The organism is Aminobacter sp. AP02 (assembly GCF_003148805.1).
Taxonomy (GTDB): Bacteria; Pseudomonadota; Alphaproteobacteria; order Rhizobiales; family Rhizobiaceae; genus Aminobacter.
In genome coordinates this window covers 54,644-101,917 of sequence record NZ_QGGX01000019.1, presented here as the reverse complement: position 1 = coordinate 101,917, position 47,274 = coordinate 54,644, and the positions used below count along the sequence as shown (strand labels likewise).

Here is a 47,274-nt window from a genome sequence, read left to right as displayed (position 1 = left end):
TCCTGCCCGTCGTGCCTGTCGCGCAAGACCAACCTGTGCACGGCGATCCGCTCGACCCAGGGCCAGGGCCTGATGCCCGATGGCTCCAGCCGCTTCTCCATCGGCAAGGACAAGATCTTCCACTACATGGGCTGCTCGACCTTTTCGAACTTCACCGTTCTGCCCGAGATCGCACTCGCCAAGGTCAATCCCGACGCGCCCTTCGACAAGATCTGCTACATCGGCTGCGGGGTGACCACCGGCATTGGTGCCGTCATCAACACGGCACGCGTCGAGATCGGTTCGACCGCCATCGTCTTTGGCCTTGGCGGCATCGGCCTCAACGTCATCCAGGGCCTGCGCCTGGCGGGCGCCGACATGATCATCGGCGTCGATTTGAACAACGACAAGAAGGCCTGGGGCGAACGCTTCGGCATGACCCATTTCGTCAACCCCAAGGAAGTCGACGGCGACATCGTGCCCTATCTGGTCAACCTGACCAAGCGCGGCGCCGACCAGATCGGCGGCGCCGACTACACCTTCGACTGCACGGGCAACGTCAAGGTGATGCGCCAGGCGCTGGAAAGTGCTCATCGCGGCTGGGGGGAGTCGATCGTCATCGGCGTTGCAGGTGCGGGCCAGGAAATCTCGACGCGGCCGTTCCAGCTGGTCACCGGCCGGACCTGGAAGGGCACCGCCTTCGGCGGCGCGCGCGGCCGCACCGACGTGCCCAAGATCGTCGACTGGTACATGGCGGGCAAGATCGAGATCGACCCGATGATCACCCATACGCTCAAGCTCGAAGACATCAACAAGGGCTTCGAGCTGATGCATGCCGGCGAGAGCATCCGCAGCGTGGTAGTCTACTGAGCTCCCTCGACCGGCCAGGCCCCCATGGCCGGTCTCTTAAGCGCGTGGCCGTTCGCTGGCTGGTTTCTGCAAACCCTGGCCGCGCCGGCATCCATTTGAAAGTTGCAGGCCTGGAGTTCGGCCGTTATGCCGGGCTGGATTGTTTGACGAGAAGGCAAAGCAGATGAAGACCGTTTCCACGTCCAAGTCGCATGGCGGTGTCCAGGGCGTCTATTCCCACGCCTCCGAGGCCTGCGCCTGCGACATGACCTTTGCCGTCTTCGTGCCGCCCCAAGCCAAGGACGGTCCCGTGCCGGTGCTGTGGTATCTGTCAGGGCTGACCTGCACACATGCCAATGTGATGGACAAGGGCGAGTACCGACGGCTTGCGGCCGAGCTCGGGCTGATGATCGTTTGCCCCGACACCAGCCCGCGCGGCGAGGGCGTTCCGGACGAGAAGGACAATTGGCAGTTCGGCTCGGGCGCGGGATTTTATGTCGACGCCACGCAGGAGCCGTTCGCCAAGAATTACCGCATGTATTCCTACCTCACCGAGGAATTGCCTGCCCTGATCGCCGCGAACTTCCCCGCCGACATGTCGCGCCAGGCGATAACAGGCCATTCCATGGGAGGCCATGGTGCGCTGACCATCGCGTTGAAGAACCCCGAGCGCTTCAAGAGCTGCTCGGCCTTCGCGCCGATCGCACAGCCCAGCACGGCGGGCTGGTCGAAGCCGGCGTTGGAAAAATATCTCGGCCCGGACGAAGCGACATGGCGCGCCTATGACACGACGCTGCTGATCGAGGATGGCAAACGTTTCCCGGAGTTCCTTGTCGACCAGGGCACGGCCGACGGCTTCCTGCAGGAGGGCCTGCGCCCGTGGCTGCTCGAAGACGCGTGCAAGAAATCAGGCATCGGGCTCACCTTGTGCATGCAGGACGGCTACGACCATTCCTACAACTTCATCTCGACCTTCATGGACGATCACCTGAGGTGGCACGCCGCCCGCCTGGGCTGAGCAGCGAAAGCCGCCGTCACGGCCTTGACGCAAGCAGCTTGGCGAAGACGTAGCGCTTCGCCTTGCCGATGCTGATCTCCAGCGTTTCGTACTGTGCCAGATGCGCCGCGATCGCGCTTGCTAGCATGCAGCCGGTGCCACGCATGGAGACGGCAATGCGCGAGGCGTCGAACCGGATGGGCTCGCGGCCCGGCAGCAGCAGCAGGTCCGTCGCGTTCGCTCCCGTTGCGTGGCCGCCCTTGACGAGAATGGCAGGTGCGCCCGTGTCGAACAGTCTTTCGCTTTGCCGGACGATTTCGGCTTCGTCAGTGGCGAGTGGCAGGCCTGTCAGCAGCGCGAGTTCGGGCAGGTTGGGCGTGACCAAAGTGCAGAGCGGAAACAGCTTACCCTTGAGCGCGTCGATGGCGTCGTCGTCGAGCAAATGACGTCCCGAAGTCGAGGCAAGCACGGGGTCGAGCACCACAGGCACAGGCAGGCTGCTCGCCAGTGCCGAGGCGACGGCGTCAATCGTCGCCGCCGTTCCCAGCATGCCGATCTTGACCGCCGCGACCGGATTGGCGGCGAACGCCGCGCGCATCTGCTCGGCGACGAGTTCGGGTGGCATCTGCTCGATCCGCTCGACGCGCGCATGGGTCTGAACCGTTGCCGCGGTGACGGCCAGGCAGCAACGCAGGCCGAAGCCCGAGACCGTCTCGACGTCGCGGACGATGCCGGCGCCGCCGCTCGAATCCGAGCCGGCGACGATGAGCACATGCGGGGTCATCGCCACTCAGCCGTCGCTGCCAGCCACTGGCGCGTGCGCGCCTCCGGATCGGCGTTGAGGGTGATGTCGGTGACGACGGCAGCGCTGTCGGCGCCTTGCGCGAAAACGCCTGCGAGGCGCTCGACATTGAGCCCGCCGATGGCGACCAGCGGCACCGCACCTACGCGTTGTTTCCAGATGGCGATGCGGTCGAGCCCTTGCGGCGCCCATTTCATCGCCTTGAGGATGGTTGGATAGACAGGCCCCAGCGCGACATAGTCGGGGTCGGCGGCAAGTGCTGTGTCGAGTTCGGCATCGTCGTGGGTGCTGAGGCCAAGCCTCAGGCCGGCGCTGCGGATCGCTTTCACGTCGGCTTCGGCAAGATCCTCCTGGCCGAGATGGACGAAGTCGCAGCCTTCGTCGATGGCGAGGCGCCAGTAGTCGTTGACGATGAGCTGGCAGTCGTGGCGTTCGCAGACGGCCTTGGCAGCCCGGATTTCGCGACGCAGGCCGGCCTCGTCCATATCCTTGATGCGCAACTGCACCAGCTTCACGCCGAGCGGCACCAGCCGCTCGATCCAGGCGGCGGAATCGACGATGAGGTAGAATGGATCGAGCTTCATGAAAATGCTGCCATGCCGATGACGGGGGTTGAGGGAACGGCCATGTCGCGCGGTTCGAGCAGGCCGGCCAGAAATGCCTGCCGCCCGGCTTCGACCGCCTTGCCGAAGGCGGATGCCATGGCGACGGGATCGACTGCCTTGGCGACGGCAGTGTTGAGCAGCACGGCGTCGTAGCCGAGTTCCATGACGGTTGCCGCATGCGACGGCCGGCCGATGCCGGCGTCGACGATCAACGGCACGTCGGGGAAATGGCCGCGCAGGCTGCGCAGCGCGTCGATGTTCTGCGGACCTCGAGCAGAGCCGATCGGCGCGCACCACGGCATCAATAGCTTGCAGCCAGCATCGAGCAGACGCTCGGCGACGATGAGGTCGTCGGTCGTGTAGGGGAATACCTCGAAGCCATCGGCGGAGAGGACCCTTGCCGCCTCGACCAGCCCGAATACGTCGGGCTGCAGCGTGTCGTGGTTGCCGATGACCTCGAGCTTGATCCAGTTGGTGGAAAAGACCTCGCGCGCCATCTTCGCCGTCGTCACCGCTTCCTTGACCGAATGGCAACCGGCGGTGTTGGGCAGCACGCGTACATCGAGCGACTGGATCAGCGACCAGAACTGCCCGCCGGTCTTGCCGCCCGAGGTCTCGCGCCGCAGCGACACTGTGACGATGTCGGCGCCTGATGCGGCGATCGCCTCGGCCATGATGGCCGGCGAAGGGTAGAGCGCGGTTCCGAGCAGCAGGCGGGACGAGACCTGTTGTCCGTAGAGCTCGAGCATCGTTCACCCTCCCTTCATCGGCGCGAGGATTTCGATGCGGTCGCCGTCGGCCAGCGCGCATCCGTCGCGTTCCCTTGCCGGCACGACCTCGCCGTTGAGTGCGGTGGCGAGCCAGCCGCCTTCGTAGTCCAGCTCGGCAAGCAAGCCAGCCAGCGTGCCGGCGGCGACCTCGCGGCTTTCGCCGTTAACGGTGAGCTTCATGGGCGAGCTCCTTCTTCGTTGCCCAGGATCATTTCGGCAGCCTGCCGTGCCATGGCGGGTGCGAGCAGGAAGCCGTGGCGGTAGAGCCCGTTGATGCGAATGGTGCTCCCGTCGCGCTCGACGCGCGGCATGTTGTCGGCAAAGGCCGGGCGGACGCCTGTGCCCGTCTCGACCAGCTCGGCCTCGCCGAAGGCCGGATGCAGCGCGTAGGCCGCGTTGAGCAGTTCCATCAAGGAGCGCGTGGTGATCGATCCCGGATCGTCGCTCTCGATCATCGTCGCGCCGACCATGAACAGGTTGCCCGTGCGCGGCACGACATAGACGGGGATGCGCGGATGCAGCAGCCGCACCGGGCGAGCCAGCGAGACCTCTTGTGTCCTCAGAAGAAGCATCTCGCCTCGCACGCCGCGCAAGCCGGTTTTCGCGCCGGCCATGCCGGTGCAGTCAGCCTCGACATCTGCCCGACCAGACGCCTGCACGGCGCCGTAGCCGAACTCGAAACGTACGCCCATCCGCACAAGCTTTTCCTGCAGTGCGAGCAACGCCTTGCGTGGATCGAGATGCGCCTCTTGGGCAAAGAACAGCGCGCGGCCGAAGCGTCCCTCGAGGTCGGGTTCGAGCGCGGCGATGCCCTCGAGGTCAACCGTGCAAAAGCCTGACGTGCGCTGGCTGAAGCGGTCGAGCTCGCCGGCGTCGCGGGCTGGCGCCACGACCAGCGTGCCATTGCGCATGACGTGGCCGGGCAGGGCGGCCTCCCACCAGTCGGCGGCGTCCCGGCCAAGAGAAAGCACCGGCTCCTCGGCGCTCTCGCGTTCACACCAGGGCGCCAGCATGCCGCCGGCATGCCACGAGGCATTGCCGGCGATCCGCCTGCGCTTCTCGACCACGGTCACATCGGCGCCGCGCGTCGCCAGCTCATTTGCGAGCGTCAGACCGGCGACGCCCGCACCGCGGATCAGCACTTTCATGGCCGGCTCACTCCGCCGGTTCGGCGCTTTCGACCGGCATGTAGAGGTCGCCGCCGTCACGGTACTTCGCCGCCATCGCCGCCAGCCCTTCCTTCTGCGCCTCGGCGCGGATGTCGTGGGAGATCCGCATCGAGCAGAATTTAGGCCCGCACATCGAGCAGAAATGCGCCACCTTGTGCGCCTCCTTGGGCAAGGTCTGGTCGTGGTAGGAGCGCGCCGTTTCCGGGTCGAGCGAGAGGTTGAACTGGTCCTCCCAGCGGAACTCGAAGCGTGCCCGCGACAGTGCGTCGTCCCTGATCTTGGCCGCCGGATGGCCCTTGGCGAGGTCGGCGGCGTGGGCTGCGATCTTGTAGGTGATGACGCCGACCTTGACGTCGTCGCGGTCGGGCAGTCCGAGATGCTCCTTGGGCGTGACGTAGCAGAGCATCGCGGTGCCGAACCAGCCGATCATGGCCGCGCCAATGCCAGAGGTGATGTGGTCGTAGCCCGGCGCTACGTCGGTGGTGAGCGGTCCAAGCGTGTAGAAGGGTGCCTCGCCGCACACCTCCAGCTGCTTGTCCATGTTCTCCTTGATCTTGTGCATCGGCACGTGGCCGGGGCCCTCGATCATCACCTGGCAGTCCCTGGCCCAGGCGATCTTGGTAAGTTCGCCCAGCGTCTCCAACTCGGCGAACTGGGCTCTGTCGTTGGCGTCGGCGATCGAGCCGGGGCGCAGGCCGTCGCCGAGCGAAAACGCGACGTCATAGGTCCGGCAGATGTCGCAGATCTCGTCGAAATGCTCGTAGAGGAAGCTTTCCTTGTGATGGTGCAGGCACCACTTGGCCATGATCGAGCCGCCGCGCGAGACGATGCCGGTGACGCGGTCGACGGTCAGGTGAATGTAGGCGAGGCGCACGCCGGCATGGATGGTGAAGTAGTCGACGCCCTGTTCGGCCTGCTCGATGAGGGTGTCGCGGAACACCTCCCAGGTCAGGTTCTCGGCGATGCCGCCGACCTTTTCGAGCGCCTGGTAGAGCGGAACCGTGCCGATCGGCACCGGCGAGTTGCGGATGATCCAGTCGCGGATGTTGTGGATGTTGCGCCCCGTGGACAGATCCATCACCGTGTCGCCGCCCCAGCGTGTCGCCCAGACCATCTTCTCGACCTCTTCGGCCATCGACGAGGTGACGGCCGAGTTGCCGATATTGGCGTTGATCTTGACCAGGAAATTGCGGCCGATGATCATCGGCTCGCTTTCGGGATGGTTGATGTTGGAAGGGATGATGGCGCGGCCGCGGGCGACCTCGTCGCGGACGAATTCGGGCGTCACGAAGTCGGGGATGGCGGCGCCAAAGCTCTCGCCGTCGCGTGCAAGCTTCGCCTTGATCTGCTCGCGGCCGAGGTTCTCACGGATGGCGACGAATTCCATCTCCGGCGTGACGATGCCGGCGCGGGCATAGGCGAGCTGGGTGATGGCGCGGCCGCCGGTGGCGCGCAACGGGGCGTTGCGGACGGGGAATTCCGGCGTCAGGCGCTCGGCCGAGACGAAGCCGTTGTCCTCGGCCTTGACCGCGCGGCCCTCGTAGCGCTCGACGTCGCCGCGCGCGACGATCCATTCCTCGCGCAGCCGGGGCAGGCCGCGCTCGATGTCGGTCGTCTCCGACGTGTCGGTGTAGGGGCCGGACGAATCATAGACCGTGACGGGCGGCTCGCCGGCGCTCGGGTGGACCGAGATCTCCCGCATCGGCACGCGGATGCCGGGATGGATCTTGCCGGGTTTGTAGACCTTTTTCGACGCGGGAAGTTCGCCAACGGTGACGGTCGGGGTGTGGGCATTCATGAGTGAGCCTCCTAGCTGGAGACCCAGTCCATGCGATGAGATGGAAGAGAGGTTTTGCCTGGGGACTTCGGGCATGACCCGAGTACCTTGGCCGGAGAACCGGCTTGCTGCGCCTCGCACCGTCCCTACGCCAGTATGAACTGGATCAGGTTCAACGGGTCACTGCGCTGCGCGAGCCAGCAGAATCTCAGCCCCTTGTCGGGACCCCCCTGGTGAGCCCTAAACATGGGCGCGGAACCCGCGTCGTGTCAACGGCCTTTCGCCGAGGCCGAGAGAATGCCAAAGTCGGGACGTCGAGACCCCATTGCGGTTCTGAAAACGATCGGATAATAGGTCAGCGTTACTGACGTAAATTGTCTGCTGCGCAGGGAGGACCAATTGGCCTGCGCGCGAGACAGGAGGAGCATCCGTGACGGACAATCCCGCGCCGCTGAAGTTCCATGTGCCCGAGCCGGAAGTGCGCCCGGGCGGTACGCCCGATTTCTCCAACGTGCCGATCCCCAAGGCGGGTTCGGTCGACAGGCCACCGGTCGACGTTGATCCCCGGACTATCCGCGACCTCGCTTATTCGATCATTCGCGTGCTCAACCGAGAGGGCGACGCGGTCGGCCCTTGGGCCGGCACGCTGACCGACGAGGAACAGCTCGAAGGCCTGCGCCACATGATGACGCTGCGCACCTTCGACGCGCGCATGCAGATGGCCCAGCGCCAGGGCAAGACTTCCTTCTACATGCAGCACATGGGCGAGGAGGCGGTCAGCTGCGCCTTCCGCAAGGCGCTCGTTCAGGGCGACATGAATTTCCCGACCTATCGCCAGGCCGGCCTGCTGATCGCGGGGGGCTATCCGATGGTCGACATGATGAACCAGATCTATTCCAACGAGATGGATCCGCTCAAGGGCCGCCAGCTGCCGATCATGTATTCGGCTAAGGACCACGGGTTTTTCTCGATCTCAGGCAACCTGACCACCCAGTATATCCAGGCGGTGGGCTGGGCGATGGCATCCGCGATCAAGGGCGACACCAAGATCGCGGTCGGCTGGGTCGGCGACGGCGCCACCGCCGAAAGCGACTTCCACGCAGCCCTCGTCTTCGCCTCGACCTACAGGGCGCCCGTGGTGCTCAACGTGGTCAACAACCAGTGGGCGATCTCGACCTTTCAGGGCATCGCCCGTGGCGGCTCCGGAACATTCGCCGCGCGCGGCCTTGGCTTCGGCATTCCAGCACTGCGCGTCGACGGCAACGATTATCTCGCCGTCCATGCGGTGGCGAAGTGGGCGGCGGAACGCGCCCGCAGCAATCTCGGCCCGACCCTGGTCGAATACGTTACCTACCGCGTCGGTGCGCACTCGACCTCGGACGATCCATCCGCCTACCGGCCCAAGACCGAGTCGGACGCCTGGCCGCTCGGCGATCCTGTCATCCGGCTGAAGAACCACCTCATCCGTCGCGGCCTGTGGTCGGACGAGCGCCACAAGCAGACCGAGGCTGAAATCCTTGAAGCGGTCATCTCGGCCCAGAAGGAGGCCGAAAGCCACGGCACGCTGCATGCCGGCGGCAAGCCGTCGACGCGCGACATGTTCGAGGGCGTTTATGCCGAGATGCCGCCGCATCTCCGTCGCCAGCGCCAGAAGGCGGGAGTGTAGCCGATGCCGCGCATGACAATGATCGAGGCCATCCGCAGCGCCATGGACGTCTCCATGGGCCGCGACGACGACGTCGTCGTGTTTGGCGAGGACGTCGGCTATTTCGGCGGCGTCTTCCGCTGCACGCAAGGGCTCCAGCAGAAATACGGCCGCTCGCGCTGTTTCGACGCGCCGATCAGCGAGCTTGGCATCGTCGGCGCGGCCATCGGCATGGCTTCCTATGGCTTGAAGCCATGCATCGAAATTCAGTTCGCCGACTACGTTTATCCAGCATATGACCAGATCGTTTCGGAAGCGGCACGGTTGCGTTACCGCTCGAACGGCGAGTTTACCTGCCCGATCGTCATCCGCATGCCGACCGGAGGCGGCATCTTCGGCGGCCAGACGCACAGCCAGAGCCCCGAGGCGCTGTTCACCCATGTTTCGGGCCTGAAAGTCGTCGTCCCGTCCAATCCGCTCGACGCCAAGGGCCTGCTGATTGCCTCGATCGAGGACCCGGATCCGGTGATCTTTCTGGAACCGAAACGATTGTACAACGGCCCCTTCGACGGCCATCATGATCGGCCTGTCACGGCCTGGTCGAAGCATGAGCTGGGCGAGGTGCCGGAGGGACATTTCACCGTGCCGCTGGGCAAGGCGGAAATACGCCGCCCCGGCTCCGCCGTCACCGTGCTCGCCTATGGCACCATGGTCTATGTCGCGCAGGCTGCGGCCGAGGAGACCGGCATCGACGCCGAGGTCATCGACCTCAGGACGCTGTTGCCGCTCGACGTCGAAACCATCGTCGCCTCGGTCAAGAAGACCCGCCGCTGCGTGGTGGTGCACGAGGCGACGCTGACCTCGGGCTTCGGCGCCGAACTCGTGTCGCTGGTGCAGGAAAACTGCTTCTACCACCTCGAAGCGCCTGTGGCCCGCGTCACCGGCTGGGACACGCCATATCCGCATGCGCAGGAATGGGACTACTTCCCCGGGCCCAAGCGCGTAGGTGAAGCTTTGATCGAAACGATGGAGGCCTGAGCATGGGCGAACATGTCATCAAGCTTCCCGACGTCGGCGAAGGCGTGGCCGAGGCCGAGCTGGTGGAATGGCACGTCAAGATCGGCGACCTCGTGCGCGAGGACGCGGTGCTTGCCGCCGTCATGACCGACAAGGCGACTGTCGAGATCCCGTCGCCCGTCGATGGCGAAATCCTCTGGCTCGGCGCCGAGATCGGCGACACGGTGCCCGTCGGCTCGCCCATCGTCAGGATCAAGGTTGCCGGCGATGCGCTGGCGGCTGAGCCAGTTCCGCCAGCCGCATCGAAGCCTGACGCACCGGCGCCTCAGCCCATAAAGACTGAACTTGCGCCGGCTAAGAAAGAGCAAGAGCCTGCGAAAGCTACAGCCGCACAGGCCTCTGTCAGCTCCGCACTTACGCCCACACCGCGCGCCACGACCGCTGGCCTACCTCGCCCCGAGGGCGAGCGGCCGCTCGCGTCTCCCGCCGTCAGGCTGCGCGCCAAGGAAGCCGGCATCGACCTGCGCCAGGTTTCAGGCACCGGTCCGGCCGGGCGCATTACCCACGAAGACCTCGATGCGTTTGCCACGCGGGGCGCTGCCGTCGTCGTGGCAGGCCTTCAGGAAAAGTCCGGTGTCGAGGAGATCAAGGTCGTCGGCCTGCGCCGCCGCATTGCCGAGAAGATGGCGCTGGCCAAGTCGCGCATCCCGCACATCACCTATGTCGAGGAGGTCGACGTCACCGCGCTCGAGGAGCTGCGCGCCAAGCTCAACGCCACGAAAAAACCCGACCGTGCCAAGCTGACCATCCTGCCATTCCTGATGCGGGCGCTGGTCAAGGCCGTCGGCGAGCAGCCGCAGCTCAATGCGATCTACGATGACGATGCCGGTGTCATCCAGCGCCATGCGGGTGTCCATATCGGCATGGCGGCGCAGACGCCCGGCGGTCTCGTGGTGCCCGTGGTCAAGCATGCCGAGGCGCGCGACCTCTGGGATTGCGCTGCCGAGGTGAACCGCCTTGCGGATGCCGCCAAGGCTGGCACGGCAACCCGCGAGGAGCTGACCGGCTCGACCATCACCATCACGTCGCTGGGCGCCATGGGCGGCGTCGCCACCACGCCTGTCATCAACTACCCGGAAGTGGCGATCGTCGGTGTCAACAAGATCATGGTCCGGCCGATGTGGGACGGCACGCAATTCGTGCCGCGCAAGATGATGAATCTATCCTCCAGCTTCGACCATCGCGTCATCGACGGCTGGGATGCGGCGGTCTTCGTCCAGCGTCTCAAGTCGCTGCTCGAAACGCCGGCAATGATCTTCGTGGAGGGCTGAGGCGATGAAGGAAATCTCCTGCAAGCTTCTCGTCATCGGCGCCGGACCCGGCGGCTACATCTGCGCCATCCGCGCTGGCCAACTCGGCATCGACACGGTCATCGTCGAGGCCGTCAAGGCCGGCGGCACCTGCCTCAATGTCGGCTGCATTCCCTCCAAGGCGATGATCCATGCGGCCGACGAATATCTGATGGCGAGCGAGATGGCGGCTGGAAAGAGTTCTTTCGGCATCACCGTCTCCGCACCCGCCATCGACCTCGCCAAGACGGTAGCCTGGAAGGACCGCATCGTCGGCCGTCTCAATACCGGCGTCGCTGGCCTGCTCAAGAAGGCGCACGTCAAGGCGGTGATCGGTTGGGCCCGGTTCCGCGACGGCAAGACCGTCGAGGTCGAAACCGAGACCGGCCTGCAGGTCATCCGCGCCGAGACGATCGTCATTGCGACTGGGTCTGCTCCCGTTGAACTGCCGTTCCTGCCCTTCGGTGGGCCGGTGATTTCTTCGACCGAGGCGCTGTCGCTGAAACAGGTGCCGCAGCAACTCGCCGTCGTCGGCGGCGGCTATATCGGGCTGGAGCTTGGCACCGCGTTCGCCAAGCTCGGGTCGAAAGTGACGGTCGTGGAAGCCTTGCCACGCATCCTGCCGCAGTACGATGCCGAATTGACCCGCCCGGTTGCCAAGCGGCTCGACGCGCTCGGCGTCAAGGTGCTGACCGGCGCCAAGGCCAAGGGGTTGTCCTCCAAGGGCGACGCGCTTCTGGTCGAGGCGGCCGACGGCAGCGAGCAGAAGATTCTGGCCGACAAGGTGCTTGTGACGGTCGGGCGCAAGCCGGTCACCGAAGGGTGGGGGCTGGAAGAGATCGACCTCGACCGCGACGGCCGCTTCATTCGCATCGACGACCAGTGCCGCACCTCGATGCGGGGCATCTATGCCATTGGCGACGTCACCGGCGAGCCCATGCTGGCGCACCGTGCCATGGCGCAGGGCGAGATGGTCGCCGAGATCCTCGCCGGCCACAAGCGCAGCTGGGACAAGCGATCGATACCTGCCGTGTGCTTCACCGATCCGGAGATCGTCACCGCGGGCCTGTCACCCGATGAGGCCAAGACCCTCGGCATCGAGATCAAGTCGGCTCAGTTTCCGTTCTCGGCCAATGGCCGGGCGATGACGCTGGCGAGCGAGGATGGCTTCGTGCGAATCGTTGCCCGCGCCGACAACCATCTGGTGCTCGGCATCCAGGCGGTCGGCGCCGGGGGTTCGGAACTGTCGGCCGCCTTCAGCCTGGCAATCGAGATGGGAGCGAGGCTTGAGGACATCGCTGGCACCGTCCATGCCCACCCGACTCAAAGCGAAGCCTTCCTGGAGGCTGCGCTTCGCACACTCGGGCATGCGCTGCATATCTGAGATGTGACGCGGCTTTGGGCCGCGTCACCTGCCATCTTGCCGAAGCAAGCAGCTTAGGCTAACAAGCCCACGCGCTGGACGACCAGTGCCTTGCACGCTCGGGGACGGCCCCATCCAAAAGATGGCGCCGATCATTGCTACCCCGACCGACACTCATCTCAAAAATCGCGAAAAAGCTGCGGAACCGCGTTTGGCGGACCGTAGGCACGCTTGGTCAGTTTTGGCTTCCGGATCTGGCTCCGGTGCGCGCGCTTTCGCATCACCAATCGAACCGACCGGAGAGGCGCTGTGGCCGGACCAATAGAACAATTTGAAATCAAGCCAATCTTCACGCTCTTCGAGTTGGCGGGGCAGGAAATCGCCTTCACCAACTCGGCCGCCTATATGGTGGGGGCAGCGGTTTTCGGCGGGTTGTTCCTCATGTTTTCGACAAGCGGTCGGTCACTGGTGCCGTCCCGTCTGCAGTCGATCACCGAACTGATCTACGAGTTCGTGGCAAAAACCCTGCGCGACAATGCCGGCGAGGGCGGCATGAAGTTCTTCCCGCTCGTCTTTTCGCTGTTCGTCTTCATCCTGGTCGCCAATCTCGCGGGCATGTTCCCCTACGCCTTCACGGTCACCAGCCACATCATCGTGACCTTCTCGTTTGCCATGCTGGTGTTCGGCACCGTCACGATCTACGGCATCTGGAAGAATGGCCTCGGCTTCTTCCGCCTGTTCCTGCCGTCCGGGGTGCCGCTGGCGCTGTCGCCGATCATCGTGCCGATCGAGATCGTCTCCTACATCTCGCGGCCGATCAGCCATTCGGTGCGTCTGTTCGCCGTCATGCTCGCCGGTCACATCACGCTCAAGGTCTTTGCCGGGTTCGTGGTCAGCCTCAGCGGGATGGGCACGCTCGGCATCTTCGCTGCCGTCCTGCCGCTGGTGATGACGGTCGCGTTGACCGCCCTCGAACTGCTGATGGCGGTGATCCAGGCCTACATCTTCACGATGCTGACCTGCATGTATCTGAACGACGCGCTGCACCCCGGCCATTGATCGGGCGCGCCGGTCGCAGGAAACAAGAAAAACCCCGGCGAAAGGCCGGGGTTGTGATGAAGTGAAGATTGTCGGCCTGCTCAGTTGCGAGGCGGCCAGATGTGGTCGCTCATGCCCATCCTGGGCTCGCCCAGCAGCGGGGTCTTCAGCGCATAGACCCCGTCGATCGCAAACAGCCAGATGATGTTGCGGTCGTACTCGGTGAACACAGCGAAGCTCGCATTGTCGTAGGTGTAATCAGGCATTTCCTTGTCAGTGGGGAAGCGCGGCACGAAGTAGCCGGCAATCTTGGGATCGGTCGGATCCTTGACGTCGAAGATCTGCAGGCCAGCATTGTAGAAGGCGTAAGGCACGAGCCCGTCGCGGCCATGGCCGGGCTGATGCGTCGTGCCCGAGCGCTTCGGCCCGAAACTGCCCTTGCGCTGGCAGTAATCGGTGAATTTTGCGTCCTTGGGCGGGGTCGGACGCGGCAAGGTCGCCACGATTTCCGGCTTGGCCGGGTCCTTGGCGTTGATCACCAGCACGTCCTTGTAAGGCTCGTAGCAGTTCGAGTTCATCGGATAGCCGTTGGCCAAGACATAGCCGGTGCGCGCATACTGGCTGGTGTCTACATTGTCGAACTCGGTGCCGGCAAAGCTTGGTGCGATGCCGACATGTCCCTTCATCTCCGGCTTGTCGGGATTGGAGAGGTCGAAGGTGTAGAGCCCGAGCCCGCCCATGGCGCCAAAGGCGATCTTGCCGCCCTTTTCCACCGGGGTGGGCAGGAATGGCGGCATGCGCGAGCCCATCCATGACGTGCGGTTTCCCGCGCGCGGGTTCATCAGGTAGGCGCTTTCGCTTGCCTTGTCGCCGACCACCTGCCCCGGCACGGTCACCTGGCTGACGAACACCGGATTGGCCGGGTCCGACATGTCCCAAACCTGATAGCCCGGCGAATGCAGGTAGTCGGGGTATTCGGTGAGGGCGTAAGAATCGTCCGGTGCCGCCGACAGGTACATGTATTTGCCGCCGAACCATGCCGGCGCGTCGAGCGAGCCAGAGCCCTCCTGCTGGCCGATAGGTGCTTCGGGGTTCTTGGTGTCGGTGGTACGCGTTGCGATCAGCTTCCAGTCGCTGGGCAGCGGCCCGTTCATCTCAAAGACCTTGAAGCCCTTGAGCGAATTGTACTTGCGCAGCTTCTCGACAATGTCGGGCTGGGTGCGCTTGTTGTCGAGGATGCCGAAGCGGCCGATCTCGTAGGAGGCGACCACCACGTTCTTTTGAAGTTTGTCGCTCCAGGCGATGGTGATGCCGCCGTAATAGTCCTGGACGGTCTTTGCGTCCCAGTCCTCGCTCGAGCCTTCGGGACCCCATACCCCGCCCTTGGAGTAGACGACGGTTGCCTTCGCCGGATCGGTGATGTCGAGCACACGCATGTAGTCGCGGTCGTGCACATACATGTAGCGCTTGCCGTCGAAGTCGGCGACATCGGGCCAGGCGTGCCAGGGCGAGCTGACATGCGGGTAAAACGCGATCTCCTCGACATTCTGGCTGTAGCTCTGATCGTCCCAGGCTTCGAGTTGGCCGGGGAAGGCGGGGCCTTCGCCCAGCGGCGTGGCGCGCGGCGCAACGAAAGTGCCGCTGGCTGCGTCCATGCCGTAATCCTTGCCCGGCGTTGGTGCTGGCGGCGCCTTGTCGTAGGTCAGGTCGTGCCACTGCTTGAGATAGGGATCGGTGATGTTGATCTCGGTCGGCACCTTCGATCCCCAATCCTCGGCGGCGGCCATGCCGGCCGTCAGCGCCAGGAATGAGCAGCCGATTGCAATCATCTTGGGTGTCATGACGTCTTCCCCTCTCATTGACACGATCTGGCTTCCGGCCCGCGTTCCTCGCATCGGGCAAGTTGCCTGGTCAGTTGAGGGAAGTTTGGTCAGTCAGAGAAGTGAATTCTGCGCATCCTGATATGATGTTCCGGCATAGCAGATGTTTGCAAAATCCGACGACGTGCGAGCCAAGGCTGGCAGCATGTTGTGCGGCACTAGAGGCGCGATTTTCGTCGGGGGGGGGGGGTCGGAAACGGTTGGGATTCAAAGTGGAGATCCCGACAGGAATCGAACCTGTAACCGACTTCAGGAACGATGCAGGGCGCTCACCTCTCGTTGCCACAATTGAGCCCAATTTGATGCAACTAATGAGGGTGCTTCCTGACTTACTGGCACTTTGGAATGGCAACTCGATTTGGAGTTTCCCCAATGCCTATGTCGACAGCTACAACCGTCGTTGCTGGTGTCATGATCTGCGGTCTGTCCGTCGCCTCGCTATACGCAAGCCAGGCTCCGGAGGCTCACCGCCCAAGAGGTCTTCAGGATCTGACTCCCGATTTCGAGAACAAGCTTGAAGCCGCCTACACCAAGCAGACCGACAATGTGAGGATCAACTGCTTTCCAGCCCAGCTCAGCGCGGTGCTGGCAATCTTGCAACGAAGATTCGGAAAACGGCCTGTCGTGACCTCAGGCTATCGTCCGAGGTCGGGGGGCTCCATGCACGCGAAGTGCAAAGCCGCCGATATCAGAATTCCGGGCGTCAAACCGGGCCAGATTGCCAGCTACGCGCGCAGCCTGCATGGAATTGGCGGCGTCGGCACCTACTGCACCACGGGGATTGTCCACGTCGATGTTGGGCCCCGGCGCGACTGGCACTACTGCTCGCGAGCGAAGAAGGTTGCGTCGTTGCGGCCTTGAGACAGTGAATATTCTCTATGCCGATGGACTGCCTCTGCCCCGTTCTAGCGGCCCGAACACGTCGAGCGGCTCGTCTTCGACCTGGCGCTCCAAAAGCTCGGCCCTGAACGGCGGCTTGCTCCGTCAAGCCGCGGTTGCTTGAACAATGGCCCATGTCGCGCCTACTAGCCGATGGCCAGTGAATCCTTTGCAATCAAAGGAGTTCGGTCGCAATACGATGCAAAATGCCACCTGTAACGCGCAAGTTCGGTTGGCAGCTCGCGCCTTCTCAAGTAATCGCGCTGGCGAGTCTCTTGAAGTGGGATCGGCCGCACTCGTCCTGCTTGGGCGATCAGATTTCTAGCTTGTTTCGACCGGAAAGGCGCGTTGCAGCAGTCTTGATCCACCCCTCTGGCGACAGCAGCATCCAGTCGGCTGCGGCCCATATCAGGCAACAGGCCATAAAGCTCAAGGAAAGCAACAGTCCCGGAGTGCTCTCCAGAAGCACGACCTCTCGCCAAAATGCGGAGGCGCCTACAAGAACAGCAGGCGCACGGCTTACCAAGACCAAGTCTTTGCAGAGGTCTGGCAGGCGCGTCTGGATGCGGGATCGCCGCCACGTAATTGTGCCACCAAGGGCGCTGCCAAATTTTCCGGCTGCGTGCAGAACACCAGCCGAAGCTGCAAGCCAAAGGTCGCCCACCATGATTAATCCGATCCCTAGAAGGATCGCTCCGAGGCCGGAGAGCATATCACCTTGTCGATTTAGCTTGGGCTCAGGTGGCGCGCCGTTCGACCAAGCCTTTGTATAGACCATGCCACCCCAGAAAAACACACAGGTGGCGGCGGTTAACGCCGTAGCTGCCGGGCTGCCCACAATATGAGCAACAGCTTGATCCCATGCGGTGGCTCCGTCATCGCTGGAAACATCGGCCGAGAGTGCCACGCCTAACCCGACGACGAAACCTAATGTATTGCCCAAATTGTAGAGGATGCCGGGATCCAGCAGGCGGCTCCTCATCCGTTGCGCAGTGTGATTTAGCGTCACCTCAGCTCCGTTTGATTAGAGCGACACTAAGGCCGGTCGACCCGATGGAAGACCACAAGTCAGTCGGGAGGCCGACGTTGAGGAAAAGAGTGTACCAAGACGGCGTCAATAAACCGCTTGTCTTGCGTTAGACTGCCGTCAAAACGCACGGGTGGTCCGGCGTCACATTCGGGTGGTGGTGAGGCTGCCATCTGATTAGCCATTCGGGTGATTTGCTTTTGTTTTGCAAGGGCTTCACAGTCACGTGAGCACGTCCACGGAGACAGCCCATGGCAAGTCGTCAGTTAAGTCCTGAGGAGAAACAGCACTACCACGAATCACAGATGGCCTTGGAGAGACGGGTGCATCCCGATCCCAACTGTCAGATTGCGGTCAAGGTAGAGGATTGGACTGACGATGATGGCAATCCGCTGCTTTCTGTGCTGACGAAGCGGAAGATCGTCTGGATAAATCCGGACGCTTTCGGCTAAGTGGCTACCAAACTCCAGTCAGCGGGGCCGCTCACTTCATCGGCTTGGAGCCCACATGGACGCCTTCGACACTCTTCCTTATCGGGGAGCGGTGGCGAACGATCCTTATCGGCCTCTTGTTGTTGGCCGCTGCGTTCGCGGGCTATTACCACGCCGAGATTGTCGCCTTCGTCGGAGGTCTTCTATTGTGAAGCCTGCGGCCGCCGCCTGGCAGGATGTGGACGGCACTTTAAACGCAAAAAAGACCCGCCGGCCGGAGCCAGCGGGTCGAATGGTCGAAATATCAGGCACGAACATAAGCTAGCATGTTGTCGACGCCGCTAAAATGATCCGGCCAGAGCGCGACAATAGACACCAAACCCGACGCGCAGCGATGCTTGAGCCCCTGAGGGCCTGCGAGACTTGGCCTCGGATCTGCGTTGGAAAACGGGTCTTGGACAGCTTAGGAAGGTATGCCGCCCATGTGCTTGCTTGTGGGGCTCGAAATGCATGAGCGGCATACCAGTGCGAGCTTGAGGGGTCGCAGGAAGATCCTGGCAGAATTCGACACGCCGCGTAACTGCCCAACGGGGTAGGTGCACTTTGTCCAAGCGGACGGAAGTCAACACCCTCCGCAGGCCAGCGCAAGGGCTGGACGCCGTGGAACGCGGCGGCGTCGAGGGGCGTCAGCATTCGGGGCATGGGTAGCACCTTGCAGCACGCCGCTTGTCAGTTTGCGCCACGTCTGCTTACCTTGTCGAAACGGCTAAGGGGAGATTGCATGAGGACGGTACTCTCATCTGTTGTCATGCTCGCCCTCACAAGCGCGGCGGCTTTCGCACAGGCAGAAATCCCGAAAGGATGGTTCCTGCACGAAGACCAGTCTCCGACGTTGACCCTCGCCTACTATGAACCAGCGTCGGCGATGTGGACTTCTCGCTGAACTGCACCGCAGGATACTCGGATGTGGTTGTCGCGTCCTACCCGAAGTCCGGTGACATGACCGAGGGGCGTAGTGCCAAGCTCGAACTGCGCAACGCTGACACAAACCGTTCGATCGATGCCACCGGCAAGACTTACAACGGTCGCTATGCCTTTGACGGGCTAACAACGATGGAGCCGTCGCTTGGTAGACTGCTTGTCGGCGGATTTACGATCTCCGTCGGGGGGCAAGAAATGGGCACGTACAAGCCCAACGAGAACGATAGCGCACATGTGCGCAAGCTGGCGGAAGCCTGTATCGGCTGAACCCCACCTCACGCGGCTAGGCCGGGTATTGCTTCGGCCTCTGTTCTATCGCGATGCCTGTTCCCACCTTGTCGTTCAGAACCTTCGTTAGCAAAGCGTTTTGAGCGTCCTCTTCGTCCCTTATCTCGCGCTCAGTAATCGCTTGTGCAACCTGGTTTGTTTCGAAGAACTTGACGGCAGTCGGGCTGTTTGCCGGAAACGCTGCGTGCCCTGTCCCGGTCGAGAGATCGATGCCCGTCGAATAGTTCTCGTTAAGCTCGGCGCGCATGGCCGCATAGTGATGCCAAACCGGCAAAATGCTGGTGTGGATGGGAGCAAGCTCCAAAACCCGATTGAACACATCATCTGCTCCCGTTGATAGGAACAATGTCATCTCTTCGGCTACTAGGTGAACGGGATCACCGACGTTCAAGATGGCAACAGATATGTCGCCGGAAGGTCGTTCTCGTCTCCTCGATCAGCCGCCCCTGGCCTTGCACTCATCGACATGGCTTTTGAGATGCTGCAACGTGTTTGCGTTCGAAAGGACTTTGAAGAAGAGCGAGTGTCCTGACGCGCGACGTTCGTTCGTCTCTAGAGCCTGCCGATCTCGCCTCTGCTCCTCAAACGAGCCTTTTGCAGAAAATAGGAGATGGCCCCACTGACTAGCGAGCCGACGACCGCGCTGGCCAGCGCTGCCCAGAATTCATTCAATTTGATCCCCTATGTCGCGTTTAATGGCGCGTCGACTAGCCGAGTGTGAGTGAAAACCCTTGGAAATCAAGGGAACTCAATTGCAACACGATGCAACATGCCACCAGCAGAATTCAGAACCTAAGCTCTTGATTTTGATGGTGATCCCGACAGGAATCGAACCTGTGACCTACAGATTAGGAATCTTTGTCGGTGAAAAGCGTTGAATCTTTGCCAGTCGAGATAATGCAGTGATTTCTGTGAACTAGCTCGTAAAGCATTTACCAGGCGCGTAAGAAAGGCATCAGTAAGCGGCCCGATCAAGTCGGGAGACTTGGTCCCGGCTTGGTCCCGTGGTACGGAGGCGCGGCGAGGCAGGGGGCATCTATGGCGACGATAAGAGCGGTTCTTACAGGGGCTCACCTCGACAAGGCGCGCGCGCTCGTTGCGGCTGGCGACGGAGACGGAACGACGTTCGCCGATGAAAAGGCCGATGGCCTGATTCTGCGCGTACGGAAATCCGGTGCCGCCTTTGCAGTCAAGTGGAACGGGAAGACGCGCGCCATCGGTAGCCTGTCGGCCTCCGCCGACAAAGAAAAGGCCGCGCCTGGAGAAATCGTCACCATCTCGCGGGCACGGGAGCTTGCCGGACAAGTCCGCGCCATGCTGCGCGACGGGACAGACCCAACGGCGTTCCTAACAGGCAAGGCCGTAGGCAAGAGCGACAGTGCAGCGACAGCTTCGGCGAAGAAGGCAACGGCCATCGCCGAAGGATTCTGGACGTGGGAGCGCCTAATTGACGAATATACGGACGGGTATCTCGGCAAGCCACGCCTCGGCAAAGGCAATGTCATCCGGCAACCATCCGAAAAGTCTGCACAGACGGCGAAGAAATCTCTCACCGTCTGGGAGGCCGAGTTCCTCAAGGGGAAGCTCCTGACGGAGATCGAGGAAGGTGATTTCGAGAAGGTTCGCGACGATTGCGCGAAGGCTGGACGCAAGACGGCTTCTCGCGCCTTCATCTCCAACGGACGTGCCGCGATGTCTTTTGCGAAGCGGAAACATAAACGTATGTCCGGCCTCGGCGATGTCGCGCCGTGGTGGCTCGGTGTTGAAATCCTGGAGGAAACGGCTGTCGCGTCACGAACGCGAATGCCGACCGCAAAGGAACTCGCCAAGGCTCTCTATCTCGCGGAAAGGCACCGTGTCCTCGAAGGCCGGAAGAACAGCAGGGGGACATCAGAGGTGGTCCTATGCGGCCTGTGGTGGATAGCGCTGACTGCCCAGCGCACAAGTGCCGGGTTAGCATTGGAACGCGCGCATATTCTGCCTTGGCCTGACGGACGCGATGGCTGGAAAGTTTGTCTCTGGTCCGAACTGGTAATGAAATCTAGGCGCTATCATGCGCTGCCCATTCCTCCACGTGTTGTCCTGCTCCTGGAGCGAGCGATGGCAGGAGGCCGGGATTCGAGGTTTGTATTCGCCGCGACTGCCACGCGGGAAGGGGGAGGCGACAAGCCGCTCTCAATTTCGTCCGCAAAGAACCTCTTGGATCGTTTGCGTGGACGGCCTCTCAAACTGCGGAGGGACGAAAGCGAAGTCCGGATAGACTTGCCGGATCTGCTGTCGGCGGCGGGCGTTTCCCACTTTTCGCCGCACGACATTCGCCGCACCTTTGCGACGACATGCAGCGACAGGTCCGTGCGTGGCGATGCCATTTCCGCTGTCCTCGACCACGCCGGAATAGACACTGGCCAGAAGCTAATCCGGTCGGCCGAAGTGACGAGGCTGGCGTACGATTACAGCCAGAAACTAGACTTAAAAGCGATCGCTATGGAGACTTGGACGAGCATGCTCTTCGAGGCTGTGGAAAAGGAATGGGCAGCCAACAAACCTAAGCCTCCGTCGCCGTTCCGACAGGTCCCGCCTCCCCTGCCTTCAGTCGTTGCCAAAGCGAAGGAAGAATGTGGTCGCGGGGCGTTTTCGCCAGATGGGCCGTGGTATGTGCGGATCGAGCGGGAAAGAAGTGATCGGCGTAGACCGTCGCTGGCCGGACTGACCAAGGATAGCGATATCGACTACGAGGAGTGAGGTGGGCCATTGGCATATCCTGTCGTCTAGATTTCCAACTCCCTGATGAAGCCACGTCCATTCGCTGACTACGGCAGGAATGGTTGTGCCGCACCTTCCTGTTCCTCTGTTTGTTTGGCCGCAGGAGCAAACTCGACGAGTATGCCTCCTAAATCGAATATCTTCCGTGCATACCGGTAGTGATCCAGCCATTTGCGGTCGCGAGCGGAGTTGCCCCCGGGGGCTGGCACAACAAGGCGCGATATACCTGCCGCAACGATCGCCCTTGCACAGTCAGCGCATGGAAACAGTGTGCCATACATTGTTGCGCCGTCCAGGCGAAGTCCGTTGTCCCGAGCGGAGTTGATCGCGTTCCGCTCTGCATGCTCCAGTACAAAGTACTTCCACTCAGGATCGGCTTCGATCGATCTATGACTGTCTTCCATCGCTAGACCGAGCTGAAGCGGGGGCGCGTTGGTTCCGGTGGCGACTATTCTTCCTTGCCTATCGGCAATAAGGACACCGACCTGCCTGTGCGGGTCGTGACTGGCCTGCTTTACTTCCTCGCAATGGAAAAGGAACTGTCGGTCAGAGTCTGAAATTGCCATCGTAGGACCCGCAAGGTAGCAAAGAGTGTCGGGAAGATAGGGGGAAAATATGACACTACTAGCGGCAGAGGCTCTCGATCCGAAGAGATTTTTCGAGGAAGGCAGCAATCCCGGTTTGCAAGGGTCCAGCTTCGACCTCACGGTGGGGAGCATTTACGATCACGAGGGAAAGAAGGTCACAGGTCCGTTCACGCTGAAGCCAAACCACATGGTACAAGTGGCATCGGCTGAGGTGTTTAGCTTGCCGGACAATGTGACTGGGCATGTTACCTACAAGACCACGTTAACCAGTAAAGGTATCTGGGCGCTGACGGTCGGGATTGTTGATCCTGGTTGGCGAGGACCAATTTCGACTACACTCCTCAATTATAGCAGGGTTGATCACGGAATATCTGAAGGCGACGCATTCTTACGCGTCAGCTTTTTCGAGCACGATCCTGTTCCGAGCGACAAAATGAGGAAGGCACCGTCCTGCGCTCAGTATATGCGCGGCGTTCAAACCGCGGCGGCGACGATCTTTCCCCAGACATTTCTCGATACATCGAAGATAGCCGACCAAGCAGGCACCACGGCCATGGAGCGACTGCGTAATCGGGCTTTCGGCTGGGCGGCGGCCATGGCGGTGCTTTTCGCTGTGGTGCAGCTTGTCACGTCCTATTTGCAGCCTTCGGTTGTCCTTGAAGGGGGGAAGGCTGATAAGGAAGAAGTCACACGACTAGCGGCCGAACTCAATTCCGTGAAGGAGCGGCTGTCGATGCTGGAGCGAGAGTCGTCGACCTCTTCCCCAAGCCAGCTGGATAATCGCGAGCCAGGTGAACAGACACAAGTTCCGAGCAAGCAGCCAATACCTGTGATGCCTGAAAAGGCAGCAGCGGAAAATCCAGTTCCCGGTCCAAAGGGGGAAGCTACATCCAACTAAAGGGCGCGGGTACATACCGTCGAAGGAGCTAAGTGACGAGGCGGAGTGGATTTACGAGTGCAACCTGCCTAGGTCCACAAGCGCAGGAGCGTGCCATGGCTAAGCCGAAGCATCCAGCTACTGCGACGGAGGGAGAAGGAAGCAAGGCCGGAGTTCGGCCTCGCAAAAGGCGAAACAAACGGCGTACCCCCGCGCGGCAAGAAAGCTCGAGCTATGTCGTTCGGGTGGCAGACTGGGACTACTATTATTCTTTCCATGCCAGCGATCCAAAAAGCCGCTGGGAGACTGGTCCGTATGGTGAGCTGGCCACGCTTTCCTTCCAAGGGGAAATCATTCGGCCCAGAGACTGTAGGTACAAGACGGCAACTGCCACCTTCAGCGGCAAGTCCCACATGATGGAGGAGGTCCGCACTGAAGGAGCGCGCTCTATCGGGTCACTGACTGCACAAGGTGATGAGCTCTCGGCCTATGTCTTCGTGCCGCAAGAGCGCCTAGCTGAACTCACCTCGGTAGCGCAATCGGGCAAGGTCCAGATTGTTCACTTCAGTGGCACTAAGCTACGGTACCGCTCCGCCTCGATTTCCAGCATCTCCCTGCATACAAAATTTGACGAGGATGAATGGTAGGATAGTGATAGACCGCGTCGACTATACTACGTCAAAAGACTTCCGCAGGCTCCGCATGCCTTTGCCGGGCACAGCGAATTCGTCTGCCAGGTCGGACGGCAGGCGCACGTCTGGCCCGATCTCGGCCTGACGTGTGAGGTGGGTGATGGCCTGCCGGCCGCGCTGCCGCCATTCACGAAGGGCCTTCCCTTTGCCTCGGGAGACTTCGTGCAGGAGCCGCTGCCAGTGATGCGGCTCGGTGGCATGAAGCTCGAAAAAAGCTTGCAGGGCGTGATCCCCGGCGATGCAGGTGTCCAGCCCGAGCCACTGACACCACGGCAGGCCGGGACGGCGGACCTGGTAGAAGTCGCGGCCGTCGCAACGGCCTCGGGCCTCAACTTCGCTAGTGCCGACCCACGCCGCAAGGTCGCCGCCCGCAGCCGAAATGCTTGTGAGGCGGGCATATTCCGGATGCGTTCGTCCATGCGCCCGCGCCGACACATAGCGGCGCAAGGCTTGCCCGACTTCGATTTCGTCACGTGACGAAATTGTCACTGTGGCCTCCGGGTGAAGTCCGCCGCTTTAGGTTCCCCCAGGCCGATTTCCTCGGTGATGGCGAGCGCCAGACGCTCACGCAATGTAGGCGTATCGTTGCGCGTTGGATCGAAATCCAGCGGGGCTTCAAACGCCCTGGTCCTGAACCTCTCGGCCTGGACCTCGCGGGCTTTCCTGCCATAATCTCGGAAAGCCGGGAGGGCGGCGATGACTTCCGCATGCGACTTGCTGACCAGTTTTCCGCGCTGCTCATCGTCTAGGTGTAAGGTCACAAAATCAACGAGGTCGCTGTCGTTCGCTTCCAGTTTCGTTAGCGCCGCAACGTCGCTTGCGGCTGCCTCAAGGAGGAGGGATGCGACCGTCTTATGCCTCTTAAGTTCATCGATTTCCTCGGCCTTGCCGCGCAATCGGGTCTGGTCTGCCTCGAATTTTCGGCGCAGGTCGTCACACGGCTGATAGGGTGCGCCTGTCGCTTGGTCGTATATAGTAACGCCTTGGCGCTGCGCTTCCAGCCAGCACGAATCCTTGAAAGCTCGATCGCCGAAAACTTCGACTTCGCCAGCCCATTCGGCTGCGGCCTTTTCCACCATCGCGCGGCAGGCGGCATCGGACGCGGCCGGGCCGTGGATACGGAGCTCGTCGCCAAGATCCTGTAGGCGGCATGCGCCGATAGTGATCCAAACGCCGTCCGGACTTTCCGTGATCTTGTGATACCCACGGCTGCGCCAGCGGTCCGCGAGGGATCCAACGTGGTCGGCGGGAAGATGCGGAACCTCTTTTGTGCGGCGGCGCTGCCGGAGGCCGGAGCCCTTGCGCTGCAAGGACTTGAGTTCTTCAAGACGCTCGATCGCATCGATTTCCATCATGCCATCGAGTTCGGCCACGAAAGCGTCGGCAACCCCCCGCGCTCCAAAAACCTTCGCAATGCGCCCCCTTATCTCGACGTGCCCGCCGTCCTTGGTCGCGATCTGCGTCACACCAGGGGTCGCGGTGTCGATGAAATGGAATTCCTCGACCCAGCCCGCCGAATGACTGAGGTCGGGAAAACGCTCTCTGAAGAGCTTTTCTTTAAAGCCCTGCTTACTGCGCGGGCGGATGCCGCCTCGGGTTTGTCGGGTCGCGTTTACGGACATGATTTCCTCCTCGACATTGATGAGTTCGTTTTCTGCAATTCTTGATGCGCGCATGCTTGAAACAAGCGCCGTGCAGCGATCGTGCGTCCTCCGCCGCGTGACGGCCTTTTTCCGGCCTTCGCCCATGGTCGGCTCGGGCTCGCGGTCATGCAGCCCACGGGCGGCATTCGAACGATGATCGGCGCGGCGGGGGCTGCCAGCACGGGTCAGAAACGCATTCATCAAGGAGGCCATGCGCTCGCGCTCGGCTTTCAGGGCATCGCCACGTTCGCCACCGTGCCGGCCGCCAGACTCGAACATCGCGGCAAGCTCCGCATTCCGAACATGGGCAAATCCATGCTCGGCAGAAGCGTCCAGGCGGCGGGTCGAGAGCATCACATGAAAGTGCGGCTGCTCTTCACGATCCGCAGCGCGCGGGCGGTGATAGGAGATGTCGATGATCGCACCCGCTGCAAGGTAAGGCTTCACGGCTTCTTCGATGAAGGCGCGGCGATCCTCTTCCAGAATGTCGCGCGGGATGGTGACAAGGATTTCCCTTGCCACAACAGCATCTCTTCGGCGCTCGGCCTGCTCGACTCGATTCCAGAGCTCATTACGGTCGTATGCCCAACCCGGTGCGTCCGAAGGCGCAAGGATGAACGAATCCTCAGCGGATTTTTTCCGGTAATCGAAGACCTGGCCGATGCGGCGGTCCTCAAGGCGGCTGGCACTCCGGTACGCGGCTGCGGCAACAGCGGAGCGGCCTGCTGACCGCTGGAAGAGGGAGACTCGGAAGTTGAAAATCGCGGAGTCAGGTGGGAGCGAGGTTGTCAATGCAGCCCCCTCCCGGTCGGACCAAACTCATCGTCCGCAAAGTCGAAATGGGCACCGCCCGCAAAGCTGAAAACGACGCGGACGTGATGCAGGAAATCTTCGTAAGACAGATGCCCGAAACCGCCGTTTCGAGGTGTCGCGACCTGGTCCATCGTCATGTGGAGGTCGGGGCGGGTGTAGACTCTGCCCTCCCAAAACTCGCCATCGACGCGACGGGCAACAGTCAGGCGGCTAGGTAGCCTTTCGCCATCGTGATGGACTGTGACAGGCACATCATAGAGGATGCTCGGAATCCTGGTCAAAGGACGAACTCCTCGGTGATCTCGTACCCTGTCTTTTCAAGGATGCTGCGCAGGTCGTCGCGCTGCTCATCAGTGCCGATGACAAAACCCTCGTCGTCGTCAGATAACCCAGCTTGCGCGGCATAGTGGCGAAGCTGGGCAGGTGGCAGCCCGGTGGCCGTGAGCAAAACGAATGTCTCCGGTAAGCGCCCCCACACCAAGCAAATTTGATTCATGTTCGTCTCCTGGCCGCTCACGGCCCGCCTGAAAGGGCGCGATGCGTCGGTCACGACGCTTAATCGCGCACTTCGCAGTGGGCCTGGTCACGTCTTCCTGCACCTCATGTTTGGCTGCACCCTTGCGCCGTGCAAGTCGCCGACAAATCATTGAATCGACGTCGGTTTTTCGATGTGGGATTTCGGCTCGGAAACGCTCGGTCGCTCAACAATTTTGGGCGCGATTTTTCTGCCGGCCAGATTCGGAAAGTCGCCGGCGGATTCATGGATGGAGGAAATCGGGATGGTCGAACTGTCGAAAATCATGGAGAAGGAGCGCGGGCTGCTTCAACGGAAAGCGAAGCTAGAAGCGGACATCGCGCGGCTGCGGACGAAAGAAAAAGACGTGGCTCGGCGTGACGACACGCGGCGGAAGATCGTTCTCGGAGGCATGATCTTGGCTGCCGTCGCGGCGGGCGACGTGCCCGCCGATTTCGTCAAGCGGTTGGTGCGGATTCACGTCGCCGACAGGGACAAAAAGCTGTTCGTCGCAAGCCCGTTTGAAGTCGAGGACGTGGCAACAGAATCGACGGCGGCGGACGTGCCGGACGCGGTTGCGAGGGAGTGAAAACGATGGCTTTCGACCTCTTCGCGACACCTTCCGAACACAACATACTTTGGGCCTGGCTCAACGCTCTGCTGCCTTCGGACACGTCGTCGCCATGGGGTTTCGCGATGAGCGTGTTTTCGAACACGCTCTTGTATATCGGCACCTTCTTCGTCGGCCTCCATCTCCTCACGGCCCTTGTCTCTTCGGCCTACAGCGGCAAGGTCCTGGGCGATAAGTTCCATCAGATTCACGCGCCTTTGCGCATAGTCTTCGGCATCGGATTGATGATCCCGATCGCCGCCAGCTTCTCATCGTCACATCATCTGCTTCGTGATGTCGTCGGACGGGCAGCGATCAACCTGGTTGACGCAAACTGGGTCGCCTACGTCGACTATGCGGCGGGCAAAGAGGTCAAAATCGCACCGCTGTCGCCGGGCGGATCGATGCTGGTTATGGACGTGCTCGAATCCGAAATCTGCGCGGCGATCCACAACAACATGACGCAGCCATGGGGGCTCAAGGGCGCCAGGATTCCGCCTGTCGCCGGAGAGCGGAAAGGCGATGTCTCGGGGTGGTGGAATCCGGTGACGACGAACGCCAGGACGGAATGGAGCTACGGGCCAGACTGCGGCAGGATCGCACTGCCAGTTTTGCCGGATAAGCCGGGCTTCACTTCCGACAGGGAAGCGGCCGTTGCCAAAATTGTGACCTCTGTCCGAGCAGGCGCAGCCCAATTCGGAGAGGTCTTCCGGGTTCAGAGCGAGCCGCTTTCGGCCGACGCGGCGATGACCGCGATCCGCGACGGCAGACTGCCGCAGCTTTCGGAAGCAGTCCGGGGGCTCGGCAAGGAATATGACTCAGCCATCGCCACTGCGACGGCCAAAGAAATGGCGCTGGATGAGGACGGGGCTGAGAGGCGGCAACGCCTCATTGACGCTGCCCGGCAGCAAGGAGCTGCCACGGCGGGCATGTACTGGATGCACATCTCCAGCCGGAGTCAGCAAGTGTCGGCGCTCACGGGCGCGAAACACGAACGCACCGGAATCCGGCTTGGTGATGCCGGCAGCGCCGGGAAGAAGAACCTTGAGGCTGCCCTTGCCACGCTGCGGAATCTTGTTGCGGGCGAGGAAGCGGAAATCAGGCTGACCGCGAATGATTTCGCGGCGGGCGGCGATCAGGATTCGAGCATCCTGACACGCATCCTTTCGCCGATCTGGCGAGACCTCGGCGAGTGGGCAATGTCGAAGGGAGATCCCAACGAATCCACGGTCCAAAGGATGCTGCGCTCCGACCCCATCGGAGACCAAATTTCGAGCGGGCATGCGTTCATGTCCATCGCGGAAGTAGGCATCGTCGCCGCTTTCGTCCCGATCGCGCTCGCCTTCTCGGGCGTAGGCATTGCGACGGGAGCCTGGGGTGCTGCGCTGTGGGCGATGGGATGGGCTACGCCCATCCTCGGATCGCTGTGGGTGATTGGCGCGGTGCGTGCATATGTGCTGCCCGTGCTGCCATTTATTTACGTCTGGGTTTTCATGGGTCTGTGGCTTCTGGCGGTACTGGAAGCCGCCATTTCCCTGGTGGTGTGGGCATTCGGCTTCATTCGACTGGATGGCGAGGACTTCCTTGCGCACCAATCGAAAATGGGCGCGATGCTGCTCTTTCAGGTTTTCTTGATGCCAGTCCTTGGCCTGCTTGCCTTTGAAGCTGCCTTCGTTCTCCTGCCGCTGATCGTCGGCGGGCTGGAAATCGTATGGGCTACTGCATTCTTCGGGCAGACGGGCGGACAGTTGATCGGGCCTTCCGCGCTGCTCGTGGGGTACGTCCTGATAACGTTTCTAACGCTGTATCTCGTGATGCACATTTTCGGTCAGATTTTCCACGTTCCCGACCGCGTCATGGCCTGGTTCGGAGCACCGTCGCATGGCTTCAGCGATAAATCGCTCTTCGTGGCGATGGCCGGAGGGCTGGCCGGCACGCTCGGACGTGGAATGCCGGGCTTGCCGAGCGTTCCAAGGCCGAACGCCAACGGCGGCGATTCCAGAGGCCAAGGGAAAGCCTCCATCGGCGGGGTCACAGCCCGCAAGAAATAAGGAAAGGCCCCGAAATGGGGCCTTTTTCGTAGCGTCACGAAATGCTGGATTACCAGCCGAAGCCGAATGCCTGAGCGGCGTACCGGGCTCCCGCGTATGCCAGGATGGTGGCGTTGCCGAGAAAACCGAGGACCGCGCAAGCGAGAGCGGTAGTAGCAAATCCGTTCATGTGAGCCTCCTTCGACCAGCGTTAAAATCCGCCATTTTCCAGCCTGCCTATGCGGCGCTTGCAAGCGGCTGGCGCGGGTGCAGGCCATGGGCCGAACCACGGGCCACTTGCAACACAAGCCGCCCCAGACAGGCATCTTCCGGCATGATTTTACTACACGCCGAAGGGAGAGCCCAGGAACGTCAAGCGAGGCCCGTCAACTGCGCGATTGTCGCGATGATGAGCCCGACAAGGGCAGCCCAGCCGGCAAAACGAAGGACCGCCGCAACAGCCTGCATTTCGACTGTCGTAAACCGCATTCCGGACGGGAGCCGAACCGTGTCAAACAAGGCCGGGCGCGCCGACAGGTAGCGCCCGGTGATGATGGCTGAGATGCCGGCGAGAACGGTAATTGCTACGATCATGATTGTTCCTCATCTTTTCCGATGTCGATTTCGAAGCGATCGCCAATGCGCTCGCACCGCACAGATTCGCTGCACGGACCACAGGTCATCTGCACCATGTCCTCGACATCCTCGGCCAAGTTTTCGAGATGAGTGCCGAGCGCGGCCAAATTGTAAGCCTCTTTCAGAATCCGCTTTGGAGCCGGGCAGCCGTCGCAACCATACGACAGCCCGGCGACGTAGATTTCCACCGTGCCATTTCTCACGCTGCGTCCTCCAAGTTGCCATCGATCGCGTCGTCGGGGTCTATGATTCCGCAATAAGCAAGGTGTTCGCGGCACTCGGCCTCGTCCGATTCTCGCTCGATCTCGCGGCGGATTCGGGCTTCCTCGAGTCTCTCCTTCGTGCGCTGGAGAAGTTCCTGACGCATGAGGTCGAGGGCTCTGTCAGATGGCGCGAACGACGCACTGGACCACGCGGGGAGGATTCTCACCGTGCTTTCAGCAAGGCCAAGGAGCCTGGCCAGCTCTGCCGGCGACATGCTCAAAGCAGCGCGGAGCCTCGCATAGTCCTCGCGACGACGTTGGCGGGAAGCGGCTGCGGCCTCCGGGCTGCCGCCATGGAGCGGGCGGCCGGGGCGGCGATGATGGGATGTCATGCGACCTCTCTTTCCGTAACAGCGGCAACTGGATTCTTGGGGCGGCGGGCGTAAGCCTTGCCTGCGGGCGAGGCTTTGAAAGCTCTGCCCGCCATGTGCCACCTTGCGAAGGCATCATCGCAAGTCTGAGAAGCGAGCAGGTAATCCTCACACGCCTGCCGACCAAGCATTGTGTCGAGCCCCTTCGTGCGTAGACATGAGAGGACACCGCTACCTGTGCCGTGCATAACGTCACGGGCTCTTTCAAGCTCTTCTTGAAGCTCCAACACGCGCTGCCATTCAGGCGACTGTGTCCAAGATCTATCCACGGTCAATGCTCCTTCTGTTTTCGGGCTTCCGGCCCTCGCCGAAGCGTCTCCGGACGGCTCGGGGGAAGGCCGGGGCTGGGTGCCCCGGTTGCCGTGTCAGGCGGCTTCTCCGAAGTAGGCGCGAACAGCGGCGGCTGGAGACTCGTAAGTCGGAACTCCGCCCATGAAGGCGATCTCGTCCAGGCTGCGCCCGACGACTCCGCCGAGGCCAGTGCGCTTCGCATAAGCCCGCGAAGTCGATGTCCGATAGGAACCGTCAGGCAGTTCCAATGCGCGAACCCAGCCGTGTTTGGTGTTCCAGAAATCTACGCCGGCCACACTGACCCAATTGTCCGTCATATCGCCGATCTCGGCCCCGATCTTTGCCACCGTCTTTTCCAACGCTTTCAATGTCGCTGCATGCATGACTTTCACTCCTGCTACCTTCCCGCCATCCGGCGGCTGACCAGATATATTTCAGAGCCGCCTACGCGGCGGGAGGAACGGCCATCAGGCCGCCCAGACCTGACCTGGTTCCGCGTCATCGAAATAGACACGGGCGATGTGATCGCGGATTTGAGTCTTGGTTGCCCGGCGGGCGATGTGAGCATTGCCGCGCTGGTGGTAGTATTGATGTCCAAACTGGTCTTCGCAGACCTTACGGACTTCCCACTCCGTGACGGCCCGCCCGTTGACACGGAGATCTGGTCCTTCACTGACAATCCAGGTGCTGCCGCCGATTTCGAAGCTGTATCTACGCATACTGTCCTCTTCCGTTGGGTAAGCGCCGGAACCATTTCCGCCGCTCATATGAATATGTTGAGGCCTACTTCTGTCGGCTACAAGAGAAAACAGAAGGAAAAGGCGAAATGGATCTTCGTTGTTTTCGGATATCCGGAAAAATATTCCATCATCCTTTCATGTGACGCCCATAATTGTTGACACGACTTTCGTATCGTCGGGCCGTCGGCTCGTTCTGACGCTGGCCCGACATCTGCATACGAGCTCGCTAGGCGACGTGTCAACAGGGGGAGGATTGTCAGAAAATAACGCGATAACAATTAGTTATGAAGGATTCATAGGTGCTTTCAAGGATTCACAATGGGTCGAATCCTTACCGCCAAGGACTCGTTTTCACGCGAATCCTTGCGCGTAAGGATTCAAGTAGAGCGAAGTATTTTTCAGATTTTCCACAGGACGGGTAACAAAATTGTGCGGTCTGTATGAAGTTTGTGCCTTCGGCAGTGCTGGACGCGAAGGCGAGGCCCGAGTTCGCGCCCAGACGCGGGAGGCCAGTCACACCGGAAAATAGCCGGGTTGTGCGGGCGCAGGGCCTCAGCCCGAGCCACGGTCGGCGGTTTTCCGATTGACGGGCCGGAGCGACCAGACACTGCCGACACCGGGGAAGGACAAGACAGGAAGGGGCACAGCCCCGCACCAGGCCTGCCCTTCGCCGGACTAGCCCGCCGGCAATGAGGTGGGGGTGCCAAGGGCCGCAGGGCCCGGCCGGCAGGGGCGAAGCCCCGAGAGGCCAACTTAGGCCAATCATCGCTCCGATAAAGTCGTTACGGATGCGGAATGGGTTCGTCGGCTATTGCCGCATTCGGCCGACCGGATGACCCTTGATGGATCAGCAACAAAAAAAACCCCCGTCACAGGCCTGGCAGCCTCGGGGGGTTTTCAGAGAGAGAATATGAGAATCACTCACATTCACGCATCTGTAAAGACCCTCGCTAACGGCGAGTGACGGCCCGGCTGGGATGCCCCCCGGCCAGATCACAGCCCCACTTTACCCCTCAAACCAAAAATGTTGACGGAGCCCTGAAAAGACAGCGGGTTTCGGACGTTTCTCGTGTCCGGCCCGCTGATCTTGCAGCGGCGACGGGTTTCCTCGGGCATGGGATCGTTCGGAAATCTTTCCTGGCAGCCAGCGCCGCCAGTGCGGTTGCGAGCGCACGGCCATGGACTCCGCCGCCAGAGGTAGAGACCGCCGCTGGGCGGCTGGTAGCCGACATGGCGGACCTCGATCGGGAGGAGGCCGGAAATGGCGGACCGATTCCGGGCATCGCGGCATTCATTCCGCCACGCCTGTCCGATCTGTCTCCGGAGGCGCGAAACCATCGGGCTGTTGCCCGGTTTCTGCCGCCGGAACTGGCCGAATTTCTTGAGCGCATGAGACCGCAGCGGCGGGTGGAGAGGGAGAAGGCCATTCTCGCAGAGGTCGAATGGGCTGGGCTGGAAGTCCTCGGGCTACCGCCGACGCTGTTGGCGGAGCGTGCAGATCAGGAGGCGCGCCGGTACGCGGCAAAATTTCCGAAAGCTGACGCGGATGGGACCCCGATCAACCAGGAGCAGGAGCACCGGAAGGGCCGCTGTCAGAAATGGCAGCTTCGCAGGCTGCGCAAGCGTCAGCGAAGGGCTCTGCTTTACGTAGAGCAGGCCGTGGGGGCTGTCGGCGGCCCTGCCGTGCCGGGAAGGCCGCTCTTTCTATCTGACTACGGGCTGGTGATCTGCGAGGCGGAGGAACTACGAACGCTGGAAATCCTCGGTAGACAGCGGCTTGCCAAAAAGAGCGATCTCAGCGTCCAGATTCCGATGCTGGATCTCCACTGGAAGGCGAAAGCCGCCGACGCGGCGAAAAAGCGGATGCTGATTGATGTGCATCTGGCCCGGTGGGCGGCGCTGGGCTGGCATGTGTGCTGGCTCACCGTGACCCTCCCCGGTGAATACGTCGCCAACGCGACAAATGAAGGAAAACGGGTCACCAAATGGGATGTGACGCTGGGACCAGAAGAAGCGTCGAAGGAGCTCCAGGACAGGCATCACCGCACTCTCGCCCTACTACGGGAGAAGGGCGTGAGGCTGAACGGCTGGTGGAACGTGCAGCCGCAGCAGTCGGGCACTCCCCACCGTCATTATGTCACGGCGTGCGAGACGCTGGAGGACGCACGGAAGGTCTGCGACGAATTTCATCGGAAGTTCGATACAGGCAACCAGACGGACGACGGGCAGGACCGGGGTTGCTCCGCCTACGTAATCGGCGACGATCACCCGGACTATGCGATGAAGCCCGGGAAAAACGGCAAGGCGGAGACGGCCGAATCCGTTGCACGATACACGGCTCGCTATTCAACGAAGTATGAGGCACGGCCCGCCGATGCCGGAGGCGAGGTGGCGGCCGTGCCGGCCGCTGGCGCTTCGGAACAGAAACGATTCCGGGGATGGAAGAAGCTGCGCGGGGCGCGGGGCATGGGTTTCCTCGGGCTGGATTCGCAGCGGGCACCGCTGGAGCTTTGGGACGTGCTCTGGCTCAACTCGCTGAAAGAGGACCACCGCTGGTCCTCCGTCGAGGATGCCCGCATGTCCATCGGCATGAGGGAAATGCGGACGGCGAGAAGATGGGCGGAAGAAGCCTCTATCGAACGCGCAGCGGCAAAGACAGCGCGTGAGGTCCTGGCAATACTAAACGCGGCGGCTGCGTCCATATCGGCAGATGAAATAGCAGCGGCAGAGAAGGAAGTGGCGGAGGCGGAGGCCTCGGCCCGCGAGGCGGCGGACCTGGCTGCTTTTCATGGCTGGCACGCCGCCATTGCATCAGGCCTGTGGCCCGACGCGGATCTGGACTCGGCGGAACTGGCGTGGCTGAGCGATGCCGTCACGGAGTGGAATCAAGGCCGCTGGGCACTGCCGGACGGCAGGGAGCGCGACACTGACCCTCTTCCGCCAGTACCGCTGCGGGAGACACGGGAATCGGTCTACGGCGTGACAAGGAACGAGATCCGCGGCGCTGTCGGCGTGGCTCGCCGCTTCACCCTGTCGAGCAGGAAGGCGAGCAGATCAGAACTTTTCGACATAGCGGAGGAGGGCGGATTCCTGCAGCCCTTCCAGACGAAGCTGGAGGAGCAGCGGGCGAAGACGTGGCGGAGGGTGAAGCTCACAAGCACGCGCCGCTTGTTCTTCCTTGCCGCACGCGATGCGGGTATTGGCCTGTCCCGTCGTCCGGACGGGACGATTGCCGGATATGACCTGTCTGGGGAGATTCTGCTGCGCTCTGACGACGAATGGATAGTCGTGACAGTGGAGGAGGCTGAGAGGCTGAGAGAGGAATTGGCGGAAAACGGCCCATCGGTAGCACTAAGTCCTAACGGACTTTCATTTAGTGCTACCGACCCAAGTTATGGCCCTGACGGGCCATCACATGGGGATGAGAGGCCGCCGGGATGACGTTAAACCGCCCCTCCGACCCTCAAAGCCAGTCCGAAATGCCGCTCTCGAAGGGGAGGACGAGGAAGGTCTGCAAGGGAGTGGGAAGCGGCCATTGCGATGGTCCCAAACCTGAGGCCGATAAGCGCACCAGCGGGCCTTGAGATCTGACCGGAAAGCGAACGCGCCAAGGGTGGGTCATCGCCGTCGCTAGTCGACCCATTTCGGACACAATGGCGATTAGCCCACTATGCTTAAGTTAGTTGACTTCCAGCCATGCGGGCAGCCGCCTCATTTTTTCTTTCTAGCTGCGCGACTTATAGCATCCATTCCGGCAATATACTCCTCTAGACCGCCATAATGATCAACGATCCGGTAGGGATTTCTCATTGCTACCGCTCGCTTGGTCTCATCAGTTATCTGACACCAAGCACACTCTTCTTCATCTTCCTCAATCGGCTCGGAGCAAGAAGCGCAAAAATTCTTGCTGGGCGCAATTTCAGCATCGATGAATGAATGAGCTTTTCCTCTCCAGTCAACCAGATAAGGGACCGCAGAAGTCCTTCCAATTCTGAGCTCATAGAAGTCAGCGGAAAATCTCTGGGCGATCTCTTTGAGCCTAGTTTTGGTTTCGTGCGTAGCTCTCGCGCCGCAGATGATGCTAGAAACACATGTCCCCGGAATGTTCATGAGCATCAAATCACCTGATACTATTATATCCTCATCCCCCACGACCATCCTACGCTCTTGCTCGTAAGCCCAGCATGTAGACTTCGTGAAGTAAGCAGCGTTAATAACTGCTCCTTGTAGGAAATATGTATATCTAGGCTTTCCTATATGAAGAACTCTTGTAACTAAATCCGAGAAATCGTGGGAAGGTCCATCTTGATAAGCAACGTTATCGAATCGGGTTTCTGGAAAATTTTCAAGGATAGCTTCCTCTGAAAATTCGATCACGAAACCATTGTGATTATAGGCGTAATGCGCCCACATCGGTATCACGATTGGGGATCGGGAAAAGCATGTTGTAGGGTACTGAGGAAGCTCACCAATGGCTTCCGCATAGCAAGCAAGCATCTCAGGGTCTCCCCCGAAATCCGTAGCCAGAAAAAGCTCGTACGGATCATTGAAATCTTTAGGCTTTGAGAATTTCAGAGTTACTTGGTTGTCTTTGGTAAAGACCACATCAGCTAGATCTGCTGGTAGGTATTTATACAAAAGCCCATTGCCTTCAGCCATCCCCCTCACTCCCCAAGAATCATCTGACCTTAGAGAATTGTGCGCAAGTGGACAATCGGACTCGGCTGACGCGGGCCTTTGAGGGGGCGGGCTTGGTCTGCTTCCAACTCAGCCTTCGCTTTCCGATAACGTCTTCAGAGATATAGATGACTGACGAGGCCCTGGCGGTATCGGGCTGGTCGCGTGCAGCCCTCGTCTCGCGCTAACGCCGCCAACTAGCTGCCCAAGAGCGAACCTTCATGGGCCAGAAGCGGTCCTTGCAGGAGGGATGCGCCAATGGCAGCAAGGTCGAATCCTGCCCTTTGGCCCGCTTGATCTTTACCTGCCATCAAGGGACGATTCCGTAACTGGAAATTCAGTTACGGACGGGGAGTGTTTTAAGGGTGCGGGCAGTTGAACTTTTTGCAGGCGCGGGCGGCATGTCGCTCGGCCTGAGGCGGGCAGGATTCGACTTGGTGCAGGCCTATGACTCGTGGTCGCCAGCGGTCGAAACGTATCGGCGCAATGTCAGCCATCACGTCTGGCAGCACGATCTCAAGGATATTTTCCATGTCGCGCCGATGATCGTGGCGCTTGCTCCGGATATCATCGTCGGTGGACCGCCCTGTCAGGATTTCTCTGCGGCTGGCGAGCGCGTCGAAGGCGAGCGGGCTGCGCTCACGCGGGCTTTCGCGATGCTGGTCACGCTCGCGCGGCCGACGTGGTTTTTGATGGAAAATGTCCCGCAGGCTGCGAGTTCCAAGGCCTGGGCGGATGCCCGCGCGATGTTGGTAAAGGCGGACTACGGTCTCACGGAAGTAAAGCTGAATGCCAGTTTCTACGGGGTCCCGCAGGCAAGGAAACGACTATTTGTTATCGGCCGACTTGGCGAAGCTAATGGCTTTCTCGACTCAACCCTCGCGGCCGCTCGATCAACTCGGCCAATGACCGTGAGGGACATGCTCGGGGACGCTCTCGGTGATGCCTTCTACGCGCAACCGCGTATGCCAGGGAGACACGGTATTTGGAGCGCGGACGGTCCAGCCCCAACGATGTGCCGTTCCTCGCGACGGCCGATGCCTGCAAGCTATCAGCCGCACCCAGCCGATGCGGACCTCTTGGAGCGCGGTGCCTTCTACACCCGCCCTTACTATGAGGGACGTGGTGTCCGGACACTGGACGAACCCGCACCTTCCGTGATCCGCACCACGCGGGAGCGGCCTCGCCCGAAATACTTGGCAAGCCCCCATCATGCCGATCCTATTCCAGCCTCACAGGCTGCCATCCTGACACAGGATCAGGTCGCGCGTATTCAGGGCTTTCCTATCGGCTGGGACTGGTCGGCAGCTTGCTCGCGCGACATTGACCAGATGATCGCGAACGCGGTTCCTGCACCACTGGCGGAAGCCATCGGCAGGGTGATCCTGGCTCGTCAGGCAGGTGAGAGCATTCCGGGGATTCAGGGCCGTTTCGGTCAATGGCTTCGGCTGCGGCGGGGCTTCTCCAAGGCAGCCGTCCGGAACTGCAAGTCACGGGCGAACAGAGCGCGGCGGCTGCTGGGCGGGCGCACCTTCGCGGATGTGGCGATGGAACTGGCGACGCTGGAAGCCACCGAAGGATTCAGCACCCTGCCGACAGGAACGCGTTCCGATCTCCGCGCCGCTCTGCGGCTCCTTCGGGAATGGCAGGCGGAGCCGAAAGCGAGGCGAAAAGGGAAAGAGAAAGCTGCGGCGGAGGTCGCGGCACTTGCGGCGTAGGAAAGTCTCAAGGGCTCTGCCCGCCGCGCCCCTGCGGGGCTTGGCTCCCGGGATACAGAAAAAAAAGAGGAAGGACCCGCCGATGTCGCTTGACCCTTGCCCGCCAACGGGTCAGCCTTGGAGCACGGTACAGCGGGGACGCGATGACCGTAAAAGAGGAAGGCCCGCCCCTCGGAGGCGGGTTTTTCTTTGCCTGCCGCACGCATCTGCCCCCCTCAAGGAAAGAGCAGCGCATAAAGCGGAGCCGTCGGGATGTCCGCAGATTCGGACAAGCCAAACCGATGGCGGAGGCCAATTCGCGGCCGTGAGCTCGGTTAATAGGTGTGCCGTAGGAGGTTCAGCATAGCGGCGGCGGAGACGCGAACCGGGACCGACCCACCCCGACGAGCGGTCCTTTTGAAAGAAAGGCAGGCATGCCAAGCAGCCATCTAGAGCTATAGCCCTGCGACATTCTTCAAATGCCATTCGAGGGCAGACAGGTCGGGCCGAAGCGAGAGATTCGAAGGATCCCGAATAGGCTGTCCATCGAAAGGAAGCAGATGCGTGTTGCGGGCATCCGCTGCTGCCTTCGGATTGATGACTACCTTCCTGTCAGCCCCGACACCAAACAATCCTGCGTCGAAAGCCCAGTGATGAGACCTGCATAGCGCCAACCCGTTTCGGGCATCGTCCGCTCCTTTTAGGCCTCGGGGGACAATGTGAGCAGCCTCGGCCTCCTGAATATTTTCACCAGCATGGCCAAGCCCGCAAACAGCGCAACGGTGATCGTACAGAGGCAAGACGCGCCGTCCAAATGCCCTGTTCCGAGCAATCCGCTTGACTCTGGATTCGTGAAGAGCGGCGCTGTTGTCGAAAAGGTCGAAAGGCAGGAGTTCTTGCTCTTCCTGGTCCTTTTCGCAGGCAGCTATCTCTGTCTCAGGAACTGGGGGGTCCAGTGTGTCCAGAGGCCCCCACGGCCTCCCGGCGGCCTTCGACAGAATGGCTGGAAAGCTTGGAGTTCCCGCGCGATGAAGCGTCAGCCGATAGAAAAGCGGGTCGGAGAGGCTGCGCTCCATGACAAGTAAATCATCTTTCTTTGCCAATGATCGGATCGGGCCAAGATTGTCAGTTAGTCGCCGCTCAAGGCGGGTGCCTCCCCATGACTGATACTGATATCGAGTGTTGGCCAACCCAACTTGATGAGCTCCGTCGAACATTGCGGCGTTCAGTCGAATGTCAGGCGCAAAATTTGAGGCGGAAGGCAGCGCAAGCTGAGGGAAGAAGCCTGCCAGATCCTTTACAATGACTATTCCTGCCTGCTTGCCTTTTGCCTGGCCAGTATCGTTTTTTGCCAACTGTTTGAAAAATGGCCGATCGAATTCTTGCATTTTGCCCCTCCAGAAAGGGGCATTTCTTGCAGCGATTCGCTATGACTGTCGATCGATGACCACAGTAATGAATGCAGACAGGTCCATGAGCCATGCCTGCTGAGTCAATCTGTACGTCTGATGCAACTTCCTCGGCACAACAAGCTGTAACAGCTTTGCACGCATTTCATCTGTTTGGTTCTCGGAAACGCCTGGCTCCAATGTAAGGAGGTGTTTCTCCTCGATCCTTACGGCCTCGGAGAGTACCTGCCGCCAGCGGTCCTTCACGGTGGATTTGGAGCCAAGCATAGTCAGACGTGCGGTTGGAAACGTCGTGTCTCGGTATTCGGGCTGACCGGGAAACAGGAAGTCCGGTTTGTTCCTGTTTTCCGTCTCGACACCGTGTGCGAACCGGATCTGGTTCGCCTCAAGCACGGCTGCGATGTGATTTTCCAAGGCGGCTCCGGCACGGGCCTTCCTGCGGTTCTGGACGCTGAGCGAGAACGCTATGAAACCATCCACATCGGCACCATCAACCAGCGTGAACCCCTGAGCGATACGCTCGGCAACGATGCGCCTCTCAAGTCGTCGGAAAAGCTGTTCTTCCCGTTCCATCCATAGCAACAGGGCCTCGTCCGGATCGTCCGCTGCATTGACACCGAGGAGCGACGAACGTGCCAAGCCAGAAAGAACGCTGGTCGTCGGAAATTTCAGTCCGAACTTCTCGATAAGGCCGTCCAGCTTGTCGGCCTCTTTCTCTTCCAGTTCGATGCCAAGCTCATCAAGGATGTACCGGGCTGCAAAATCCAGTTCGGCATCGTTACCGTCGCCAATTTCCTGTGATTCGAACTTCATGCCTATCTGCTCGTCCAGGCCGAAGAGCCAAAGCAGCTGGTTCCTGATGGTGCTTTCGTCGGGTGTTACGATGAAAAGGATGTGGCTGTCTGGCTTCCTGGCAAGAAAGAGGACATCGCCGGGCTTCATCAGTTCGGTGACGGCGTTGCTCTGGTAATAGAGCCGCCATTCAGCACTTCGCTTCGGCTGGTTCCTGCGAGAATCGTACCAGGACAGAAAGCCTTCCTCCGACAAAGCTTCCTGCTCTCCACCAAGCCAAATGTAGGTAGCGGAGAAGCGGTTATCTGTCTCACCTTTCGGGAATTTGCGATCCTCGCTGCCGAGAATCCTGAGAAGCGGCTCCGACCCGGTGACTTCATGCTGGTTGGAAGACTCCGGATTGGCATCGACGGCTGCCAGCCGCTTGACGGCCACACCCTCGAAATGCTCGGAAAGCAGCCCCCGCCGTATGGCCATTCAGATGCCTCGTATTTCAAGCCGCTGCTCGCTGCCACGCAGCCAGTCGGCACACAATCCGATCACGTCGGCAATGTCCCGGCGTGTACGACCCTTCAGACTGCATTCCCAAACGACACCAATCCGCCAGCCCGCCCGGCTCAGCTCGTCATCCGCCCTTCGGTCGACTTCACGGTTTCGAGCGATTTTCTCTGACCAAAAATCTGGACGGGTCGATGGCATGCGAAACAGGTGACAGTCATGCCCATGCCAGAAGCAGCCATGCGCGAACAGGACTGCGTGATATCGGGGAAACACGATGTCCGGTTTTCCGGGAAGGGAGCGGTCATGCAACCTGTACCGGAACCCGGCGGCATGGAGCGCACGGCGCAGGGTCAATTCCGGTTTTGTATTTGTGCCGCGAATGCCCGCCATCATACGGCTGCGGACATCGGGCGACACTATGTCGGGCATTATGCTGCCACCGCACTTCGATCTGGCCGCGTGATAACTGGCACAACATGCGGTGCGCGCTCGGCCTGATTGGGTTGCCCGATAGCCTTGCGGATGTGAGGTTCGATCGCCTTCGCTATGAACTCCACGACAGGAACTACGACCGCGTTTCCGAACTGGCGATATGCCTGGGTGTCGGAAACCTCGATCCGCCAGCGGCGATCGCCCCTGTCAAAGCCCATGAGCCGTGCACACTCCAATGGGGTAAGGCGACGCGGCCTCTCACCAGGCTGCTCGATCAGGACTTCGGATCCGTCCTTATAATACCTGGCCGACAGCGTGCGCGCGACATCCTCCGGTCCGAACAGGCTGTACCCGAACCCGTTGCCTTTCGCCTGATGTTTAGCCTTGTAGTCTTGGAGGTACTGCCAGAGACGCGGTGTCAGGGTATATTTCGGGTCCACCTCGTCGTGCGGCTGGAGGATGTCCTTCAGCTTAGGTCTGGTCTTCGCATTCGGAATCTCAAGGGCATCGAAATCAAACTCTGATGGTTCCCGGAAGCCCACGATGAAAATGCGCTCGCGCTTTTGAGGAACCCACGGCTCAGAGCTAATCACGCGATGCTGGACGTGGTAGCCTAGCTCGTTCTTAAGGACGTTGATGATCGTCCGGAAAGTCGTTCCACCGTCGTGGCGTTCAAGATTCTTGACATTCTCAAGAACAAACGCCGCAGGCCTGCGATGGGCAATAATTTGTGCTGCGTCAAAGAAAAGAGTTCCTTGAGTGTCACAAAGAAAGCCGTGCGGTCTATTCAATGAATTCTTCTTGGAAACCCCGGCAATACTGAACGGTTGACATGGGAATCCTGCCAAAAGCACGTCGTGCTCGGGTATTTTGCTTGGGTCTTTTGAGAATTCTCTAATATCCCCGCCGAGTTCGTGGTTGTCGCGGAAATTCAGGGAGTAGGTCGTGCGTGCTCCCTGGTCCCATTCCGATGTGAAAACGCAGCGGCCTCCAATTGCCTCGAAACCCAGCCTGAGCCCTCCGATTCCGGCAAACAGATCGATGAAGCGGAAGGGTATAGCCGTCGGCTTGGCGATCGGTCTTGCGCCCGCTGCCACGAGACCCTTTAACACGCGTAGATCACGAGGTCTCGGCTGTGTCTGTCCCGTTTCATATCGTCTGACGGTGCGCGCTGAAACGCCCAGTTCCTCAGCGGCCTGCTCTCTCGTTAGTCCACTCTGGCGGAGCAAGTCGTTGAACTCGGACATGAAAACCTCGAATCATCATTCTGGGAAAGACCGAGACATAATGTCATGATCCTTCCCAGATGCAATCCTATGTTCTCTGTATGTTCCTCATGTGTTGTGGTGATGGGGTGAGAGGGACCGTCGCTATGCGACGATCCTGCCATGGCGGCGAGCTTCGGCGGCGTACTCGGACAAAGGCTTGGTGCTCTGGAAGCTCCGATCGCGCTCGACCAGAAGACGATTGGGACCGCGAAGGCTCTGGATTTCCGCGAGTGACGCGTAACCCAGTTCCGGAGTGCCGTGGCCTAGATCGCAGACCCCGAAAAGGGTGTCGTCGTCAGCCGCGAGTTCGGTGAAGAGCCAGATCGCAGAGGTACCTGGGAGAAAGAACTTCACCACGGGGCGGTGATTGACTTCGCCGCGTTCGGAGGTGGCGGCGTTGCGGCGAAGATGGGTGCGAAGCTTGGCAGTGAGAAGCATTGTGGCCTCCAATGTCGGCTGCACCATGCAGCCGTTCTGGAAGCCCGACAGGGCGGGAAAGCGAAGCTAGCTGGATGCCACAGGCACGCTTGCGCCAGTCCATAAGCGTTTCGGAGCGGCCGCCCTATGAAGGCGGAAAGAACGGTGCTTTGAGTGTTTAGGCATTTCGCGGGGGAGGCTCGGCGAATTGGCTCTGCAGAGGCGCACCGGGCACGCAGCTAGAACTAATACCTGAACAGATGGTCCCAAGTTGGTCCCGACCGCATCAGTGGCTCTCGGCACCATTTCGGCATCTTGAAATGTCTATCTATTTCAAGGGCTTGGATGGTGATCCCGACAGGAATCGAACCTGTGACCTACAGATTAGGAATCTGCCGCTCTATCCTACTGAGCTACGGGACCACTCGGCTGCACACATAGCGGCTTCCGGCGGATTCGCCAATGATTTTTGGCGGGCAATGGCGGGATCGGCCAAAGGCCTGACGATCCCGCCAAAAACAGTCGTCAGGCAGCCAGTGCGGTCTCGGCAAGGCGCACCCAATAGCTGACGCCGTGGGGGATGACCTCGTCGTTGAAGTCATATGCGGGGTGGTGGAGATTGGCGCTGTCGCCGTTGCCGATGAAGATGAAGGCGCCGGGGCGGGCTTCCAGCATGTAGGAGAAGTCCTCGCCGCCCATCAGCGGCTGGATCGCCCGGTGCACCTGGGTCTCGCCTGCGACGGTTGCGGCGACATCGCCGGCAAACACCGTCTCGTCCGGGTGGTTGACGGTGACGGGGTAGTTGGAGTCGTAGTCGAGCTCGATCGTGGTGCCGGTCGCTTCCGAAATGCCGCGGCAGGCCGCGCTCATGCGCTCCTGGGCTAGCTTTGCGACTTCCTTCTTCAGCGTGCGCACGGTGCCGGCGATCACGGCCTGTTCGGGGATGACATTGTAGGCCGAGCCGGCAATGAACTTGGTCACCGAAACGACGATCGCCTCGGCCGGGTCGGTGTTGCGCGAGGCAATCGTCTGCAAGGCAGACACCAGCTGGCTGCCGGCAACGATGGGATCGATGGCGCGGTGCGGCATGGCGGCATGGCCGCCCTTGCCCTGGATGGTGATGGTGAATTCGGCGGTCGCGGCCATGATCGCGCCCGGACGGATGGCGAACTGGCCGACCGGCAGGCTTGGCATGTTGTGCATGCCAAAAACCTTCTGGATGGCGAAGCGCTCCATCATGCCGTCCTTGACCATCTCGTTGCCGCCGCCACCGCCTTCTTCGGCGGGCTGGAAGATGACGGCGACGGAGCCGGCGAAATTGCGCGTCTCGGCGAGGTACTTCGCCGCCCCCAGAAGCATCGCGGTGTGTCCGTCATGGCCGCAGGCATGCATCTTGCCGGGCACGGTCGAGGCATAGGGCTTGCCGGTGATTTCCTCGATCGGCAGCGCGTCCATGTCGGCGCGCAGGCCGATCACGTCGCCGGCACCCAGGCTGCCCTTGATGATGCCGACCACACCAGTCTGGCCGATCCCGGTGACGACTTCGTCGCAGCCGAATTCCTTGAGCTTGCCGGTGACAAAATCGGCGGTTTCGAAGACGTCGAAATTGAGTTCCGGCTTCTGGTGCAGGTGTCGGCGCCAGCCGGCGATCTCTTCCTGCATTTCGGCGGCTCGGTTCAGGATCGGCATGTTTGTCTCGACTTCCTGTTTGTGGACCAGAGGTCCCGATTCGCATTTGTGATCGCGCAGGCTCTGCCATCTTGGCGTCACATAGGCTATTTAGCAGCGGCGGCGACGCCGTGGCCATGGGTTGTTTGCCGGCCAGCGCGTCGCCATCCCGGTTTACGGAAATCTTATGGACGGCCGGCTATGATCGGCAAGAGGCGATTTCGGATTTGATGATGAAGATGCAGTTCGTCAGAAGCATGCTTTTTGGCCTTGCAGCCGCAACCGCGCTTGGCGCCGGCCCCGCGGCCGCTAATCCTGCATTGCTTTTTGATATCAATTCAGGCGCCATCATCGAACACCAGGACGCATTTCTGCGCTGGCACCCGGCATCGCTGACCAAGCTGATGACGGCCTACACTGCCTTCCGCGCCGTCCGGGCGGGCGAACTGGCGCTCAACTCTCCGATCAGGATCAGCAAGAAGGCGGCAGCCTTTCCGCCGGCCAAGATGGGATATCAGCCCGGCTCGGTGCTGACGCTGGACAACGCGCTTAAGATCATCATGGTCAAGTCGGCCAATGACGTCGCCGCGGCGATCGGCGAGAATGTCGGTGGCACCACCGAGGCGTTTGCGGCACGCATGAATGCGGAAGCGCAGCGGCTCGGCATGACCGGCAGCCACTGGGTCAATGCCAACGGCCTGCATGACCCCGACCAGTACACGACGGCGCGCGACCTCGCGATCCTGGTGCGGGCGATTCGCCTCGAATTCCCGCAATACGCGTCCTATTTCGATATCGAAGGCATCATCGCCGGCAAGGCAAAACTCAAGAACTTCAATCCGCTTGTCGGCCGGTTTCCTGGCACCGACGGCATGAAGACCGGTTTTGTCTGCGAGTCCGGCTTCAACCTGATCGCCTCGGCCACCCGTGAAGGCAGGACACTCGCGGCGATCGTGCTTGGCGCGAACTCGCCTGACGACCGTGCCGAAGAAGCGGCCAAGCTGTTGCAGAGCGGCTTCAGCCGCGGCACAAGTTCAGTCACCGTCGCCATGTTGGCGCCTTATGGCGAAAGCCGCGATCTGGTGACCAACATGCGCGAAGAGGTCTGCTCCAAGAAGGCCAAGCATGTGGCTTCCGACGGCCCAGCGCCGACCGAAGCGGGGGCTGCGCCCGACAAGGTTTCGATCATCCCCGAAATGACGCGCCCGCGTAACTGGGTGACCGTCAGCCTGGGTGGCGCAACCGGGCCCAAGCCCAAGGGACTCGGCGGTCGCGACCTGATCGAGTATGCCGACGTACCCTTGCCGACATGGCGGCCCGACAGGCCAGCGCCGGCAGGAGCCGCGCCGCTGGTGTTGGGGGCAGCCAGGTCGTGAACCCGCAAGCCGTCTTTCCGATCCCCGTATCGGTGCTGACCGGTTTTCTCGGTGCCGGCAAGACAACGCTGCTCAACCGGCTCCTGAAGGACCCGGAACTGGTCGATACCGCCGTCATCATCAACGAATTCGGTGACGTCGCAATCGATCATCTGCTGGTCGAAAAGGCCTCGGACGGCGTCATTGAGCTTTCCGACGGCTGCCTGTGCTGCACGGTGCGCGGCGAACTCGTCGATACGCTCGCCGATCTGGTCGACCGCTTGCAAACCGGCCGTATCAACAGGCTGGCGCGCGTGGTGATCGAGACCACCGGTCTTGCCGATCCGGTGCCGGTGCTGCAGTCGATCATGGGGCATCCGGCCCTGATCCATGCCTTCCGGCTCGACGGCGTCATAACAGTCGTCGATGCGGTCAACGGTTCAGCGACGCTCGATGCGCATGTCGAGGCGGTCAAGCAGGTGGCTGTCGCCGACCGCATCGTTCTGACCAAGGCCGACCTCGTCGACGATGCAGAATGGCTCGAAGCGCTGAAGGTCAGGCTCGCCCGCATCAATCCGGGCGCTGAAATCCGCGCCGTCGAGGGCGCAGGAGTAGCAAGGCTTCTGCAATGCGGACTGTACGATCCGGCGACCAAGACCGCCGACGTGCGCCGTTGGCTGGGCGCAGTGGACGATCACGACCATCACCACCATGATCATGACCATGATGATCACCACCACGAGCATGCGCATCATCACGATGCGCGGATCGGTTCGTTCTCGCTGACGCACGATGGTGCGCTGCCATTTTCGACGCTGGAGATGTTCCTCGACCTTTTGCTGTCGACGCAGGGCGACAAGCTGTTGCGCATCAAAGGCATCGTTGAACTGATGGAAGACCCGGCGCGGCCGCTGGTCATTCATGGCGTTCAAAAGATGCTGCATCCGCCGGCGCGGCTGCCGGCATGGCCGGACGCGGTGCGTGGCACCCGGCTGGTATTGATCGGTATCGATCTGCAGCAGGACTATGTTCAGCGGCTGTTTGCGGCCTTCGTCAACAAGCCTGCCATCGACACGCCCGATCGCCAGGCGATGGAAAACAATCCGCTGGCGATAGCGGGCCTGTAAGCCCTACGATTTTCAGGAATTCAGGGGCCGCGTTCGATCAGGAAGCGGTGCCCGCCTGTAACGGCGGCTGTCTCGACCAGCCTGTGGCCGGCATCCTGGCAAAAGGCGGGAATGTCGATCACGGCAAGCGCGTCGGTGGTCTCGACCCACAAAAGGCTGCCCGGAACCATGTCGGCCAGGCGACGCTTTGCCTTGAGTACGGGCAGGGGGCAGTTGAGCCCCCTGAGATCATAGATATCTGCCGTTTCGTGCACT

Annotated in this window: 45 protein-coding genes, 1 tRNA gene and 1 riboswitch; of the genes, 20 read left to right on the top strand and 26 right to left on the bottom strand. The window is 61.0% G+C overall.

Going from position 1 to position 47,274, the window contains the following annotated elements; all coding sequences use genetic code 11:
• Positions 1-849 (top strand): zinc-binding dehydrogenase (locus C8K44_RS21810; RefSeq protein WP_109577873.1); only part of this gene is annotated, 849 nt, incomplete at its 5' end.
• Positions 850-1,012: 163 nt separating this feature from the next.
• Positions 1,013-1,846 carry an S-formylglutathione hydrolase gene (gene fghA, locus C8K44_RS21805; RefSeq protein WP_109577882.1) on the top strand — a complete coding sequence of 278 codons (834 nt, stop codon included), beginning with the start codon at positions 1,013-1,015 and terminating at the stop codon, positions 1,844-1,846.
• Between the two features lie 16 nt (positions 1,847-1,862).
• Here fghA and C8K44_RS21800 read toward each other — a convergent pair whose 3' ends face one another.
• The 6 genes from C8K44_RS21800 to thiC are packed head-to-tail and all read right to left on the bottom strand — an operon-like array spanning position 1,863 to position 6,969.
• Positions 1,863-2,615 carry a hydroxymethylpyrimidine/phosphomethylpyrimidine kinase gene (locus tag C8K44_RS21800; protein WP_109577872.1) on the bottom strand — a complete coding sequence of 251 codons (753 nt, stop codon included), beginning with the start codon at positions 2,613-2,615 and terminating at the stop codon, positions 1,863-1,865.
• Positions 2,606-3,211 (bottom strand): thiamine phosphate synthase, encoded by a 606-nt coding sequence (locus tag C8K44_RS21795; protein WP_109577871.1) that lies wholly within the window; start codon positions 3,209-3,211, stop codon positions 2,606-2,608. The genes C8K44_RS21800 and C8K44_RS21795 overlap by 10 nt, the downstream gene beginning before the upstream one ends.
• On the bottom strand, positions 3,208-3,981 hold the full coding sequence (locus C8K44_RS21790) for a thiazole synthase (protein ID WP_109577870.1): 774 nt from the start codon (positions 3,979-3,981) through the stop codon (positions 3,208-3,210). The genes C8K44_RS21795 and C8K44_RS21790 overlap by 4 nt, the downstream gene beginning before the upstream one ends.
• Positions 3,982-3,984: 3 nt before the next feature.
• Positions 3,985-4,182, bottom strand: a complete 198-nt coding sequence (gene thiS / locus C8K44_RS21785) for a sulfur carrier protein ThiS (protein ID WP_109577869.1) — start codon at positions 4,180-4,182, stop codon at positions 3,985-3,987.
• Positions 4,179-5,150: a glycine oxidase ThiO gene (gene thiO / locus C8K44_RS21780; protein ID WP_109577868.1), complete on the bottom strand. Its 972-nt coding sequence runs from the start codon at positions 5,148-5,150 to the stop codon at positions 4,179-4,181. Before thiO ends, thiS begins: the two co-directional genes overlap by 4 nt.
• 7 nt (positions 5,151-5,157) lie before the next feature.
• Complete coding sequence (thiC, locus tag C8K44_RS21775) at positions 5,158-6,969, bottom strand: phosphomethylpyrimidine synthase ThiC (protein WP_109577867.1); 1,812 nt, start codon at positions 6,967-6,969, stop codon at positions 5,158-5,160.
• A gap of 104 nt (positions 6,970-7,073) precedes the next feature.
• Positions 7,074-7,190: riboswitch (TPP riboswitch) on the bottom strand.
• 188 nt (positions 7,191-7,378) lie between these two features.
• On the opposite strand from thiC, the gene C8K44_RS21770 reads away from it, so the two are divergent.
• From C8K44_RS21770 to C8K44_RS21750, 5 genes are all read left to right on the top strand, one after another.
• On the top strand, positions 7,379-8,614 hold the full coding sequence (locus C8K44_RS21770; protein ID WP_199227171.1) for a 3-methyl-2-oxobutanoate dehydrogenase (2-methylpropanoyl-transferring) subunit alpha: 1,236 nt from the start codon (positions 7,379-7,381) through the stop codon (positions 8,612-8,614).
• Positions 8,615-8,617: 3 nt separating this feature from the next.
• Complete coding sequence (locus C8K44_RS21765; RefSeq protein WP_109577866.1) at positions 8,618-9,631, top strand: alpha-ketoacid dehydrogenase subunit beta; 1,014 nt, start codon at positions 8,618-8,620, stop codon at positions 9,629-9,631.
• 2 nt (positions 9,632-9,633) lie between these two features.
• The gene (locus C8K44_RS21760) at positions 9,634-10,941 is read left to right on the top strand and encodes a dihydrolipoamide acetyltransferase family protein (protein WP_109577865.1); all 1,308 of its coding nucleotides are present in this window, start codon (positions 9,634-9,636) and stop codon (positions 10,939-10,941) included.
• A 4-nt stretch (positions 10,942-10,945) separates the two neighbouring features.
• A complete protein-coding gene (lpdA, locus tag C8K44_RS21755; protein WP_109577864.1) occupies positions 10,946-12,343 on the top strand; it encodes a dihydrolipoyl dehydrogenase in 1,398 nt (465 codons plus the stop codon).
• A 288-nt stretch (positions 12,344-12,631) separates the two neighbouring features.
• The gene (locus C8K44_RS21750) at positions 12,632-13,381 is read left to right on the top strand and encodes a F0F1 ATP synthase subunit A (RefSeq protein WP_109577863.1); all 750 of its coding nucleotides are present in this window, start codon (positions 12,632-12,634) and stop codon (positions 13,379-13,381) included.
• Between the two features lie 80 nt (positions 13,382-13,461).
• Here the strand turns inward: C8K44_RS21750 and C8K44_RS21745 are convergent, their stop codons facing one another.
• On the bottom strand, positions 13,462-15,201 hold the full coding sequence (locus tag C8K44_RS21745) for a hypothetical protein (protein ID WP_109577862.1): 1,740 nt from the start codon (positions 15,199-15,201) through the stop codon (positions 13,462-13,464).
• Between the two features lie 411 nt (positions 15,202-15,612).
• Between C8K44_RS21745 and C8K44_RS21740 the strand changes: the two genes are divergently transcribed.
• On the top strand, positions 15,613-16,101 hold the full coding sequence (locus tag C8K44_RS21740) for a D-Ala-D-Ala carboxypeptidase family metallohydrolase (RefSeq protein ID WP_158282771.1): 489 nt from the start codon (positions 15,613-15,615) through the stop codon (positions 16,099-16,101).
• A gap of 331 nt (positions 16,102-16,432) precedes the next feature.
• Here C8K44_RS21740 and C8K44_RS21735 read toward each other — a convergent pair whose 3' ends face one another.
• Positions 16,433-17,128 carry a hypothetical protein gene (locus tag C8K44_RS21735; RefSeq protein ID WP_146203986.1) on the bottom strand — a complete coding sequence of 232 codons (696 nt, stop codon included), beginning with the start codon at positions 17,126-17,128 and terminating at the stop codon, positions 16,433-16,435.
• Between the two features lie 269 nt (positions 17,129-17,397).
• Between C8K44_RS21735 and C8K44_RS27350 the strand changes: the two genes are divergently transcribed.
• Together C8K44_RS27350 and C8K44_RS21725 are read left to right on the top strand one after the other, a co-directional pair.
• The gene (locus tag C8K44_RS27350) at positions 17,398-17,598 is read left to right on the top strand and encodes a hypothetical protein (protein ID WP_146203985.1); all 201 of its coding nucleotides are present in this window, start codon (positions 17,398-17,400) and stop codon (positions 17,596-17,598) included.
• A gap of 906 nt (positions 17,599-18,504) precedes the next feature.
• Positions 18,505-18,825, top strand: a complete 321-nt coding sequence (locus tag C8K44_RS21725; protein WP_109577858.1) for a hypothetical protein — start codon at positions 18,505-18,507, stop codon at positions 18,823-18,825.
• A gap of 16 nt (positions 18,826-18,841) precedes the next feature.
• Here the strand turns inward: C8K44_RS21725 and C8K44_RS21720 are convergent, their stop codons facing one another.
• Positions 18,842-19,192, bottom strand: coding sequence for a hypothetical protein (locus tag C8K44_RS21720; protein ID WP_146203983.1), 351 nt, complete (start codon positions 19,190-19,192; stop codon positions 18,842-18,844).
• A 692-nt stretch (positions 19,193-19,884) separates the two neighbouring features.
• Between C8K44_RS21720 and C8K44_RS21715 the strand changes: the two genes are divergently transcribed.
• The 3 genes from C8K44_RS21715 to C8K44_RS21700 all read left to right on the top strand — a co-directional run bounded on the left by C8K44_RS21715 (position 19,885) and on the right by C8K44_RS21700 (position 23,720).
• Positions 19,885-21,588, top strand: a complete 1,704-nt coding sequence (locus C8K44_RS21715) for an integrase family protein (RefSeq protein ID WP_109577856.1) — start codon at positions 19,885-19,887, stop codon at positions 21,586-21,588.
• Between the two features lie 636 nt (positions 21,589-22,224).
• Positions 22,225-23,094 (top strand): hypothetical protein, encoded by an 870-nt coding sequence (locus tag C8K44_RS21705; RefSeq protein ID WP_109577854.1) that lies wholly within the window; start codon positions 22,225-22,227, stop codon positions 23,092-23,094.
• A gap of 95 nt (positions 23,095-23,189) precedes the next feature.
• Positions 23,190-23,720, top strand: coding sequence for a hypothetical protein (locus C8K44_RS21700; RefSeq protein WP_146203981.1), 531 nt, complete (start codon positions 23,190-23,192; stop codon positions 23,718-23,720).
• Positions 23,721-23,741: 21 nt separating this feature from the next.
• Here the strand turns inward: C8K44_RS21700 and C8K44_RS21695 are convergent, their stop codons facing one another.
• From C8K44_RS21695 to C8K44_RS21680, 4 genes are read right to left on the bottom strand one after another with little or no spacing between them, the layout of a single operon-like run.
• Positions 23,742-24,254 (bottom strand): hypothetical protein, encoded by a 513-nt coding sequence (locus C8K44_RS21695; RefSeq protein WP_109577852.1) that lies wholly within the window; start codon positions 24,252-24,254, stop codon positions 23,742-23,744.
• Positions 24,251-26,200, bottom strand: coding sequence for a MobA/MobL family protein (locus tag C8K44_RS21690; protein WP_109577851.1), 1,950 nt, complete (start codon positions 26,198-26,200; stop codon positions 24,251-24,253). The genes C8K44_RS21695 and C8K44_RS21690 overlap by 4 nt, the downstream gene beginning before the upstream one ends.
• On the bottom strand, positions 26,197-26,502 hold the full coding sequence (locus tag C8K44_RS27345) for a hypothetical protein (RefSeq protein WP_146203980.1): 306 nt from the start codon (positions 26,500-26,502) through the stop codon (positions 26,197-26,199). Before C8K44_RS27345 ends, C8K44_RS21690 begins: the two co-directional genes overlap by 4 nt.
• The gene (locus C8K44_RS21680) at positions 26,499-26,717 is read right to left on the bottom strand and encodes a hypothetical protein (protein ID WP_146203979.1); all 219 of its coding nucleotides are present in this window, start codon (positions 26,715-26,717) and stop codon (positions 26,499-26,501) included. Before C8K44_RS21680 ends, C8K44_RS27345 begins: the two co-directional genes overlap by 4 nt.
• Before the next feature lie 172 nt (positions 26,718-26,889).
• Here C8K44_RS21680 and C8K44_RS27765 point away from each other — a divergent pair, with 172 nt between their 5' ends.
• Both C8K44_RS27765 and C8K44_RS21670 read left to right on the top strand, forming a co-directional pair.
• Positions 26,890-27,324: a hypothetical protein gene (locus C8K44_RS27765; protein WP_199227170.1), complete on the top strand. Its 435-nt coding sequence runs from the start codon at positions 26,890-26,892 to the stop codon at positions 27,322-27,324.
• 5 nt (positions 27,325-27,329) lie between these two features.
• Positions 27,330-29,396, top strand: a complete 2,067-nt coding sequence (locus tag C8K44_RS21670; RefSeq protein WP_109577848.1) for a DotA/TraY family protein — start codon at positions 27,330-27,332, stop codon at positions 29,394-29,396.
• 351 nt (positions 29,397-29,747) lie between these two features.
• Here C8K44_RS21670 and C8K44_RS21665 read toward each other — a convergent pair whose 3' ends face one another.
• The 4 genes from C8K44_RS21665 to C8K44_RS21650 form a co-directional block, all read right to left on the bottom strand.
• On the bottom strand, positions 29,748-29,969 hold the full coding sequence (locus tag C8K44_RS21665; RefSeq protein ID WP_109577847.1) for a hypothetical protein: 222 nt from the start codon (positions 29,967-29,969) through the stop codon (positions 29,748-29,750).
• A complete protein-coding gene (locus tag C8K44_RS21660; protein ID WP_146203978.1) occupies positions 29,966-30,214 on the bottom strand; it encodes a hypothetical protein in 249 nt (82 codons plus the stop codon). The genes C8K44_RS21665 and C8K44_RS21660 overlap by 4 nt, the downstream gene beginning before the upstream one ends.
• Positions 30,211-30,606 carry a hypothetical protein gene (locus tag C8K44_RS21655; protein WP_146203977.1) on the bottom strand — a complete coding sequence of 132 codons (396 nt, stop codon included), beginning with the start codon at positions 30,604-30,606 and terminating at the stop codon, positions 30,211-30,213. Before C8K44_RS21655 ends, C8K44_RS21660 begins: the two co-directional genes overlap by 4 nt.
• 404 nt (positions 30,607-31,010) lie before the next feature.
• The gene (locus tag C8K44_RS21650) at positions 31,011-31,319 is read right to left on the bottom strand and encodes a hypothetical protein (RefSeq protein WP_109577844.1); all 309 of its coding nucleotides are present in this window, start codon (positions 31,317-31,319) and stop codon (positions 31,011-31,013) included.
• Between C8K44_RS21650 and C8K44_RS21645 the strand changes: the two genes are divergently transcribed.
• Positions 31,314-31,835 carry a hypothetical protein gene (locus C8K44_RS21645; RefSeq protein ID WP_109577843.1) on the top strand — a complete coding sequence of 174 codons (522 nt, stop codon included), beginning with the start codon at positions 31,314-31,316 and terminating at the stop codon, positions 31,833-31,835. The genes C8K44_RS21650 and C8K44_RS21645 overlap by 6 nt on opposite strands.
• A 1,071-nt stretch (positions 31,836-32,906) precedes the next feature.
• Positions 32,907-35,117, top strand: a complete 2,211-nt coding sequence (locus tag C8K44_RS21640) for a replication endonuclease (RefSeq protein WP_109577842.1) — start codon at positions 32,907-32,909, stop codon at positions 35,115-35,117.
• 270 nt (positions 35,118-35,387) lie between these two features.
• Here the strand turns inward: C8K44_RS21640 and C8K44_RS21635 are convergent, their stop codons facing one another.
• Positions 35,388-36,335: a DUF2971 domain-containing protein gene (locus C8K44_RS21635; protein WP_109577841.1), complete on the bottom strand. Its 948-nt coding sequence runs from the start codon at positions 36,333-36,335 to the stop codon at positions 35,388-35,390.
• Between the two features lie 383 nt (positions 36,336-36,718).
• Between C8K44_RS21635 and C8K44_RS21630 the strand changes: the two genes are divergently transcribed.
• Positions 36,719-38,071: a DNA cytosine methyltransferase gene (locus tag C8K44_RS21630; RefSeq protein WP_281063006.1), complete on the top strand. Its 1,353-nt coding sequence runs from the start codon at positions 36,719-36,721 to the stop codon at positions 38,069-38,071.
• A 434-nt stretch (positions 38,072-38,505) separates the two neighbouring features.
• Here C8K44_RS21630 and C8K44_RS21625 read toward each other — a convergent pair whose 3' ends face one another.
• The 7 genes from C8K44_RS21625 to C8K44_RS21595 all read right to left on the bottom strand — a co-directional run bounded on the left by C8K44_RS21625 (position 38,506) and on the right by C8K44_RS21595 (position 44,558).
• Positions 38,506-39,438 carry an HNH endonuclease gene (locus C8K44_RS21625; RefSeq protein ID WP_109577840.1) on the bottom strand — a complete coding sequence of 311 codons (933 nt, stop codon included), beginning with the start codon at positions 39,436-39,438 and terminating at the stop codon, positions 38,506-38,508.
• A gap of 39 nt (positions 39,439-39,477) precedes the next feature.
• Positions 39,478-40,728: a type II restriction endonuclease gene (locus tag C8K44_RS21620; RefSeq protein WP_199227169.1), complete on the bottom strand. Its 1,251-nt coding sequence runs from the start codon at positions 40,726-40,728 to the stop codon at positions 39,478-39,480.
• A complete protein-coding gene (locus C8K44_RS21615) occupies positions 40,729-41,181 on the bottom strand; it encodes a very short patch repair endonuclease (protein WP_109577839.1) in 453 nt (150 codons plus the stop codon).
• Positions 41,181-42,431 carry a DNA (cytosine-5-)-methyltransferase gene (gene dcm / locus C8K44_RS21610; protein WP_109577838.1) on the bottom strand — a complete coding sequence of 417 codons (1,251 nt, stop codon included), beginning with the start codon at positions 42,429-42,431 and terminating at the stop codon, positions 41,181-41,183. Before dcm ends, C8K44_RS21615 begins: the two co-directional genes overlap by 1 nt.
• Positions 42,432-42,554: 123 nt before the next feature.
• A complete protein-coding gene (locus C8K44_RS21605; protein ID WP_109577878.1) occupies positions 42,555-42,890 on the bottom strand; it encodes a DUF2958 domain-containing protein in 336 nt (111 codons plus the stop codon).
• Positions 42,891-43,215: 325 nt separating this feature from the next.
• Positions 43,216-43,292 (bottom strand) — tRNA-Arg (locus tag C8K44_RS21600).
• A gap of 102 nt (positions 43,293-43,394) precedes the next feature.
• Positions 43,395-44,558, bottom strand: coding sequence for a M20 aminoacylase family protein (locus C8K44_RS21595; RefSeq protein WP_109577837.1), 1,164 nt, complete (start codon positions 44,556-44,558; stop codon positions 43,395-43,397).
• A 209-nt stretch (positions 44,559-44,767) separates the two neighbouring features.
• On the opposite strand from C8K44_RS21595, the gene C8K44_RS21590 reads away from it, so the two are divergent.
• Positions 44,768-45,913, top strand: a complete 1,146-nt coding sequence (locus tag C8K44_RS21590; RefSeq protein WP_109577836.1) for a D-alanyl-D-alanine carboxypeptidase family protein — start codon at positions 44,768-44,770, stop codon at positions 45,911-45,913.
• Complete coding sequence (locus tag C8K44_RS21585; protein ID WP_245417581.1) at positions 45,910-47,019, top strand: GTP-binding protein; 1,110 nt, start codon at positions 45,910-45,912, stop codon at positions 47,017-47,019. Before C8K44_RS21590 ends, C8K44_RS21585 begins: the two co-directional genes overlap by 4 nt.
• A 20-nt stretch (positions 47,020-47,039) precedes the next feature.
• Here C8K44_RS21585 and C8K44_RS21580 read toward each other — a convergent pair whose 3' ends face one another.
• Positions 47,040-47,273, bottom strand: coding sequence for a sulfurtransferase TusA family protein (locus C8K44_RS21580; protein ID WP_199227167.1), 234 nt, complete (start codon positions 47,271-47,273; stop codon positions 47,040-47,042).
• Position 47,274: the final 1 nt, after the last annotated feature.

Excerpts from the sequence above, each read along its gene's own strand:
- fghA (WP_109577882.1), top strand. The coding sequence starts at position 1,013 with ATGAAGACCGTTTCCACGTCCAAGTCGCATGGCGGTGTCCAGGGCGTC.
- C8K44_RS21795 (WP_109577871.1), bottom strand. The coding sequence starts at position 3,211 with ATGAAGCTCGATCCATTCTACCTCATCGTCGATTCCGCCGCCTGGATC.
- C8K44_RS21790 (WP_109577870.1), bottom strand. The coding sequence starts at position 3,981 with ATGCTCGAGCTCTACGGACAACAGGTCTCGTCCCGCCTGCTGCTCGGA.
- thiS (WP_109577869.1), bottom strand. The coding sequence starts at position 4,182 with ATGAAGCTCACCGTTAACGGCGAAAGCCGCGAGGTCGCCGCCGGCACG.
- thiO (WP_109577868.1), bottom strand. The coding sequence starts at position 5,150 with ATGAAAGTGCTGATCCGCGGTGCGGGCGTCGCCGGTCTGACGCTCGCA.
- thiC (WP_109577867.1), bottom strand. The coding sequence starts at position 6,969 with ATGAATGCCCACACCCCGACCGTCACCGTTGGCGAACTTCCCGCGTCG.
- C8K44_RS21765 (WP_109577866.1), top strand. The coding sequence starts at position 8,618 with ATGCCGCGCATGACAATGATCGAGGCCATCCGCAGCGCCATGGACGTC.
- C8K44_RS21760 (WP_109577865.1), top strand. The coding sequence starts at position 9,634 with ATGGGCGAACATGTCATCAAGCTTCCCGACGTCGGCGAAGGCGTGGCC.
- lpdA (WP_109577864.1), top strand. The coding sequence starts at position 10,946 with ATGAAGGAAATCTCCTGCAAGCTTCTCGTCATCGGCGCCGGACCCGGC.
- C8K44_RS21745 (WP_109577862.1), bottom strand. The coding sequence starts at position 15,201 with ATGACACCCAAGATGATTGCAATCGGCTGCTCATTCCTGGCGCTGACG.
- C8K44_RS21740 (WP_158282771.1), top strand. The coding sequence starts at position 15,613 with ATGCCTATGTCGACAGCTACAACCGTCGTTGCTGGTGTCATGATCTGC.
- C8K44_RS27350 (WP_146203985.1), top strand. The coding sequence starts at position 17,398 with ATGGCAAGTCGTCAGTTAAGTCCTGAGGAGAAACAGCACTACCACGAA.
- C8K44_RS21715 (WP_109577856.1), top strand. The coding sequence starts at position 19,885 with ATGGCGACGATAAGAGCGGTTCTTACAGGGGCTCACCTCGACAAGGCG.
- C8K44_RS21705 (WP_109577854.1), top strand. The coding sequence starts at position 22,225 with ATGACACTACTAGCGGCAGAGGCTCTCGATCCGAAGAGATTTTTCGAG.
- C8K44_RS21700 (WP_146203981.1), top strand. The coding sequence starts at position 23,190 with ATGGCTAAGCCGAAGCATCCAGCTACTGCGACGGAGGGAGAAGGAAGC.
- C8K44_RS21680 (WP_146203979.1), bottom strand. The coding sequence starts at position 26,717 with ATGAATCAAATTTGCTTGGTGTGGGGGCGCTTACCGGAGACATTCGTT.
- C8K44_RS27765 (WP_199227170.1), top strand. The coding sequence starts at position 26,890 with ATGTGGGATTTCGGCTCGGAAACGCTCGGTCGCTCAACAATTTTGGGC.
- C8K44_RS21670 (WP_109577848.1), top strand. The coding sequence starts at position 27,330 with ATGGCTTTCGACCTCTTCGCGACACCTTCCGAACACAACATACTTTGG.
- C8K44_RS21665 (WP_109577847.1), bottom strand. The coding sequence starts at position 29,969 with ATGATCGTAGCAATTACCGTTCTCGCCGGCATCTCAGCCATCATCACC.
- C8K44_RS21655 (WP_146203977.1), bottom strand. The coding sequence starts at position 30,606 with ATGACATCCCATCATCGCCGCCCCGGCCGCCCGCTCCATGGCGGCAGC.
- C8K44_RS21645 (WP_109577843.1), top strand. The coding sequence starts at position 31,314 with ATGCATGACTTTCACTCCTGCTACCTTCCCGCCATCCGGCGGCTGACC.
- C8K44_RS21650 (WP_109577844.1), bottom strand. The coding sequence starts at position 31,319 with ATGCATGCAGCGACATTGAAAGCGTTGGAAAAGACGGTGGCAAAGATC.
- C8K44_RS21640 (WP_109577842.1), top strand. The coding sequence starts at position 32,907 with ATGGCGGACCTCGATCGGGAGGAGGCCGGAAATGGCGGACCGATTCCG.
- C8K44_RS21635 (WP_109577841.1), bottom strand. The coding sequence starts at position 36,335 with ATGGCTGAAGGCAATGGGCTTTTGTATAAATACCTACCAGCAGATCTA.
- C8K44_RS21625 (WP_109577840.1), bottom strand. The coding sequence starts at position 39,438 with ATGCAAGAATTCGATCGGCCATTTTTCAAACAGTTGGCAAAAAACGAT.
- C8K44_RS21620 (WP_199227169.1), bottom strand. The coding sequence starts at position 40,728 with ATGGCCATACGGCGGGGGCTGCTTTCCGAGCATTTCGAGGGTGTGGCC.
- C8K44_RS21615 (WP_109577839.1), bottom strand. The coding sequence starts at position 41,181 with ATGCCCGACATAGTGTCGCCCGATGTCCGCAGCCGTATGATGGCGGGC.
- dcm (WP_109577838.1), bottom strand. The coding sequence starts at position 42,431 with ATGTCCGAGTTCAACGACTTGCTCCGCCAGAGTGGACTAACGAGAGAG.
- C8K44_RS21605 (WP_109577878.1), bottom strand. The coding sequence starts at position 42,890 with ATGCTTCTCACTGCCAAGCTTCGCACCCATCTTCGCCGCAACGCCGCC.
- C8K44_RS21595 (WP_109577837.1), bottom strand. The coding sequence starts at position 44,558 with ATGCCGATCCTGAACCGAGCCGCCGAAATGCAGGAAGAGATCGCCGGC.
- C8K44_RS21590 (WP_109577836.1), top strand. The coding sequence starts at position 44,768 with ATGATGAAGATGCAGTTCGTCAGAAGCATGCTTTTTGGCCTTGCAGCC.